This is a genomic window from Kosakonia sp. PSU_27 (assembly GCF_039409795.1).
In the GTDB taxonomy this organism is placed as follows: domain Bacteria; phylum Pseudomonadota; class Gammaproteobacteria; order Enterobacterales; family Enterobacteriaceae; genus Kosakonia.
In genome coordinates, this window is sequence record NZ_JBCIVK010000010.1 from 1 (window position 1) to 57,671 (window position 57,671).

The 57,671-nt window shown below is 55.1% G+C and carries 53 protein-coding genes and 4 tRNA genes (1 of these 57 running past the window's edge); 15 read left to right on the forward strand and 42 right to left on the reverse strand.

What is annotated here, in order from left to right; translation table 11 throughout:
• Positions 1-132 precede the first annotated feature (132 nt).
• From hemG to pepQ, 4 genes are read right to left on the reverse strand one after another with little or no spacing between them, the layout of a single operon-like run.
• Positions 133-675 carry a menaquinone-dependent protoporphyrinogen IX dehydrogenase gene (gene hemG, locus AAIG26_RS21475; RefSeq protein WP_020456051.1) on the reverse strand — a complete coding sequence of 181 codons (543 nt, stop codon included), beginning with the start codon at positions 673-675 and terminating at the stop codon, positions 133-135.
• An 11-nt stretch (positions 676-686) separates the two neighbouring features.
• A complete protein-coding gene (gene trkH, locus AAIG26_RS21480) occupies positions 687-2,138 on the reverse strand; it encodes a Trk system potassium transporter TrkH (protein WP_020456050.1) in 1,452 nt (483 codons plus the stop codon).
• A 41-nt stretch (positions 2,139-2,179) separates the two neighbouring features.
• Complete coding sequence (locus tag AAIG26_RS21485; protein ID WP_020456049.1) at positions 2,180-2,794, reverse strand: IMPACT family protein; 615 nt, start codon at positions 2,792-2,794, stop codon at positions 2,180-2,182.
• A complete protein-coding gene (pepQ, locus tag AAIG26_RS21490) occupies positions 2,794-4,125 on the reverse strand; it encodes a Xaa-Pro dipeptidase (protein ID WP_160271381.1) in 1,332 nt (443 codons plus the stop codon). The genes AAIG26_RS21485 and pepQ overlap by 1 nt, the downstream gene beginning before the upstream one ends.
• Before the next feature lie 189 nt (positions 4,126-4,314).
• On the opposite strand from pepQ, the gene fadB reads away from it, so the two are divergent.
• Positions 4,315-6,504 (forward strand): fatty acid oxidation complex subunit alpha FadB, encoded by a 2,190-nt coding sequence (gene fadB, locus AAIG26_RS21495; protein WP_343181435.1) that lies wholly within the window; start codon positions 4,315-4,317, stop codon positions 6,502-6,504.
• A 9-nt stretch (positions 6,505-6,513) separates the two neighbouring features.
• Positions 6,514-7,677 (forward strand): acetyl-CoA C-acyltransferase FadA, encoded by a 1,164-nt coding sequence (gene fadA, locus AAIG26_RS21500; RefSeq protein WP_020456046.1) that lies wholly within the window; start codon positions 6,514-6,516, stop codon positions 7,675-7,677.
• Between the two features lie 473 nt (positions 7,678-8,150).
• On the opposite strand, the gene fre is transcribed toward fadA, so the two are convergent.
• Positions 8,151-8,852: an NAD(P)H-flavin reductase gene (gene fre / locus AAIG26_RS21505; RefSeq protein ID WP_045512969.1), complete on the reverse strand. Its 702-nt coding sequence runs from the start codon at positions 8,850-8,852 to the stop codon at positions 8,151-8,153.
• Entirely contained in the window at positions 8,849-10,357 is a 1,509-nt protein-coding gene (gene ubiD / locus AAIG26_RS21510) for a 4-hydroxy-3-polyprenylbenzoate decarboxylase (RefSeq protein ID WP_170956385.1), read from the reverse strand. The genes fre and ubiD overlap by 4 nt, the downstream gene beginning before the upstream one ends.
• A gap of 170 nt (positions 10,358-10,527) precedes the next feature.
• Between ubiD and rfaH the strand changes: the two genes are divergently transcribed.
• Positions 10,528-11,016: a transcription/translation regulatory transformer protein RfaH gene (rfaH, locus tag AAIG26_RS21515; RefSeq protein ID WP_017459761.1), complete on the forward strand. Its 489-nt coding sequence runs from the start codon at positions 10,528-10,530 to the stop codon at positions 11,014-11,016.
• Between the two features lie 8 nt (positions 11,017-11,024).
• On the opposite strand, the gene tatD is transcribed toward rfaH, so the two are convergent.
• From tatD to udp, 9 genes are all read right to left on the reverse strand, one after another.
• On the reverse strand, positions 11,025-11,807 hold the full coding sequence (gene tatD, locus AAIG26_RS21520; RefSeq protein WP_343181437.1) for a 3'-5' ssDNA/RNA exonuclease TatD: 783 nt from the start codon (positions 11,805-11,807) through the stop codon (positions 11,025-11,027).
• A gap of 42 nt (positions 11,808-11,849) precedes the next feature.
• Positions 11,850-12,614, reverse strand: a complete 765-nt coding sequence (tatC, locus tag AAIG26_RS21525; RefSeq protein WP_020456043.1) for a Sec-independent protein translocase subunit TatC — start codon at positions 12,612-12,614, stop codon at positions 11,850-11,852.
• A gap of 2 nt (positions 12,615-12,616) precedes the next feature.
• On the reverse strand, positions 12,617-13,141 hold the full coding sequence (gene tatB / locus AAIG26_RS21530; RefSeq protein WP_045512964.1) for a Sec-independent protein translocase protein TatB: 525 nt from the start codon (positions 13,139-13,141) through the stop codon (positions 12,617-12,619).
• 3 nt (positions 13,142-13,144) lie between these two features.
• Entirely contained in the window at positions 13,145-13,408 is a 264-nt protein-coding gene (tatA, locus tag AAIG26_RS21535) for a Sec-independent protein translocase subunit TatA (RefSeq protein WP_020456041.1), read from the reverse strand.
• Between the two features lie 116 nt (positions 13,409-13,524).
• Positions 13,525-15,165 (reverse strand): ubiquinone biosynthesis regulatory protein kinase UbiB, encoded by a 1,641-nt coding sequence (gene ubiB, locus AAIG26_RS21540; protein ID WP_020456040.1) that lies wholly within the window; start codon positions 15,163-15,165, stop codon positions 13,525-13,527.
• A complete protein-coding gene (locus AAIG26_RS21545; RefSeq protein WP_020456039.1) occupies positions 15,162-15,767 on the reverse strand; it encodes an SCP2 domain-containing protein in 606 nt (201 codons plus the stop codon). Before AAIG26_RS21545 ends, ubiB begins: the two co-directional genes overlap by 4 nt.
• Before the next feature lie 11 nt (positions 15,768-15,778).
• A complete protein-coding gene (gene ubiE, locus AAIG26_RS21550) occupies positions 15,779-16,534 on the reverse strand; it encodes a bifunctional demethylmenaquinone methyltransferase/2-methoxy-6-polyprenyl-1,4-benzoquinol methylase UbiE (RefSeq protein WP_020456038.1) in 756 nt (251 codons plus the stop codon).
• Between the two features lie 66 nt (positions 16,535-16,600).
• Positions 16,601-18,058 (reverse strand): DNA recombination protein RmuC, encoded by a 1,458-nt coding sequence (gene rmuC, locus AAIG26_RS21555; protein ID WP_044489543.1) that lies wholly within the window; start codon positions 18,056-18,058, stop codon positions 16,601-16,603.
• A gap of 135 nt (positions 18,059-18,193) precedes the next feature.
• Entirely contained in the window at positions 18,194-18,955 is a 762-nt protein-coding gene (udp, locus tag AAIG26_RS21560) for a uridine phosphorylase (protein WP_020456036.1), read from the reverse strand.
• A 259-nt stretch (positions 18,956-19,214) separates the two neighbouring features.
• On the opposite strand from udp, the gene AAIG26_RS21565 reads away from it, so the two are divergent.
• Positions 19,215-20,021 (forward strand): dienelactone hydrolase family protein, encoded by an 807-nt coding sequence (locus tag AAIG26_RS21565; RefSeq protein ID WP_020456035.1) that lies wholly within the window; start codon positions 19,215-19,217, stop codon positions 20,019-20,021.
• Positions 20,022-20,053: 32 nt separating this feature from the next.
• On the opposite strand, the gene AAIG26_RS21570 is transcribed toward AAIG26_RS21565, so the two are convergent.
• The 4 genes from AAIG26_RS21570 to metE form a co-directional block, all read right to left on the reverse strand.
• A complete protein-coding gene (locus AAIG26_RS21570; RefSeq protein WP_343181438.1) occupies positions 20,054-21,082 on the reverse strand; it encodes an ABC transporter ATP-binding protein in 1,029 nt (342 codons plus the stop codon).
• Positions 21,070-22,782 (reverse strand): iron ABC transporter permease, encoded by a 1,713-nt coding sequence (locus tag AAIG26_RS21575; RefSeq protein WP_343181439.1) that lies wholly within the window; start codon positions 22,780-22,782, stop codon positions 21,070-21,072. The genes AAIG26_RS21570 and AAIG26_RS21575 overlap by 13 nt, the downstream gene beginning before the upstream one ends.
• A 3-nt stretch (positions 22,783-22,785) precedes the next feature.
• Complete coding sequence (locus tag AAIG26_RS21580; RefSeq protein WP_343181440.1) at positions 22,786-23,763, reverse strand: ABC transporter substrate-binding protein; 978 nt, start codon at positions 23,761-23,763, stop codon at positions 22,786-22,788.
• A gap of 131 nt (positions 23,764-23,894) precedes the next feature.
• A complete protein-coding gene (gene metE, locus AAIG26_RS21585; RefSeq protein WP_343181441.1) occupies positions 23,895-26,156 on the reverse strand; it encodes a 5-methyltetrahydropteroyltriglutamate--homocysteine S-methyltransferase in 2,262 nt (753 codons plus the stop codon).
• 235 nt (positions 26,157-26,391) lie between these two features.
• Between metE and metR the strand changes: the two genes are divergently transcribed.
• Complete coding sequence (gene metR / locus AAIG26_RS21590) at positions 26,392-27,345, forward strand: HTH-type transcriptional regulator MetR (protein ID WP_020456030.1); 954 nt, start codon at positions 26,392-26,394, stop codon at positions 27,343-27,345.
• Here metR and AAIG26_RS21595 read toward each other — a convergent pair.
• From AAIG26_RS21595 to pldB, 3 genes are all read right to left on the reverse strand, one after another.
• Positions 27,233-28,132: a carboxylate/amino acid/amine transporter gene (locus AAIG26_RS21595; protein ID WP_343181443.1), complete on the reverse strand. Its 900-nt coding sequence runs from the start codon at positions 28,130-28,132 to the stop codon at positions 27,233-27,235. The two genes, metR and AAIG26_RS21595, sit on opposite strands and share 113 nt — an antisense overlap.
• A 104-nt stretch (positions 28,133-28,236) precedes the next feature.
• Positions 28,237-29,037, reverse strand: coding sequence for a sugar/pyridoxal phosphate phosphatase YigL (gene yigL, locus AAIG26_RS21600; RefSeq protein ID WP_020456028.1), 801 nt, complete (start codon positions 29,035-29,037; stop codon positions 28,237-28,239).
• A 25-nt stretch (positions 29,038-29,062) separates the two neighbouring features.
• Entirely contained in the window at positions 29,063-30,055 is a 993-nt protein-coding gene (pldB, locus tag AAIG26_RS21605; RefSeq protein WP_343181445.1) for a lysophospholipase L2, read from the reverse strand.
• Positions 30,056-30,163: 108 nt separating this feature from the next.
• On the opposite strand from pldB, the gene rhtB reads away from it, so the two are divergent.
• Complete coding sequence (gene rhtB, locus AAIG26_RS21610) at positions 30,164-30,784, forward strand: homoserine/homoserine lactone efflux protein (protein ID WP_020456026.1); 621 nt, start codon at positions 30,164-30,166, stop codon at positions 30,782-30,784.
• A 37-nt stretch (positions 30,785-30,821) separates the two neighbouring features.
• On the opposite strand, the gene rhtC is transcribed toward rhtB, so the two are convergent.
• From rhtC to pldA, 3 genes are all read right to left on the reverse strand, one after another.
• Positions 30,822-31,442, reverse strand: a complete 621-nt coding sequence (gene rhtC / locus AAIG26_RS21615; protein WP_020456025.1) for a threonine export protein RhtC — start codon at positions 31,440-31,442, stop codon at positions 30,822-30,824.
• A gap of 61 nt (positions 31,443-31,503) precedes the next feature.
• Positions 31,504-33,330, reverse strand: coding sequence for an ATP-dependent DNA helicase RecQ (gene recQ, locus AAIG26_RS21620; RefSeq protein ID WP_045512953.1), 1,827 nt, complete (start codon positions 33,328-33,330; stop codon positions 31,504-31,506).
• 67 nt (positions 33,331-33,397) lie between these two features.
• The gene (gene pldA, locus AAIG26_RS21625; protein ID WP_044489770.1) at positions 33,398-34,267 is read right to left on the reverse strand and encodes a phospholipase A; all 870 of its coding nucleotides are present in this window, start codon (positions 34,265-34,267) and stop codon (positions 33,398-33,400) included.
• A gap of 159 nt (positions 34,268-34,426) precedes the next feature.
• On the opposite strand from pldA, the gene yigI reads away from it, so the two are divergent.
• The 4 genes from yigI to AAIG26_RS21645 are packed head-to-tail and all read left to right on the forward strand — an operon-like array spanning position 34,427 to position 36,791.
• Entirely contained in the window at positions 34,427-34,894 is a 468-nt protein-coding gene (gene yigI / locus AAIG26_RS21630; protein ID WP_020456022.1) for an acyl-CoA thioesterase YigI, read from the forward strand.
• Between the two features lie 55 nt (positions 34,895-34,949).
• Positions 34,950-35,846, forward strand: coding sequence for an EamA family transporter RarD (gene rarD / locus AAIG26_RS21635; RefSeq protein WP_343181446.1), 897 nt, complete (start codon positions 34,950-34,952; stop codon positions 35,844-35,846).
• 8 nt (positions 35,847-35,854) lie between these two features.
• Positions 35,855-36,406 (forward strand): hypothetical protein, encoded by a 552-nt coding sequence (locus AAIG26_RS21640; protein WP_233500434.1) that lies wholly within the window; start codon positions 35,855-35,857, stop codon positions 36,404-36,406.
• Positions 36,399-36,791, forward strand: a complete 393-nt coding sequence (locus AAIG26_RS21645) for a DUF2628 domain-containing protein (protein ID WP_343181447.1) — start codon at positions 36,399-36,401, stop codon at positions 36,789-36,791. Before AAIG26_RS21640 ends, AAIG26_RS21645 begins: the two co-directional genes overlap by 8 nt.
• 36 nt (positions 36,792-36,827) lie before the next feature.
• Here AAIG26_RS21645 and corA read toward each other — a convergent pair whose 3' ends face one another.
• From corA to AAIG26_RS21680, 7 genes are all read right to left on the reverse strand, one after another.
• Positions 36,828-37,778, reverse strand: a complete 951-nt coding sequence (corA, locus tag AAIG26_RS21650) for a magnesium/cobalt transporter CorA (RefSeq protein ID WP_017459737.1) — start codon at positions 37,776-37,778, stop codon at positions 36,828-36,830.
• A 359-nt stretch (positions 37,779-38,137) separates the two neighbouring features.
• Complete coding sequence (gene uvrD, locus AAIG26_RS21655; RefSeq protein ID WP_343181449.1) at positions 38,138-40,300, reverse strand: DNA helicase II; 2,163 nt, start codon at positions 40,298-40,300, stop codon at positions 38,138-38,140.
• A gap of 49 nt (positions 40,301-40,349) precedes the next feature.
• Positions 40,350-41,066, reverse strand: coding sequence for a 5-amino-6-(5-phospho-D-ribitylamino)uracil phosphatase YigB (gene yigB / locus AAIG26_RS21660; RefSeq protein WP_045512947.1), 717 nt, complete (start codon positions 41,064-41,066; stop codon positions 40,350-40,352).
• Positions 41,066-41,968, reverse strand: a complete 903-nt coding sequence (gene xerC, locus AAIG26_RS21665) for a tyrosine recombinase XerC (RefSeq protein WP_020456017.1) — start codon at positions 41,966-41,968, stop codon at positions 41,066-41,068. Before xerC ends, yigB begins: the two co-directional genes overlap by 1 nt.
• On the reverse strand, positions 41,965-42,672 hold the full coding sequence (locus AAIG26_RS21670) for a DUF484 domain-containing protein (RefSeq protein ID WP_313628098.1): 708 nt from the start codon (positions 42,670-42,672) through the stop codon (positions 41,965-41,967). The genes xerC and AAIG26_RS21670 overlap by 4 nt, the downstream gene beginning before the upstream one ends.
• A complete protein-coding gene (dapF, locus tag AAIG26_RS21675) occupies positions 42,669-43,493 on the reverse strand; it encodes a diaminopimelate epimerase (RefSeq protein ID WP_020456015.1) in 825 nt (274 codons plus the stop codon). Before dapF ends, AAIG26_RS21670 begins: the two co-directional genes overlap by 4 nt.
• A gap of 36 nt (positions 43,494-43,529) precedes the next feature.
• Positions 43,530-43,733, reverse strand: coding sequence for a lipoprotein (locus tag AAIG26_RS21680; protein WP_020456014.1), 204 nt, complete (start codon positions 43,731-43,733; stop codon positions 43,530-43,532).
• 137 nt (positions 43,734-43,870) lie between these two features.
• Between AAIG26_RS21680 and cyaY the strand changes: the two genes are divergently transcribed.
• On the forward strand, positions 43,871-44,191 hold the full coding sequence (gene cyaY / locus AAIG26_RS21685; protein ID WP_343181451.1) for an iron donor protein CyaY: 321 nt from the start codon (positions 43,871-43,873) through the stop codon (positions 44,189-44,191).
• A gap of 34 nt (positions 44,192-44,225) precedes the next feature.
• On the opposite strand, the gene cyaA is transcribed toward cyaY, so the two are convergent.
• Positions 44,226-46,769 (reverse strand): class I adenylate cyclase, encoded by a 2,544-nt coding sequence (cyaA, locus tag AAIG26_RS21690; protein WP_045512943.1) that lies wholly within the window; start codon positions 46,767-46,769, stop codon positions 44,226-44,228.
• 312 nt (positions 46,770-47,081) lie between these two features.
• Here cyaA and hemC point away from each other — a divergent pair, with 312 nt between their 5' ends.
• From hemC to hemY, 4 genes are read left to right on the forward strand one after another with little or no spacing between them, the layout of a single operon-like run.
• On the forward strand, positions 47,082-48,023 hold the full coding sequence (gene hemC / locus AAIG26_RS21695; protein WP_343181453.1) for a hydroxymethylbilane synthase: 942 nt from the start codon (positions 47,082-47,084) through the stop codon (positions 48,021-48,023).
• Complete coding sequence (hemD, locus tag AAIG26_RS21700; protein WP_045512940.1) at positions 48,020-48,760, forward strand: uroporphyrinogen-III synthase; 741 nt, start codon at positions 48,020-48,022, stop codon at positions 48,758-48,760. Before hemC ends, hemD begins: the two co-directional genes overlap by 4 nt.
• A 21-nt stretch (positions 48,761-48,781) precedes the next feature.
• Positions 48,782-49,960, forward strand: coding sequence for a uroporphyrinogen-III C-methyltransferase (gene hemX / locus AAIG26_RS21705; RefSeq protein ID WP_020456010.1), 1,179 nt, complete (start codon positions 48,782-48,784; stop codon positions 49,958-49,960).
• Between the two features lie 2 nt (positions 49,961-49,962).
• Positions 49,963-51,159: a protoheme IX biogenesis protein HemY gene (hemY, locus tag AAIG26_RS21710; RefSeq protein ID WP_343181455.1), complete on the forward strand. Its 1,197-nt coding sequence runs from the start codon at positions 49,963-49,965 to the stop codon at positions 51,157-51,159.
• Between the two features lie 607 nt (positions 51,160-51,766).
• Here the strand turns inward: hemY and AAIG26_RS21715 are convergent.
• From AAIG26_RS21715 to wzxE, 9 genes are all read right to left on the reverse strand, one after another.
• Positions 51,767-51,843: transfer RNA gene (locus tag AAIG26_RS21715), tRNA-Pro, on the reverse strand.
• Between the two features lie 38 nt (positions 51,844-51,881).
• A tRNA-Leu gene (locus AAIG26_RS21720) sits at positions 51,882-51,967 on the reverse strand.
• A gap of 28 nt (positions 51,968-51,995) precedes the next feature.
• Positions 51,996-52,071 (reverse strand) — tRNA-His (locus AAIG26_RS21725).
• Between the two features lie 69 nt (positions 52,072-52,140).
• Positions 52,141-52,217, reverse strand: a tRNA-Arg gene (locus AAIG26_RS21730).
• Positions 52,218-52,320: 103 nt separating this feature from the next.
• Positions 52,321-53,706 carry an amino acid permease gene (locus tag AAIG26_RS21735; RefSeq protein ID WP_020456008.1) on the reverse strand — a complete coding sequence of 462 codons (1,386 nt, stop codon included), beginning with the start codon at positions 53,704-53,706 and terminating at the stop codon, positions 52,321-52,323.
• A gap of 258 nt (positions 53,707-53,964) precedes the next feature.
• On the reverse strand, positions 53,965-54,705 hold the full coding sequence (wecG, locus tag AAIG26_RS21740) for a lipopolysaccharide N-acetylmannosaminouronosyltransferase (RefSeq protein ID WP_020456007.1): 741 nt from the start codon (positions 54,703-54,705) through the stop codon (positions 53,965-53,967).
• A 12-nt stretch (positions 54,706-54,717) separates the two neighbouring features.
• Positions 54,718-56,070 (reverse strand): ECA oligosaccharide polymerase, encoded by a 1,353-nt coding sequence (wzyE, locus tag AAIG26_RS21745; RefSeq protein WP_343181457.1) that lies wholly within the window; start codon positions 56,068-56,070, stop codon positions 54,718-54,720.
• Positions 56,067-57,146, reverse strand: a complete 1,080-nt coding sequence (locus AAIG26_RS21750) for a TDP-N-acetylfucosamine:lipid II N-acetylfucosaminyltransferase (RefSeq protein WP_045512933.1) — start codon at positions 57,144-57,146, stop codon at positions 56,067-56,069. Before AAIG26_RS21750 ends, wzyE begins: the two co-directional genes overlap by 4 nt.
• Positions 57,143-57,671: the 3' portion of a lipid III flippase WzxE gene (gene wzxE / locus AAIG26_RS21755; RefSeq protein ID WP_343181459.1), read on the reverse strand. The gene runs 722 nt beyond the window's last position; 529 of the gene's 1,251 nt are visible here — the last part of the coding sequence; the start codon falls outside the window, past its right edge; the stop codon is at positions 57,143-57,145. The genes AAIG26_RS21750 and wzxE overlap by 4 nt, the downstream gene beginning before the upstream one ends.

The following is a 57,671-nucleotide window of genomic DNA, read 5'->3' on the forward strand; positions in this document are numbered from 1 at the left end:
CTTCACCTGACAGGCCGGTGTGTTTGCCGTTGTGCCGTGTCAGTGGAGGCGCATTATAGGGAGTTAATTCCCGCTGACAAGCATAAATTTAAAAAAAGTTTTCGTTCGCTTAATTTTCAGTCGTAACGGCCGCTAATCGGTCGATTTGCACTTTAATTGAGCGATTTCGCGGGCAAAACTCGCCACATGCTGCCAGTTGGTATAGACAACTTCCTTAGTAGGATCCGTTTCGCCACCGGTCATCTTCATAATCAGTTGAATCATCAAGCGGTCATACCAACGATAATGTGGATAACGCAACGCACCGGCAAATACCGCGCACTGATCTGGCTGCCACGGTGAAGAGAGCAAAAATTTACGGGTATAGTTATTGGTTTGCGGAGAGCTTTTCTCAGGCTTACGCGCAACAAGGTTAACGGAGTAGAACGCGCTCGGTAGCGCATTCAGCTGCTGCAGATGCTTTTTCACGAAGCTCGCCAGCGCCGGGTGGAAATGGCCGTAACGGATAGATGCACCAATCACCACGCGCTCGTAGTTATCCCATTCAATATCTGGCGTACGGTTCAGGTTCACCACATCAGCATAGACACCAAGCTCTTTCAGCTCGGACGCCAGATAAGAGGCGATTTCCCGCGTTTGCCCATCCCGGGTCGAAAATAGAATCAATGTTTTCACGTCACACTCCCTTATTCGCGCCAGAAAGTTGGGGTAAACAGTACCAACAATGTGAAGACTTCAAGGCGACCAAACAGCATATTCGCGATGAGGATCCACTTCGCCACCGGGTTCATGCTCGCGAAGTTATCAGCAACTACGCCAAGCCCTGGCCCCAGGTTATTCAGCGTGGCGACAACGGAAGCAAAAGCAGAAAAGTCATCCACGCCTGTGGCGATAATCGCCAGCATGCTGACAATAAACACCAGCGCATAAGCAGAGAAGAACCCCCACACTGCTTCAAGAATACGTTCCGGCAAAGCGCGATTCCCCAGCTTAATGCTGTAAACCGCATTCGGGTGGACCAGACGTTTCAGCTCGCGGTTACCCTGTTTGAACAGCAGCAATATACGGATCACTTTCAAACCACCACCGGTAGAACCCGCACAGCCACCAATAAACGCCGAACACAGTAGCAGCACCGGCAAGAACAGCGGCCAACGCGCAATACTGTCAGTGGTAAACCCGGCAGTGGTCGCCATCGACACCACCTGAAAGAAAGCCTGATTCACCGTTGTTACCGCAGAGCTGTAAACATCGTGGAACCACAGCACCACGGTGCAGATCACCACCAGCGTCAGTTGCACGCCGATAAACATTCTGAATTCAGGATCGCGCCAGTAAACTTTCAGGCTGCGCCCGCTCAGCAAAGAGAAGTGCAGGCCGTAATTACAGCCGGAGATCAATAAGAAGATAGCAATGATGGTGTTAATGGTGGGGCTATTGAAATAACCCACGCTGGCATCATGTGTCGAGAAGCCGCCAATGGCGATGGTCGCGAAGCTATGGCCGATGGCGTCAAAAGCGGGCATCCCGGCAAACCACAGCGCCAGCGCGCACGCTACGGTCAGCAACACATAAATAAGCCACAGCGTTTTTGCCGTTTCGGCAATACGCGGGCGCATTTTGTTATCTTTCAGTGGCCCTGGCATCTCCGCGCGGTAAAGCTGCATCCCCCCCACGCCCAGAATCGGTAGTATCGCGACCGCCAGGACAATGATCCCCATACCGCCAAACCATTGCAGCATCTGGCGGTAGAAGAGAATGGCATGCGGCAACGAATCCAGCCCCACCAGCGTGGTGGCTCCGGTTGTCGTCAGGCCAGAGAAGGATTCAAAAAAGGCGTCGGTCACCGTCAGGTTCGGGCTTTCCGAGAAAATAAAAGGCAGCGCACCCACACTCCCCAGCACGGTCCAGAACAGCACGACGATCAAAAAGCCTTCGCGGGATTTCAGTTCCTTTTTCTCCCGACGGTTTGGCCACCACAGGATGGAGCCAATTACCAACGCAGCGAAAAAGGTTTGGGTGAATGCACGACCCGCACCATCGCGGTAAATAAGGGCTACCAGTCCGGGTAAGATCATCGTTCCGGAAAAGAGGATAACCAGCAGTCCAACGATTCGGGTTATGGCGCGAAATTGCATCTCTGCCGCTTCCTTAGGTGTTCAGAAAATCAGGTGGGGGATTATTCTTCAGTTTTTAACAATTGCAATGCGCCACGACTAAAATCCGCAAGCCTTGCTGAAAATGCGTCCAGTCTGCTGTGAGGAAGCGCCACTCGCAGATGCACGGAGGCCTGATACTCGCTTGCGACAATTTTCCCCTCAAATTGCCCAAGCAGTGTTTCAACTCCGGCGAGCTGTGCGTAATCGCACCACAAAGTATATTCGGTTAATGGCATTTTGCGGACGGTGGTTAACAGGCTTAACGCCTGCTGCACCCCGCCGCCATAAGCTTTCACCAGCCCACCGGTTCCCAGCAGCACGCCGCCATAATATCGCACAACTACGGCGGTAATTTCGCCGATACCGCTGCCCATTAACTGCGAGAGTATCGGTTTACCCGCCGTGCCTGCCGGTTCGCCATCGTCAGAAAAGCCTAACTGCTGCGAATCATCCGGCGCGCCAGCGACCCACGCTACACAGTGATGACGCGCGTCCGGATGTTCCGCCCGAACCGCGTCAACAAACGCTTTTGCTGCGTCAACACCGTCCGTATGCGCCAGCAGCGTAATAAAGCGGCTCTTTTTGATCTCCTCGCTAAAGGTGACCGGTGCCGCCGGGATCAGCCAGCTCTCCATTACGCCAGCTTCTGGTCCCGCGTCATGTTTTCAATACCGTTTTCGTGGATAACCACGTTATCTTCAATACGAATGCCGCCAAACGGTTTCAGCGCATCAATCTTCTGCCAGTTAAAGTGCTTGCTGAGCGGGCCATCGCGCCACGGCGCTAACAGCGACTCAATAAAGTAAATACCCGGCTCGATGGTCAGCACCATGCGCGGTTCCATCACACGCGTGCAGCGCAGATACGGGTATTTCGATGGCGCAGCCAGATGCGTACCGCTGTCGTCTTGCATAAAACCAGCGACATCATGCACTTGCAAGCCAAGCGGGTGACCAATACCGTGCGGCATAAACGGCCCGGTAATGTCCTCCTCAACCATGGCTTCTTCACTGATATCGGTGATGATTTGGTGGCGACGCAGCAACTTCGCGATGCGCTGATGGAACTGCACATGGTACTCCACGTAATTGACACCCGCTTTCATGGTGGCAATCAGCGCCAGTTGTTCATCATTAACGTCTTTCACCAGTTGCGCGTAATCGGTGTCGCTGTTCGCCGCCCAGGTACGGGTCAGGTCAGCGGCATAGCCGTTGTACTCCGCGCCAGCGTCCAGCAAGAAACTGCGCATTTCCGCCGGTGCGCGATGGTCGAGCCTGGTGTAATGCAGCACAGCGGCGTGTTCGTTCAGCGCCACAATGTTGCCATAAGGCACGTCAGTATCGCGATGGCCGGTGGCGGTCAGATAGGCGAGGTTGATGTCGAACTCGCTCATGCCGGACTGGAACGCCTCATGCGCGGCGCGATGACCAATCACCGCCGTCTTCTGCGCTTCACGCATGCACGCCAGTTCATAATCGGTTTTATACGCGCGGTAATAGTGCAGATAATCAATCACCCCTTTCGGGTTGATATTGCTTGCCGCGATATCAAGGCTCAACGCGCGTTCCGCAACAGGTCCAATATAAGCGATGTTGCCGCGTGCGGCTGGCAGTTGGTTGCCAATACCGTCCGCTTTTGGCAACGCAATAACGTCAATCTCTTCGGTCCAGAAACTGGTCGGCAGCGGCTCTACGTTGTGCCAGTAGTCCACCGGCAAGTAGAACCACAGCTTCGGTTTATTCACGCCATCAACCAGCAGCCAGCAGTTCGGCACCTGCGTTACCGGCACCCAGGCTTTAAATTGCGGGTTCACTTTAAACGGATAAGGGTGGTCATCAAGAAAGACGTTAAACAACTCGCCGGAGTGAATAAGTAATGCGTCGAGTTTAAACCGCGCCAGCACATCACGGGTGCGTTCCTGCAAAGTAACAATATGATTTTTATAAAGTTCAGCCAGTGAGTCCATCGTTTTTCCTTCTGTTTCTTGTGACCTCAAGTTTTCGCATCTTAGCACACCTGCCCGCAACTGAGTGATTTCCGCCGAGCGTGATCGGCGCTGCATTTTTTTAATGAGTTGTTTGCATTTTTTTAACATAAAAACCACACTCCGCTTCATCTGGTACGACCAGATCACCGCTGGATTCAGGAGACTGACATGCTCTACAAAGGCAATAACCTGTACCTCGACTGGCTGGAAGACGGCATCGCCGAACTGGTGTTCGATGCGCCTGGCTCAGTTAACAAGCTTGATACCGCTACCGTCGCCAGCCTTGGCGAAGCGTTGGGCGTGCTGGAAAAGCAATCAGATTTAAAAGGGCTGCTGCTGCGCTCGGAAAAAGCGGCCTTTATTGTCGGTGCCGATATCACCGAATTCCTCTCCCTGTTCCTGGTTCCGGAAGAACAGTTGAGCCAATGGCTGCACTTCGCCAACAGCGTCTTTAACCGTCTGGAAGATCTACCTGTCCCGACGATCTCCGCCGTAAATGGCTATGCCCTCGGTGGCGGCTGCGAATGTGTTCTGGCGACAGACTACCGCTTAGCCACGCCGGATCTGCGCATTGGCCTGCCGGAAACCAAACTCGGCATTATGCCGGGCTTTGGCGGATCGGTGCGCATGCCACGTTTGCTGGGTGCCGATAGCGCACTGGAGATCATCGCCGCCGGGAAAGATGTCGGCGCGGAACAAGCGCTGAAAATCGGCCTGGTCGATGGCATCGTCAAACCGGAGAAACTGCGCGATGGCGCGGTGGCGATCCTGCGTCAGGCGATTAATGGCGATCTCGACTGGAAAGCCAAACGCCAGCCGAAACTGGAGCCGTTGAAGCTGAGTAAAATCGAAGCCGCCATGAGCTTTACCATCGCCAAAGGCATGGTGATGCAAACCGCCGGAAAGCATTACCCGGCGCCGATCACTGCGGTTAAAACCATTGAAGCCGCCGCCAGATTTGGCCGCGAAGAAGCGCTGAAGCTGGAAAACCAGAGTTTTGTTCCGCTCGCACATACCAACGAAGCCCGCGCGCTGGTCGGCATTTTCCTCAATGACCAGTATGTAAAAGGCAAAGCGAAGAAACTCACCAAAGATACTGAAACGCCAAAACATGCTGCTGTGCTGGGTGCAGGCATTATGGGCGGCGGTATCGCTTACCAGTCGGCCTGGAAAGGCGTGCCGGTATTAATGAAAGATATCAATGAGAAATCCCTCACGCTTGGCATTAATGAAGCGGGTAAGTTGCTGAATAAGCAGCTTGAACGCGGCAAGATCGATGGCCTGAAGCTGGCGAACGTGATTGCCACTATTCAGCCAACGCTGGAATACGCTGGTTTTGAGCGTGTCGATGTGGTGGTTGAAGCGGTGGTAGAAAACCCGAAAGTGAAAAAAGCGGTGCTGGCGGAAACAGAAGACAAGGTTCGACCGGATACCGTTTTGGCCTCCAACACCTCCACCATTCCCATCAGCGAACTGGCAAGTGTGCTGAAGCGGCCGGAAAATTTCTGCGGCATGCACTTCTTCAACCCGGTGCACCGTATGCCGCTGGTTGAGGTCATTCGCGGCGAGAAAACCTCTGACGACACCATCGCGAAAGTGGTGGCCTGGGCGAGCAAAATGGGCAAAACGCCGATTGTGGTCAATGACTGCCCCGGCTTCTTTGTGAACCGCGTGCTGTTCCCCTACTTTGCCGGTTTCAGCCAGTTGCTGCGCGACGGCGCGGATTTCCGCAAAGTCGACAAAGTGATGGAAAAACAGTTCGGCTGGCCGATGGGCCCGGCTTATCTGCTGGATGTCGTTGGCATTGACACCGCGCATCACGCACAGGCAGTGATGGCGGCTGGATTCCCGCAGCGGATGCAGAAAGATTATCGCGATGCGATTGACGCGCTATTCGACGCTAACCGCTTTGGACAGAAAAATGGCCTCGGTTTCTGGCGCTATAAAGAAGACAGCAAAGGCAAACCGAAGAAAGAAGAAGACAGCGCCGTGGACGGTATGCTGGCGGAAATCAGCAAAGGCAAACAGGATTTCAGCGACGACGACATTATCGCGCGCATGATGATCCCGATGGTCAACGAAGTGGTGCGTTGCCTTGAAGAAGGCATTATCGCCAGCCCCGCAGAAGCAGATATGGCGCTGGTTTACGGCCTGGGCTTCCCTCCGTTCCACGGCGGTGCGTTCCGCTGGCTGGATACGCTCGGCAGCGCGAAATACCTCGATATGGCACAGCATTATCAGCACCTTGGCCCGCTGTATGAAGTGCCGGCCGGGCTGCGTGAAAAAGCGCGCCACAACGAGCCTTACTATCCTGCGGTTGAACCTGCGCGCCCGGTGGGCGATTTGAAAACGGCTTAAGGAGTCACAATGGAACACGTTGTCATTGTCGATGCGATTCGCACCCCGATGGGCCGTTCAAAAGGCGGCGCATTTCGCAATGTGCGGGCGGAAGATCTTTCCGCTCACCTGATGCGTAGCCTGCTGGCGCGTAACCCGGCGCTGGACGCCACCGCCATCGACGACATTTACTGGGGTTGTGTGCAGCAGACGCTGGAACAGGGCTTCAACATTGCCCGTAACGCCGCGCTGCTGGCTGAGATCCCACATTCTGTACCCGCCGTAACGGTTAACCGTCTTTGCGGCTCCTCAATGCAGGCGTTGCACGATGCCGCGCGTATGATCATGACCGGCGATGCGCAGGTTTGTATGGTCGGCGGCGTGGAACATATGGGCCATGTACCGATGAGTCACGGCGTTGATTTTCATCCGGGCATGAGCCGTAACGTCGCGAAAGCGGCGGGAATGATGGGGCTTACCGCGGAAATGTTATCGCGCATGCACGGTATCAGCCGTGAAATGCAGGATGCCTTTGCCGCTCGCTCCCATGCCCGCGCCTGGGCCGCGACGCAATCCGGTGCGTTTAAAAATGAGTTAATCCCTACCGGCGGTCACGATGCGGACGGCGTACTAAAACAGTTTACCTATGACGAAGTGATCCGCCCGGAAACCACGGTCGAAGCACTGTCAACGCTGCGCCCGGCCTTTGATCCGGTAAGCGGCACCGTTACCGCTGGCACCTCTTCCGCGCTGTCAGACGGTGCATCAGCCATGCTGGTGATGAGCGAGAGCCGCGCCCGTGAGCTAGGTCTGAAGCCGCGCGCGCGCATTCGTTCGATGGCGGTGGTTGGCTGCGATCCGTCGATCATGGGCTATGGCCCGGTTCCGGCCTCTCAACTGGCGCTGAAAAAAGCCGGATTGACCGCCAGCGATATCGACCTGTTTGAGATGAATGAAGCGTTTGCCGCGCAGATCCTGCCGTGTATTAAAGATCTGGGCCTTATGGAGCAGATCGATGAGAAGATCAACCTCAACGGCGGCGCGATTGCGCTTGGTCACCCGCTGGGCTGCTCCGGAACACGTATCAGCACCACGCTGCTGAACCTGATGGAACGTAAAGACGCACAATTTGGTCTGGCGACCATGTGCATCGGGTTAGGTCAGGGGATCGCTACGGTGTTTGAACGCGTTTAGCGCTTCAGGCAGGAAAAGTGCTATCTCAATACCATGAACGCCAGAGCAAGGCAGCAACAGAGCGAATCCCCGGCGCGCAGCCGGGGTGAGCAAAAGCAGCCAGCAGTGCGGATGGCGATTAGGGCAAAGAGAAAAGGTCTGTCAAGCCATTGGTGCCAGAGCAAGGCGGCAACTGAGTGAATACCCGGCAGCATAGTGGTATGTAACCGGGGTGAGCGAAAGTAGCCAACACGCGATGCGTCAAGGGTAAAGAGAAGGTTTAGTTGCCGTTCTTCCCGCCTGTCAGGGGCGGGTTTTTTATTTCTGTTATCCGGCAGGCAACCACCGCATAGAGTAAAGAGAAAAGGCGATATCAAAGCCGCTGGCGGCAGATCAGGGCAGGAATAAATCAATCCCCGGCAGCATAGTGAACTATGTGACCGGGGAAAGCGAAGGCAGCCAGCGCGGCCAGAGTAACAAAGGCGAAGACAGGCTTAGATAAACGCAAACGCATCGCCAAACAGGCGATCTTCACGCGCACCGCGCTCATTACAGAACAGATCGCGGGCAATTTTCGCCATCTCGAAACGGCCTGCAATATAGATATCGTGCTCGGCCAGCGAACCGAAATCCTGCAATACCGCAGCCAGCACGGTGCCAGAGCGGCCGCGCCAGCCCGCTTCCGGCTGCTCAACGACGGGCACAACACGCAGATTCGGATGATCTACCGACAACGCTTCCAGCTCGCTTAAATCGTAGAGATGTTTCTCTTCGCGACCACCCCAGTAAATGGTGATGTCACGATTCGGGTTTTGCGCCAGAGAAGTCAGCAAAATAGAGCGGACATACGAGAAGCCGGTACCACCGGCAATCAGCACCATCGGACGCTCTTCATCGTCACGCAGCCAGGCATCGCCGTGCGGAATATCGATAACGATTTCCCGGTCTTTCAGAATGCGATCCATCACCGCCATCGCGTAGAGATTCAGCTCAGACGCGCCAATATGCAGTTCGATAAAATCATGCTGATCCGGCGTCGAGGCCATCGAGAACGGGCGCTTGTCTCGCTCATCCATCACCACCATCAGATACTGGCCCGCGCGGAACGAAAAAGCCGCCTCCGGCACTAAACGGACACGATATACGGTATCAGTGATGGCCTCTACCGAGGTCACTTTACAGCTTAAGGTTGTCATGCGCTCTCTCTGTCGGGTCTATTTTCGTCGTTCAGTATGGCCAGTTCATCCCAGATGGCGTCGATTCTTGCCGTAACTTCCGGGTCTTTCTTGATGGGGCGGCCCCATTCACGCTGGGTCTCGCCCGGCCATTTATTGGTGGCATCCAGTCCCATTTTGGAGCCCAGTCCGGAAACCGGCGAGGCAAAATCCAGATAATCAATCGGCGTGTTTTCCACCAGAACCGTATCCCTCGCAGGATCCATTCGGGTGGTAATCGCCCAAATAACGTCATTCCAGTCGCGGGCGTTCACATCGTCATCGCACACGATCACAAATTTGGTGTACATAAACTGACGCAGGAAAGACCAGACGCCCATCATCACGCGCTTGGCGTGACCGGGGTACTGTTTCTTCATGGTGACTACCGCCAGGCGATAGGAGCACCCTTCCGGCGGCAGGTAAAAATCAACGATTTCCGGGAACTGCTTTTGCAGGATCGGCACGAACACTTCGTTTAGCGCCACGCCCAGCACTGCCGGCTCATCTGGCGGACGGCCAGTATAAGTGGAGTGGTAAATCGCATCTTCGCGCTGCGTAATATGGGTAACCGTAAACACCGGGAAATTATCAACTTCGTTGTAATAACCGGTGTGATCGCCATACGGCCCTTCCGGCGCCATCTCACCCGGCTCAATATAGCCTTCCAGCACGATTTCTGCACTGGCGGGAACTTCAAGATCGCTGGATACGCACTTCACCACTTCGGTTTTTGTGCCGCGCAGAAGCCCGGCGAAAGCATATTCAGAAAGCGTATCCGGCACCGGCGTTACCGCACCAAGGATGGTTGCCGGATCGGCGCCCAGCGCCACAGCAACCGGGAAACGTTCGCCAGGATGCGCTGCCTGCCACTCCTGGAAATCGAGCGCACCGCCGCGATGGGAAAGCCAGCGCATGATTAATTTGTTTTTACCGATCAGTTGTTGGCGATAAATACCCAGGTTCTGCCGCTCTTTGTGCGGGCCACGCGTCACGGTCAGCCCCCAGGTGATCAGCGGCGCGGCGTCTTCGGGCCAGCACTGCATAATCGGGATGTTGCGCAGATCCACGTCATCACCCTGCACTACTTTTTGCTGGCAAGGAGCACCGCGCAGACGCTTTGTCGGCATGTTCAGCACTTGCTTAAACTGCGGCAGTTTATCAAAGAGATCGCGAAAACCTTTTGGCGGCTCCGGTTCTTTGAGAAACGCCAGCAGTTTGCCCACGTCCCGCAACGCGCTGACATCCTCTTGCCCCATGCCCAGCGCTACGCGGCGCGGCGTGCCAAATAAGTTGCACAGCACCGGCATGGTGTAACCTTTGGGATTTTCAAATAACAACGCCGGGCCACCCGCACGTAGCGTGCGATCGGCTATTTCCGTCATTTCCAGATAAGGGTCAACCGGAAGAGTGATGCGTTTCAGCTCGCCCTGCTGCTCAAGCAGGGTCAGGAAGTCGCGTAGGTCGTTGTATTTCATGCGGTCTATTATCGCCTCCAGGTAAGGGGCATATTATACGGTGTTCGCCCGGCGGTTGCTGTATTTTTGTTAAATCTGCGTGAATTACAACGACATCTTTTGGCGCAGGTTATAATCAACTTAGCCATCATGCTGCGGTTTTGATATTCTTGCGCCCGAACTTACGGAAAAGAGTCATTATGCGATCCTGGTATCTACTTTACTGCAAACGTGGCCAGCTCCAGCGCGCCCAGGAACACTTAGAACGCCAGGCGGTCAGCTGTCTGACGCCTATGATTGCACTGGAAAAAATGGTGCGCGGCAAACGCACAACAGTGAACGAACCTCTTTTCCCGAACTATTTGTTTGTGGAGTTTGATCCTGAGGTGATTCATACCACCACGATCAACGCTACGCGCGGCGTGAGCCATTTCGTCCGCTTTGGTATGCATCCGGCAACCGTTCCGCAATCCGTCATTCAGCAACTTTCTCTTTATCAGCCAGAAGGGATTACCGACCCTGACACGCCTTATCCAGGCGATGATGTGGTGATCACCGAGGGCGCACTCGAAGGTTTACAGGCAATCTTTAAAGAGCCGGACGGCGAGGCGCGCTCCATGCTCTTACTCCACCTGCTTAACAAGCAGGTACTGCAAAGCGTCAAGAACACCGATTTTCGCAAGGCGTGAGCGTTGCGTTAAAAATCCACGCCGAATAACCGTCGCACGTTCTGATCCGTTACTGAACCCAGCCACTGAGCCTCTTCCCCACGAAGCCCGGCAACTGTGGCAAGAATATGCCCTAACAGGGCCGGTTCATTACGCCGCGACGCAGGCTTTGGTTTGAGATCGCGCGGCAACAAGTAGGGCGCATCGGTTTCAATCAATAGCTGCCCGGCGGGGATCAGCGGAACCACTTCACGTAATTCCAACCCGCGACGTTCATCGCACACCCAGCCGGTAATGCCTATGTAAATACCGCGATCGAGACACTCTCGTGCTTCCTGCGCCGAACCGGTGAAACAGTGCAGCACCGCACCGGGCAACTTATCCAGCCACGGATCCAGCAGCGCCAGGAACCGTTCATGCGCATCGCGGCAGTGCAGAAACACAGGCATGTTTAGCTCGGCGGCCAGCGACAGCTGCGCACCGAAAGCGTACTCCTGCTCCTGCGGCGTCGAAAAATTACGGTTGAAATCCAGCCCACACTCACCCACGGCAACGACTTCCGCTGTAGCTGCCAGCGTGCGAATCGCCTCTGCGGTTTCATCAGTCCAGCCACTACTGTCATGCGGATGCACACCGGCAGTGGACCAGCAATGACGATAGCGTTGAGCAAGTTGCTGTGCCTGATGGCTTTCATGCAGGTTAGTTCCGGTAATGAGCATACCCGTCACACCCGCCGCTTGCGCCCGTGCCACGATCTCATCCCGGTCTTTTGCAAACTGGCTGCTGGTTAAATTCACACCGATATCAAACATGTTTTTTCCCATACAACAACCGCCCTGTCGGGCGGCTGGTAATTACTCTTCGCTGGTTTCTGTTTCGTTCTCTTCATCCGGAATGCGGCGCTTGCCGACGTAGAAGCGAGCAAAAAAGACGCCGACTTCGAACAGGCAATACATCGGTATTGCCAGTAAGGTCTGCGAGAAGACATCCGGTGGCGTTAGCAACATACCAATAACGAACGCGCCAACCAAAACGTACGGACGTTTTTGCCGCAAGTCCGCAGGCGTGGTCACACCCATCCAGCACAGCAGCACGATAGCAACCGGCACTTCAAACGAAACGCCGAAAGCCATAAACAGCGCCATCACGAAGCTAAGATAACTGGCGATATCGGTAGAAACCTGCACGCCTTCCGGCGCAGTGTGTGTCAGGAAACCGAAGGCCAGCGGGAACACCACGAAATAGGCAAATGCCATGCCGATGTAAAACAGCAGCGAACTGGAAACCAGCAGTGGCACCACCAGACGACGTTCATGCTTGTATAACGCCGGAGCGACAAACGCCCAGACCTGATACAAAATGACCGGCGCGGAAAGGATCAGCGACACCATAAAGGTCAGTTTGATCGGCGTAAAAAACGGCGAGGCCACGTCGGTGGCGATCATCGTCGCGCCCAATGGCATCTGCTTGATGAGCGGTGCGGAAACCAGTTGGTAAATATCATTCGCGAAGTAAACCAGCGCGAGGAAAATCACGATAACAGCGATAATGCAGTTCAGCAGACGCTTACGCAGCTCAATAAGGTGTGCGATCAGCGGTTGGGTATCGTCTACAGCCATGTTCAGGATTTATCACTTGAAGAAGGTGTGGAGTCGGAAACCGGCGAGGCCGTTTGCACCGTGGTAGTCACCTGCGGCGCTTTTTTCGTTTCTGCAGCATCGGGGACTTGCTGTGGCGAACTGGCCTGATTTTCAGCGGCGGCAGGCGTAACGCCTTCATGCTGCGCTTCGTTATCTTTCACCACCGGGTTATGGATGGTATGAGCTTCATCACTGGCTTTTTCGGCATCGTTAGCGCTATAGGAGCGCTTCATCGATTCCGCCGCCTGGCGCAGCTCATCCATCGACTGCTTTAACTCTGGCGTCAGGTTTTCCAGGCTCGCTTTTTCCACCTTTTTCAGGCTGTCCTGGAACTCCTGTAGCTTCAGTTCCTGCGTCAGCTCATTCTGCACCGTCGTTGCCAGCGAGCGCAGCGCGCGGACCCAGCCCGCTACAGTACGCACAGCCACGGGTAGCCGTTGCGGCCCTAATACCACGAGGCCAATGATGAAAACGAGTAACAGTTCGCCAAAACCTATATCGAACACGAATTACACCTGCTCTTTGTCGTGACGTTTTTCGTCTTTTTTAGCGTCGTCGGATGTCTTGCTGTCGGAAAGAGACGTTGCCGTAAAATCCGCATCTTGTGCCGATTTATCCTGCTTTTCCTCTTTATCGTCATCACCCATAGCCTTTTTGAAGCCTTTGATGGATGCGCCAAGGTCTGAACCTATAGAACCGAGCTTTTTGGTGCCAAACAGCAGCACCACGATGACCGCAATAATCAACAACTGCCAAATGCTGATACCACCCATACATAGTCCTCTGTAACAGATGATGTTAAAAACAGGCCCCAGTATACACTTTATCCATTAAGCTGCCTCTTTGTTGACAGCTTCTGTGCACCAGGCCCACCCGGGCGGCGTTTCGCTTAACGTGTTTTATACCAACCCACAAACCAGGCCAGAACGCCACCAACCATTAGCCATGCAGGCGTTAAACCCCACTCTGGTCGATTAATCAGTAACAGCGTACCGCTCAGTAAGAGCGTCGCGCCAATACCAAACAGATAGCGTGATTGTCCCTGGCGCACATGGTTTGCCTGTAATTCACTGGCAATCTTATCCACGCTTTGCTGCAAATGCTTGCCTTGCTGCAACCCGTTGTAGATCAGTTCAGGAATTTCCGGCATTTTCTCGATCCAGAATGGACCTTTCTCTTTCAACGCTCTGACCAGCGCCGGAATACCCACCTGATCTTTGATCCACGTTTCAAGGAAAGGTTTCGCGGTTTTCCATAAATCCAGTTGCGGATAGAGCTGACGGCCGACACCTTCGATATAGAGCAATGTTTTCTGCAACAGGACCAGTTGCGGCTGCACTTCCATATTAAAGCGACGTGCCGTATTGAAGAGGTTGAGCAGCACATGCCCAAAGGAGATTTCCGCCAGCGGCTTTTCAAAGATCGGCTCACACACGGTGCGAATGGCAAACTCGAACTCTTCTACATTGGTATCCGGCGGAACCCAGCCTGAATCCACATGCAGCTCCGCCACTTTGCGATAGTCGCGGTTAAAGAAGGCAATAAAGTTTTCCGCCAGGTAGCGCTTATCTTCTTTGTTCAGCGAACCGACAATACCGCAGTCAATACCGATATATTGCGGATCTTCCGGGTGATCGTAGCTGACGAAAATATTACCAGGGTGCATGTCGGCATGGAAAAAGCTGTCGCGGAAAACCTGGGTGAAAAAGACCTGCACACCGCGTTCGGCCAGCAATTTTAAATTGGTGCCGTTTTTCTCCAGCGCCGCCACATCGGAAACCGGAATGCCATAAATACGCTCCATTACCAGCATATTTTGGCTGCAATAATCCGAGTAGATTTCCGGCACGTACAGCATTGGGCTGTTTTCAAAGTTGCGGCGCAACTGGATCGCGTTAGCGGCTTCGCGCAGCAGATCCAGCTCATCTATCAGCGTCTTCTCATACTCGCGCACCACTTCACGCGGGCGCAGGCGACGACCATCCGGTAACAGGCGTGGAACCCAGCCCGCCAGGCGGTAAATCAGTTTCAAATCCGCTTTGATCACCGGCAGAATGTCCGGGCGGATGACCTTAATCACCACCTCTTTGCCACTCTCTTTCAACCGCGCTGTATGCACCTGCGCAATGGACGCAGAGGCCAGCGGTTCGATGGCGAAGTCATCAAACCAGGTTTCCACCGGCAGATCACCCATCGCTTTTTCAATCTGCTTTTTGGCGAGATGACCATCGAAAGGCGCAACTCGATCCTGCAACATTGCCAGTTGATCGGCAATCAGCGGCGGGAATAAATCGCGGCGAGTAGACAACATTTGCCCGAATTTAATCCACACCGGCCCCAGTTCCTGCAAGGCAAGACGCAGGCGTTCCCCAAGCAATTTTTCTTTGTGCCGGTTTGGCATCCAGAACAGCGTCCGCCGCCATAACCGCAGCGGCAAAGTGATACGCATTTTGGGAATGAGCTCATCAAGCCCGTAACTTAAAAAGGTTTGGATGATGAAATAGAGGCGCCGTAATTCTCCAGGCGTCATTTGCCCTCCAGTTTATCCAGGCGTTTGGCTAAGGCATCCGCAGCCCTTTCCACAGCAGCCGTTTCTTCAGCAAACCAGGCAACTTCCAGTGCGCCCGGCGCAAGGCGCCACTCTTCCGTCAGCACTTCAGCGACATAGCGTTGCTGGCGTTGAAAACCGTGTTGCAGAAAGCGTGCCCCGCCGCGCAGGAATTTACTGATCCCCTCAGCGGCGATATCGCCTGTCCATGGTGCGAGGATCTCGGCAGGATCGAATTCCGCCAAATCCATCAGCGAAACCAGGTTTTGCACCACCTGGATATCGCCCTGCACTTCCAGCTCGCCGCTGCGAATAAGCGCAGTCAGCTGCTGGCGGTCACGCAGCTTCGGCAGTACCCGCAGTTGCGTAATCACGGAACAGTCGGCCTCACCTTCCCACTCGCCTAATACATCAATCTGGCGCTCACTGAACACCAGCACAAAGGGGGAAGAGAACTCTTGCAGCACTACGCGCAACACCTTGCCATGCAAACGCTGGCGCGCGGGTTTCAGCGCGCCTTCACGGTATAAAAACGTATTCAATACACGTTCAATTCCGGCGGCAACCATCGGCTTAAAAGGCATACGCACTCCTGTCAGAATTTGTAGCCACGGTGCAGAGCAACGATACCGGCCGTCATGTTGTAGTAATCGACGTTTTCGAAACCGGCGTCCTGCATCATCGCTTTCAGGGTGTCCTGATCGGGGTGCATACGGATGGATTCAGCAAGATAGCGATAGCTTTCCGCGTCGTTTGCCACCAGTTGACCAATACGCGGCAGGACGTGGAAAGAGTAAGCGTCATAGGCTTTGCTCAGCGGTTCAATAATTGGCTTGGAAAATTCGAGCACCAGCAGGCGACCGCCCGGTTTCAAAACGCGGAACATGGAGCGCAGCGCTTTCTCTTTTTCCGTCACGTTACGCAGGCCAAACGAGATGGTGATGCAGTCGAAAGTATTGTCCGGGAACGGCAAGGCTTCAGCATTTGCCTGCACATACTCTACATTACCGATCACACCGAGGTTGCGCAGTTTCTCGCGCCCCATTTTCAGCATCGAGTCGTTAATATCTGCCAGCACAACTTGGCCAGTTTCACCCACCAGGCGGGAGAACTTCGCCGTCAGATCGCCCGTACCACCGGCCAGATCGAGAACTTTCTGCCCGCGACGCACGCCGCTGCAATCAATGGTAAAGCGCTTCCATAAACGGTGAATGCCCATCGACATCAGATCATTCATGACGTCATATTTTGACGCGACCGAATGGAAGACATGCGCCACCATGTCGGCTTTGTTTTCTTTGGCGACGGTCTGAAAACCAAAGTGTGTTGTCTCTTTTGAATCTTCCGCCATCTTAGTGCCTGCTATTCAAGAAATTGTTTGTGAAGTGTATCAGATTGGAGGCGATTGCCCTACGATTCAACCACCCGAAGAAGCCTTCGATTCGGGCTCCTCGTCCGCGGCCATGCTCTCTAATGCATTGTCTTCAAAGCAATCGAGGGAATCGTTTTGCCCGGAACGCAAACGAAACTCTTCGTCCTGATCCTGTGCTTGCGCCGCCAATTCCGGATTAATCTCGCGTTTGATTTCGACACCGAGCCCGCGAAACGCCTCGGCCTGGGCCAGCAGATTGCCGCGCCCGGAACTCAGTTTTTTCATCGCCTGACGATAATTGTCCTGCGCTTTATCCAGACTCTGGCCAATGGATGACATGTCGTCAACGAACAGGCGCATTTTGTCATACAGGCGGCTCGCCCGCTCCGCGATCTGCTGCGCATTGCGGCTTTGGTGTTCATAACGCCACAGGTTGGCGATGGTGCGTAGCGCCACCAGCAGTGTCGTCGGGCTGACCAGCATAATGTTATTTTTCAGCGCTTCGGTGATCAGTTCGGGCTGCCTGTCGAGCGCAATCAAAAAGGCCGGCTCCACCGGGATAAACATCAACACATAATCCAGGCTGCGCAACCCCGGCAGTTGCTGGTAATCCTTACGACCAAGCAAGCGAATATGGTTGCGTACCGAGGCGATATGTTCCTGTAACGCGCCTTCGCGCGTAAAGTCGTCGTCGGCATTGAAGTAACGTTCATAGGCGACCAGCGTCATTTTGGCGTCGATTACCACGTCTTTGCCCTGCGGCAGACGCACGATCACATCCGGCTGCATTCGCGCGCGATGGTCATTTTCAATACTGACCTGGGTTTCGTATTCATAACCTTCACGCAGACCAGAGGCTTCCAGTACGCGGGTCAGCACCACTTCCCCCCAGTTACCCTGGGTTTTGTTATCGCCTTTCAGCGCGCGCGTAAGGTTTATCGCTTCCTGCGCCATCTGGGCATTGAGCTGTTGCAGGTTGCGAATTTCATGCGCCAGCGTATGCCGTTCACGCGCTTCCTGACCAAAACTCTCCTGCACCTGGCGACGAAAGCCATCAAGCTGCTCGCGCAGCGGCGTTAGCAGACCGTTCAGACTTTGTCGGTTTTGTTCATCGACGCGTCGATTGCTCTGCTCAAAGATGCGGTTAGCGAGATTTTCGAACTGCTCGCTCAAGCGCTGCTCGCTGCTGTGCATCTGGCGCAGCTTCTCTTCGGCATGTAACTGGGTAGCTTCCAGTCGGGTCGTCACTTCGCGCAAATCAGCTTCCAGCGAGCTATTGATATGTTGCAGGCTGCGCAGCTCGTTATTGAGCAGCTCGCACTCTTCGCGCCAGTGTTCGTTTTGGGTTATCTGCTGCCGGGCGGCGCTCAGTTCGCTAAAGACATCTCGCTGCTCCGCGAGGAGATCCGCCTGCTGTTGCGCCCCGCGCCAGCTCGCTGCCAGCCAGCCGACCAGTAAACCCGCCAGCGCAACGGCTGCCATGACGATGATTGAAGTGTCCACCACGTCCCCTTAGTGATAACGCATATAGCGGAGGATTGTGCTGTATAAACGTCCAGTTTGGAAGGGGTTTTCCTGCGAAGCAGTACGCAAAAAGAAAAGGCCGAACGTGTCGGCCTTAGCAAACGGGGAGGTGAATTACAGAAGACGACGCGCCGCTTCCACCACGATTTTCACCGCGTGACTTTCGGTCTGCTTCATGGTTTCCGCATTCGGGATCTCTTGCTGGGTGCGGTTTACAATCACACCGGCAACCATACCGGCACGCAGCCCCTGGCTTGCGCACATGGTCAGCAGCGTGGCGGATTCCATTTCATAGTTCATCACGCCCATGGATTGCCACTCTTCCATGGAACCTTTAAAGCGGCTCACCACGCGGCCAGAGAAGGTGTCGTAACGCTCCTGGCCTGGGTAGAAGGTGTCAGAAGAGGCAGTCACACCGATATGTTTCGTTGCGCCAATCGCATCCGCTGCGGCAACCAGCGCGGTAGTGCACTCAAAATCCGCCACCGCCGGGTACTCCATCGGCGCAAAGTGCAGGCTCGCGCCATCAAGGCGCACGGACGCGGTGGTGATCAGCACGTCGCCAACATTGATGTGCGGCTGAATCGCACCGGTGGTGCCCACACGCAGGAAAGTGCGGATGCCAAGCTGCGCCAGTTCTTCTACGGCGATAGAGGTTGACGGGCCGCCGATGCCGGTGGAACAAACGATAACCGGTTTGCCATCCAGCTCTGCGCGCCAGCTGGTGAATTCGCGGTGGGATGCCAGTTTGACCGGCTTATCCATCAGCGCGGCGATCTTTTCCACACGCTCCGGATCGCCAGGGACGATGGCCAGCGTAGCCCCTTGTAAATCGTTTTTGGTGAGGCCGAGATGAAAAACATCAGACTTGGACATAACAGACTCCTCTGTGGTCGGTTTTATCAGTAGAGGCAAAAAGATACTTTACAGAAGGCACGGGCATAATTTCGTGACTGACATCACCATGAATGAAGCTGATTGCAGTTAATTTCCATAAATTAGTGATTTGCATCACATTAACACGACACATCCCACAACTCAGCAGCAAAGATAGTCTACGGCACGGTGATTTGCGCGCGCGGCAGGCCTTCCCGTCTATAGTTATTGAAGCGCTAAAAAAGGTATGGAGAATGCCATGACAACCAACAACACACCAGGCTTTGCACCTGCGGCTTCACCCCTTGCTTCAACCGTTGTTCATACGTCGGAAGACGCCTTAATCGCAGGCGAAACGTCTATTCCGACACAGGGCGAAAATATGCCCGCTTTTCACGCCCGGCCGAAAAATGCCGAAGGTCCCTTGCCGATTGTCATTGTGGTACAGGAAATTTTCGGCGTGCATGAGCATATTCGCGATCTGTGCCGACGTCTGGCGCTGGAAGGCTACCTCGCCATCGCGCCGGAGCTCTATTTCCGTCAGGGCGATCCGAATGATTTTGCCGATATTCAAACCCTGCTGAGCGGCTTGGTAAGCAAAGTACCGGACGCGCAAGTGCTTGCCGATTTGGATCACGTCGCCAGCTGGGCGGCGCGTAACGGCGGGAACGCTCACCAACTCTTAGTGACCGGTTTTTGCTGGGGCGGGCGTATCGCCTGGCTGTATGCCGCGCACAATCCGCAGTTGAAAGCCGCCGTCGCCTGGTATGGCAAGCTGGTGGGGGAAAAATCACTTAATTCTCCGCGCCATCCGGTGGATATTGCCACTGAACTTACCGCGCCAGTGCTCGGTTTATATGGCGCGCAGGATACCGGCATTCCGCTGGAGAGCGTGGAAACCATGCGCCAGGCGCTGAGAGCCGCGAACGCCAAAGCGGAAATCATCGTCTACCCCGAAGCGGGCCACGCGTTTAATGCGGACTATCGTCCGAGCTATCACGCAGAATCCGCCGCTGATGGCTGGCAGCGGATGCTGGCATGGTTTGCGCAGTACAGTAAAAAGTGACGGTGTGCGCCGGAGTAAATGCCCGGCGCACCTCATGCTGTTTCGAGACGCCAGCCCTGGGTCAAACGTACCGCCACGACCTGTTTGCATTGCAGCGGTGCATGATGAAAGGCACTCAGCGTTTGCCCATCGCGCAGGCGTAAATCAAGCAAATAGCGCTCGCCCTGATAAATGCAGCTTTGTACCTCAGCGCTCAGACCCTCACTCGCTACCTGCACATGCTCGGGGCGAACCAGCACTGGCTGGTGAAGATCCGCGCCTGTATGCGCCAACCCAGCATGCATTTGCGCGCCATCCAGTTGCTGTACCCCGGCGGGCGTCGCCAGCATCAGCACACTCCCCTTACCAATAAAACGCGCCACCCAACCATTCTGCGGCTGCTGATACAGCGCCTGCGGTGCGCCCCACTGCATCAGTTCGCCCTGGTGCATCACCGCGATATGGCTGGCGAGCGCCATCGCTTCCGCCTGATCATGGGTGACATAGACAAACGTTGCGCCAGTACGGCGATGAAAATCACGGAAAGTCTGTTCCATGGTGGCACGCAGATGGCGATCGAGGTTTGCCAGCGGTTCATCAAGCAACACCACTTGTGGCTCCGCGACCAGGCAGCGCGCCAGCGCCACGCGTTGACGCTGACCACCGCTTAACTCTTGCGGCGAACGTGCGGCGTAAGCACCCAGTTCAACCACCTCCAGCGCGTCCATCACCTGCTTGTGACGCGCAGCGCCGTTCACATTGCGCAGCTTTAGCGGGTAGCCCACGTTCCCGGCAACCGTCATATGCGGCCACAGCGCATAAGACTGAAAGACCATCCCCATATCGCGCTGCTCCGGCGGAGTGTGCAGCGTTTTATCTGCCAGCAGACGATCGCCCAGCCATAAGCGCCCTTCGCTCAAGGTCTCAAGCCCCGCAAGAATACGCAGCGTGGTGGTTTTGCCGCAGCCGCTTGGCCCCAACAGGGCGGTAAACGCCCCCTGTGGAATGGTCAGATTGATATCCCGCACCACGGTCTGGCCGGCAAATGCTTTGCTTAGATGTTCCAGTCTCAGCTCTGCCAAGGGATCACTCCTTTTGGTAAATAGCGGCCAAGCGCGCTGAGTAGCAGCATCACCAGCGCCACCAGAATGACAACCAGCACGGAAAGCGCCGATGCCAGCACCTTATCGCCGCTCTCATCAAGGTTAAAAATCACCACGCCCAGCGTCTCTTTCCCGGCGCTCCACAGCAGCGCCGAGACGGTGAGTTCATTCACCGCTGTGAGGAATACCAGCAACGCCCCGGCAAACGCCGCCGGTGCCAGCAACGGCAGGACGATATGGCGCAGTCGCCGGGAGAAGTTCGCCCCAGCCAGGCTGGCGGCTTCTTCCATTGCGGGATCCAGTTGCAGCATGCTGCTGTGCACTGGCTTCAGGCAAACAGTGAGGAAACGTGCGAGGTAGGCGAAAAAGATAATGCCCAGCGTGCCGCTAAGGCTGACATCGATCAGCGGCAATGGGCGAGCAAACAGCAGAATACAGGCAATCGCCAGCACCACGCCGGGCAAGGTATAGGGGATGTCGATAATTAAATACAGCCAGCGCAACGGCCGGTTCGGGTAGCGCACCAGCAGCCACGCCAGCGGCAGGCTGAGCAACATCAACACCACAGCCGCCGAGATCGATAAAAACAGGCTGTTGCTGAGCGCGCGTAACGTGGCGCTTTGCGCATCAAAGATCCCTCGCCAGGCGGCAAAGGTAAGCGTTTCACTATTCAGCGCGACGCCAAGCGTCGGCACCAGCGAGGTGGTAATCAGCGCCACTAGCGGCGCGAGCAGGATGGCACACAGCACCGCCGCCAATAATAACTCGACCGCCAGCCGCCATTTGCCGAGGGTGAAACCCAGCGCGCGCCCTGCCATACCAATCAACGGCAGCGCATAACGCCGCTGCATGTGGCCTTGCAGCGTGACAATGCCAATTGCCAGCATCCCCATCAGCACCGACAGCGCCGCCACGTCGTTCAGCATCGCCGGGCCAAAGCTGGAAAGCGTCTGATAGATATACACAGGCAGTACAAAGTAGGAAATCGGGATGCCCAGCATCGCCGGAATACCAAAATTACCGAGCGCCGAAACAAACGCGATCGCCGCCCCGGCCCACAATGCAGTACGGCACAGCGGCAACACAATGTCGAAGAACACCCGCCACAACGATGCGCCATGAAGGCGCGCGGCTTCAATATGCTCTTTTGGCAAACACTGTAGCTGGGTGCGCAGCGCCAGAAACACCAGCGGCGCATGCTGAATACCGAGCAGCAGCGCAATTCCCTCGGCAGAATAGAGCGGGTTGCTGCTGCCAAACCCCGGCGCAAGACCAATGCTATTGAGCAAGATGCTGCCCGGCCCAAAAAGTTGCAGCCAGCTTAACGCGGTGACCTGCGGCGGGATCATCATCGGCAGCATAAACAGAAATACCCACAGCTGTTTGAGGCGGATATTGGTCAGCGCCAGGCAAAAAGCGAACAGGCTACCCAGCAGCAGTGACAGCAGCATGCCCAGCCCACTGGTATACAGGCTGTGCCACAGCGCAAGCCAGGTGGAAGGGTTGCTCATCACACGCCACAAACTGCTGTCGCTGCCGTGGCGCCCGTCAACCAGCGCAGAGACCAGCAACCGCAGGCTGGGCAGCAGGCTCAGTAGCGCAACAAGAAACAATAACAGCCAGAGCAGCCCTTTTGCCGAGCCGCCGCTGGCGTGCTGGCGCAGCGTCATACTGGTCATCAATTAGCGGTTTCCGAACAGGTCGGCAAAACGCTTTTTATTGGCTTCCGTCTCGGCCAACGCTTTTGCTGCATCAAACGGCATCAGCTTGATGCTGTCGCGCGGCGGGAACCCGGCCGGAACCGGCAACGTGGCGTCGGCGGGCAGATAGCCCTGCTGGAGCACCAGTTTTTGCCCCTCATCCGAGAGCACAAAGTCGATAAACGCTTTCGCCGCCTGCGGGTTTTTCGCGTTTTTCATCATCGCTACCGGCTCGGTAACAATGCTGACGCCCTCTTTCGGGAAGACGAACTCAATCGGTGCGCCTTTGGCTTTTTCGCGGATCGCCATGTAATCCACCAGCACGCCATAGGCTTTGCTGCCGGACGCAATCGCGCTCATCACCGCGCCGTTACCGCTTTGCGGCATCGCACCGTTCTCTTTTAGTTTCTCGTAGTATTGCCAGCCGAGCGCCGGATCGTTCATCAGCGTCGCCTGATGGATTTGCGCCGCGCCGGAATAGAGCGGGCTTGGCAGGGTGGTCATGTTTTTCAGCTCCGGTTTGAGCAGATCCTGCCAGGAGGTTGGCTTAACCGGGGCTTTGCTGTGATAAGCAATACCGGTGGTGATCAGTTTGGTGCCGTAGTAGTAGCCCTCTTTGTCATATAACTGCGCATCAAAACGCGTCGCTTGCGGTGATTTATACGCCGCCAGCAGGTTTTGCTGTTTCAGGGATTCCATGGTCACGCTGTCGGCAATCAGCAGCACGTCCGGGGCGGCGCCACCGGCGGCTAACTCTGCCTGCAAACGCGCGGTCAGCTTGGTAGTTCCGTCGCGGATCCATTTCACTTCAATGTCCGGGTGCGCTTTTTCAAAGGCGCTGACGGTCATTTGCGCATCTTCATTGGGCTGGCTGGTATAGAGCGTCAGAGTGGATTTGGCGAAAGCTGACGTACTGATGATGGCCAGCAGTACCGCTGCCAGCACACTTTTCTTACTCATGGTTCAGTCCCCTGTGTTTTCGTTGCGACGATTTAAACAAGGGAGTTTGACAAAAATGTTACCGAAGCGATGTTGGCTTGTTACAGAGGAATGACGCGCCGCCGGTTTCACACCGGGCGGCGCGGTAAGACTTACTGCTGACGCAGATTCTGCGCGGCTTTCACCATGTTCGCCAGCGCGCTACGGGTTTCCGGCCAGCCGCGGGTTTTCAGGCCGCAGTCCGGGTTCACCCATAAACGTTGTGCCGGGATACGCTGCGCGGCTTTTTGCAGCAGTGCTTCGATCCACTCGACACTCGGTACGTTCGGCGAGTGAATATCGTACACACCCGGGCCGATTTCGTTCGGGTACTCAAACTCTTCGAACGACTCCAGCAGTTCCATATCCGAGCGCGAAGTTTCAATGGTGATCACATCGGCATCCAGCGCGGCGATGGAATCCATGATGTCGTTAAACTCGCAGTAACACATATGGGTATGGATCTGCGTGTCATCTTTCGCCACCGCCGCGTTGATGCGAAAAGCCTCCACGCCCCAGGCCAGATAGGCGTCCCAGTCGCTGCGACGCAGCGGCAAACCTTCGCGCAGTGCCGGTTCATCAATCTGGATAATGCCAATCCCTGCCGCTTCCAGATCCGCCACTTCATCACGCAGTGCCAGCGCAATCTGTTTGGCGATGGTTTCGCGGCTCACGTCTTCACGCGGGAACGACCAGCAAAGAATGGTCACCGGGCCGGTCAGCATCCCTTTCACCGGTTTATCGGTCAGCGACTGCGCGTACTTCGCCCACTCAACGGTAATCGCTTCCGGGCGGCTGACGTCGCCGATAACCACTGGTGGTTTTACGCAGCGGGAGCCGTAGCTCTGCACCCAGCCGTTTTGTGTAAAGACGAAGCCATCCAGGTTTTCACCAAAGTACTCCACCATGTCATTACGCTCGGCTTCGCCATGCACCAGCACGTCTAAGCCCAGACGCTCCTGCTCGACAATCGCCTGTTTGATGTGTTCGGCGATACCAGTCCGGTAGCGGCCCGCATCGAGATTGCCTTTTTTGAAATCCAGCCGCAGGCCGCGAATCTCGGTAGTCTGCGGGAAAGAGCCGATAGTGGTGGTCGGCCAGGCAGGCAGCTTAAAGCGCTCGCGCTGGGCTTTCGCGCGCTCGGCGTACGAGCTGTTGCGCTGGCTGTCCTGCGCGGTGATCGCCGCCAGACGCTGTGCCACTGCCGTGTTGTGAACGCGCGTAGAGTGGCGACGCGCCTGAATCGGGGCGCTCCATTCCGCCAGTTTCTCCGTGTTACCGCTGTTCAGCGCATCGCGCAGCAGCGCCAGTTCCTGACATTTTTGCAGGGCGAAGGCGAACCAGCTCTTCACTTCCGCATCCAGGCGCGTTTCAACACTCAGATCGATCGGGCTGTGCAGCAAAGAACACGAAGAGGCAACCCACAGCGGACGTTTACCGACCACTTCGTTGATTTGCGCATATTTCTCGGTGAGATCGGCGCGCCAAACGTTACGACCATTCACCAGACCGGCAGAAAGCAGCCAGTCAGCAGGCAGACGCGAGTGCAGCTCGGCCACGTTGTCCTTGCCGTGTACTAAATCAACGTGCAGCCCCTGCACCGGCAGCGCGGTGATCACATCAAGGTTCGGCGTCACGCCTTCAAAATAGGTGGTCAGCAGCAGCTTCAGCTGGCCGGAAAGCGCGTCGTAAGCTGGTTTAAACGCATCCAGCCAGGCTTGTGGCAACTCCAGCACCAGCGCCGGTTCGTCGATTTGTACCCACTCAATACCGCGTTTTGCCAGCTCGCCGAGCACCTGTTTGTAGACCGGCAGAATGTCGTTCAGCAGGCTTAACCGATCAAACTGTTCGCCTTTCACTTTGCCCAGCCACAGGTAAGTGACCGGGCCCAGCAGCACAGGTTTCACCTTATGGCCGAGCGCCAGCGCTTCGTCTACTTCGTCCAGCAGTTGCGTCCAGGTCAGTTTGAACTGCTGGCCTTTGCTGAACTCCGGCACCATGTAGTGGTAGTTGGTGTTGAACCATTTGGTCATTTCCGCCGCTGCCGCCGGTTCGCCGGTTGGCGCGCGGCCACGGCCAATGCGGAACAGGGTGTCGATATCGACGGAACCGTCGTTGTTCTGATGACGAGCCGGCACATTGCCCAGCAGCAGGCTGGTGGTCAGAACATGGTCGTACCAGGCGAAATCGCCCACCGGCAGCAGATCGATACCGGCCTCTTTTTGCTGCTCCCAGTGGCGGGCGCGCAGTTCGCGCCCTACCGCCAGCAGCTCTTCACGGGTGGAGTTACCCGCCCAGTAGCTCTCTTGCGCTTTTTTCAGCTCGCGGCGCAGGCCAACGCGAGGGAAACCGAGGGTGTGATTAAGAATTGTCATTTTTAGCCTCTTCAATTGGGTTAATCCAAAGGATTTCGGATTAAGGGAAGGCGGCAAGTTCATGAATCCCCAGGAGCTTACTGAAGTAAGTGACTGGAGTGAAAGAGCGCAGCCAACGCACCATTAATTCGAAAGACACAGGATTTTTAGACGTCCAGATGTTTACACATCCATATTGTGTAGGTACTGTATATTCCTCAAGCGCAAAATGTTCATGCCGGAGTGAAGGACTTTCATGATCGAAATTAAACACCTGAAAACGCTACAGGCGTTACGAAACAGCGGGTCGCTGGCGGCAGCGGCGGCAACGCTGCATCAAACGCAGTCCGCGCTTTCCCACCAGTTCAGCGATCTGGAACAGCGCCTTGGCTTTCGTCTGTTTGTGCGGAAAAGCCAGCCGCTGCGCTTTACGCCGCAGGGTGAAATTCTGCTGCAACTGGCGAATCAGGTGCTGCCGCAGATTAGCCGCGCGCTGCAGGCCTGCAATGAGCCGCAGCAAGCCACGCTGCGCATCGCTATTGAGTGCCATAGCTGTATTCAGTGGCTGACACCTGCGCTTGAGAACTTCCGCCAGAACTGGCCGCAAGTGGAGATGGATTTCAAATCCGGCGTCACGTTTGATCCGCAACCTGCGCTGCAACAGGGCGAGCTGGATCTGGTCATGACCTCCGACATTTTGCCGCGCAGCGGTCTGCACTATTCGCCGATGTTTGATTTTGAAGTGCGTCTGGTGCTCGCCCCCGATCATCCGCTGGCGGCGAAAGCGCGCATCACGCCGGACGATATCGCCAGCGAAACGCTGCTGATTTACCCCGTACAGCGCAGCCGCCTGGATATCTGGCGTCACTTCCTGCAACCGGCGGGCGTGAGCCCGTCGCTGAAAAGTGTTGATAATACGCTGCTGCTGATTCAGATGGTTGCCGCGCGGATGGGCATTGCGGCGCTGCCGCACTGGGTGGTGGAGAGTTTTGAGCGCCAGGGTCTGATAGTGACCAAAACCCTGGGCGAAGGATTGTGGAGCCGGCTGTACGCCGCCGTGCGCGACGGCGAGCAGCGTCAGCCGGTAACGGAAGCGTTTATTCGCTCAGCGCGGAACCACGCTTGCGACCATCTGCCGTTTGTGCGGAGCGCGGAGCGACCCAACGGCGATGCACCCACAGCGAGGCCATTATCACCGCACCACCAATAATAAAGCTCGGCCAGTGCGGTTGTTCCTGCCAGATCGCGAGGTTAACCAGTAACCCGGCGGGAACATGCACATTGTTCATGATGCCGAGCGTCCCGGCGTCCACCTGTGTAGCGCCGTAGTTCCACATAAAATAACCCAACCCGGATGCCACCACGCCAAGCCACACCAGCACGCTCCATTGCAGCGTCGTGGTCGGCAATTTCTGCGGATTACCCATCACAAACCACGCCACAACGGCGACCACGAATGCGCCAAGATAAAACCAGGCGAACGCGTTGTGTTGCGGCATCGGGCGCGTCTCCATCAGGCGTTTGTAGCCGACCATACCAATGGCAAAGCTGATATTCGCCAGTTGCACCAGAATCAGACCAATCCAGAAGTGATCGCTCACTTTGTCGTAGCGAATAATCGCCGCGCCAATTACCGCCAGCCCGGCGCTCAGCGCGTAGCTCCAGCGCAGCCCGCGCTTACTGAGCAGATCGTAAATCAGGGTGACATACAGCGGTGTGAAAACGGTAAACAGCAGGAATTCAGACACCGTCAGGTAGAGATACGCCTGGAAGCTGAACAGGTACATAATGCCCAGTTGCAGCGCGCCCACCAGCATATACAGGCCAATGGTGTTGAGGTTATGCCCACGCGCACGCAGAAACGGTAAAAAGACCAGCGCCGCCAGCCCCACGCGCATCAGCACGGAGAAGTAGCTGTCGACATGGCCCGCAAGGTATTCGCCAATCAGGCTAAAAGAGAAAGCCCACAAAATAGTGGTGATGATGAGTAACGCCACAATGAATGTCTCTTCGATGAGTGGACAGGCATTGTAGCGAACTCAGTTGCGCAAAGTTTGAGTATTTAGTTGACGAGTGGTTAATTTAAAACCACTCGTCAATCTTATTCGAGGAACAGCTTACGCAGGTAATGCGGTACGGCGTTATCGGCGTTGGTGCCAATCACTTCCAGCTCCGGGTGCAGTTCTTTCAGGCGCTGGTGAGCGTTACCCATAATGCAACCTTTGCCCGCCATCGACAGCATTTCCGCGTCGTTCATACCGTCACCAAAGGCGATGCACTCTTTCAGGCTATAACCCAGCGCGCCGGCGACCGCTTCCAGCGCATGGCCTTTCGACACGCCGCCCGCCATCACTTCCAGGCAGGTTAAGGTAGAGAAACTGACGTTCACGCGATCGCCCCAGCGGGCGTTGATGGCCTGCTCCAGCGGCAGCAGTTTTTCATGGCTTTCACATGTGAAGAAGACTTTGCTGATCCCTTCCGGCTCCAGCAAACCCGGCTCATACAGCGAATACTGGAACACCGCTTCTTTAAAGAAACGCATCTCATCCGGGCGGTGGCGGTTCATGAACCACTCATCGTTGCGGTAGACATTGGTAATGATATCCGGCTCGTTATGCACCACGCCGAACAGATCGGTGGCGATGTCGCGATCCAGGTTATGGGTGAACACCAGATTGCCATCGGTGTCGTGTACCCGCGCACCGTTGGAGGTGATCATATAGGCTTTAATGCCCAGATTGTCGCGGATTTGTCCGACATCCACATGGTGGCGGCCGGTGGCGAAGACGAAGTTGACGCCGCGCGCGGTAAGCAGTTTTAACGTTTCTTTGGCAAAGGGCGACAGTGTGTGGTCGGGGGAGAGCAATGTGCCATCTAAATCAGATGCAACAACCTGGTACATAAGAAAATTTAACCTCAATAATTCATCAGTTATGCCGGTCGAAGAATTCGACGATGGCGTTGAGCGCGACCGAGCGCATAGCGTCCTTTTCAAAAAGGATCTCATGGTACGCGCCTTGTATGACCAACGGTTTCCCCCCTTCACAAGGGTGGCCCGCTGCGGCGCGTCGTTCACAGAAGCGTTGATGCATGCGGTTATCCACCACGTGCTCCTCTTCTGCCTGAATAATCAATGTCGGCGTGGCGTCGTTTTCCGCCCCTGCCAGCGCGTGTTCACCGGCGAGGATCCCTTCGCGTACCCAGTGCCAGGTGGGCCCGCCAACGCGAAGCTGCGGTTCATCGGCATAAAAACGCAAGTTACGGCGATAGCGCTCGCGGCTGTGGGTTAACACGTTTATCGCGAACGGCAACGGGCGCCAGCTCCCGGTGCCAATAGCGTAACCTTCACGAAGACTCGGGTAGCTTTCAGCCCAGTCCAGCAACGGGCGCACCATCCATTCTGGCAGGCGAATGATAATGCCGAACATGGGCGCGCACAGGGCAATCGCATCGCAGGCTTGCGGATAGCGCTGCAAAAACAAGGTGGAAATGGCACCACCCATCGAATGGGCAAGGATATAGCGTTTGCGCCACGGCCCGCTGGCCACTTCCTGATCCCAGAACGCCGCCAGATCGTCGACATAATCGCTGAATTTCACCACATGGCCACGATGCGTGTCCGGCAACATTCGCCCGGAACGCCCCTGGCCGCGATGATCGATAATCAACACGTCATAACCGAGGTGGAACAGGTCATACGCCAGCTCTGCGTATTTTACGTAGCTTTCGATGCGGCCGGGACAAATCACAATAACGCGGTCGTTACTTTGCGCGCGAAAACGGACAAAACTGACCGGCACATCGTCCACGCCGGTAAAGACCGCTTCTTCCCGCGAACGCCAGAAATCCATCAGCGGTCCCATGGTAAAAGCCGCGAACGCTTTTTCTCTGGTTTCCCATGTCGATTTGTGCCGAAACATTGGGATTTCGCCCCTTTTAGCCATGTAAAATCGTTTTTTGTGACCCATAGCAAATTCCGCTGCCAATAGCGTATTGTGGCATAAAAACCGATATCCAGGGAGTTTCTCATGACCTTCGAATGGTGGTTCGCCTACCTGCTGACATCCTTAATCCTGAGCCTGTCCCCCGGCTCCGGCGCGATTAACACCATGTCCACGTCCATCAGCCACGGTTATCGCGGCGCGGCGGCGTCGATTGCCGGGCTACAAACCGGTTTAGCCATTCACATCGTGCTGGTCGGTGTCGGTTTAGGCACATTATTTTCACGCTCGGTGCTGGCCTTTGAAGTGCTGAAATGGGCGGGCGCGGCTTATCTGATTTGGCTTGGCATCCAGCAGTGGCGCGCTGCGGGCGCTATCGATCTCAATACGCTGGCAAAAACTCAAACGCGCGGGCGTTTGTTTAAACGCGCCGTATTCGTCAACCTGACCAATCCGAAGAGCATTGTTTTTCTCGCCGCACTGTTCCCGCAGTTTATCGTCCCGCATCAACCGCAAGTGATGCAGTACGTGGTGCTCGGCGTCACCACCATCGTGGTGGATATCATTGTGATGATTGGCTACGCCACGCTGGCGCAGCGCATTGCGGCATGGATCAAAGGCCCGCATCAGATGAAAGCGTTGAACAAAGTGTTTGGTTCGTTGTTTATGCTGGTCGGCGCGCTGCTGGCATCGGCAAGACACGCCTGAAAAGAGAGCCGGATAGCGGCGATCCGGCGTTTATCGCTTAGCGGGAAATAATCAGGTGGATACCAAAACCGGCGAACAGTGCGCCAGCAAAACCATCAATCCACTTCGCCAGACGCTGATAACCCCGACGGATTTGCGGTAAGGCGAACAGGCTGGCGACCACGGTAAACCAGGCAAAGGTTTCCACCGCAATCAGCATAAAAATACCCCAGCGCGCGCCAGCGCCCACGCTATCTCCAACAAACAGTGAAAACACTGAGCCAAAGTAAATGATCGCTTTCGGGTTAGCGAGATTGGTCAGTAACCCTTTGATAAAGCTGCGTCCGCTGGCGGCCAGCTCAACCTGCGGCGCATCGCTGCTTTGCGGCCCTTTCTTCAGCGCGCCGCGCAACATCTGGTAGCCCATCCAGCATAAATACAGGCCGCCGCCGACCATAATGATGTTATGCAGCCACGCCATTTTTGCGAGGATCAGGTTCAGGCCGAGCAGTGCCACGCCGGCCCAAATCATGACGCCGGTGGTGATACCGAGCACGCCCATCATCGCTTCTTTGCGCGAGCGGCTGACGGCGGTTTGTGAAACGAAGAAGAAATCGGGGCCGGGGCTCATCAGTGCGACGATATGCACCAGCGCCACGGTGAGAAATAACATCAACATAGATAACTCGCGGGAAAATAGTTCAGGGGGAAACCATCCTCCCATTTTTTTCGCAGGCTGACTACTCTTCTTCGCCGTCGACATGCGCGCGAATCAACGCCATGAACTCCTGGCCGAAGCGTTCAAGTTTGCGCGTACCCACCCCGTTGACGCTGAGCATCTCACCGGGAGAGAGCGGCATCTGTTCGGCCATTTCAATCAGCGTAGCGTCGTTAAAGACCACGTACGGCGGAATATTCTCTTCATCGGCGATCGCTTTACGCAACTTGCGCAGCTTGGCGAACAGCTTGCGGTCGTAATTGCCGACCGCCGCTTTCTGCATCACTTTCGGTTTCAGCGCCACCATACGCGGCACCGCTAGCATCAGCGGGACTTCACCGCGCAGCAGCGGACGCGCCGCTTCGGTGAGCTGCAATGCCGAGTGCTGAGCAATGTTTTGTGTGGCGAAGCCTAAGTGAATCAGTTGGCGGATCACGCTCACCCAATGTTCGTGGCTCTGCTCGCGACCAATTCCATACACCGGTAATTTGTCGTGACCAAACTCGCGGATGCGCTGGTTGTTCGCCCCGCGCAGTACTTCCACCACATAGCCCATACCGAAACGCTGATTCACGCGGTAAATAGCCGACAGCGCTTTTTGCGCGTCCTGCAACCCGTCGTACTGGCGCGGCGGATCGAGGCAAATATCGCAGTTACCGCAGGGCTCCTGGCGACCTTCGCCAAAGTAGTTCAGCAGCACCAGACGGCGGCAGGTTTGCGCTTCGGCAAAGGCACCCATCGCATTGAGCTTGTGTCGTTCGATATCCTGCAACGGCCCGGCGGGCTTCTCTTCCAGGCAGCGGCGCAGCCACGCCATATCCGCCGGATCGTAAAACAGCATCGCTTCCGCAGGCAGGCCGTCACGTCCGGCGCGACCGGTTTCCTGATAATAGGATTCGATATTGCGCGGAATGTCGAAATGCACCACGAAGCGCACGTTGGGCTTATTGATGCCCATACCAAACGCCACCGTCGCCACGACAATTTGCAGGTCGTCGCGCTGGAACTGTTCCTGTACGCGCGCCCGCACCTCGTTTTCCAGCCCGGCATGATAAGCCGCCGCGCTAAAACCACGGCTTTGCAAACGGGCGGCGGTGTCCTCCACTTTCGCCCGGCTGTTGCAATACACGATGCCGCACTTGCCGCGCTGCTCCTGCACATAACGCAGTAGCTGATCGAGCGGCTTAAATTTTTCCATCAGCATGTAGCGAATGTTCGGGCGGTCGAAGCTGCTGACCTGAATCAGCGGATCGTGAAGCCCCAGCAAACGCTCGATATCGCGGCGGGTTGTGTCATCGGCGGTGGCGGTAAGCGCCATAAACGGCACGGAAGGCAGCATCTGGCGTAACTGGCCCAGCGCGGCGTATTCCGGGCGGAAATCATGGCCCCACTGGGAAATACAGTGCGCTTCGTCCACGGCCAACAGCACCGGATTCCACTGGCGCAGCTGATCGAGGAAGTTGTCGAGCATCAGGCGCTCGGGAGCGATATAAAGCAGGCGAATCTGGCCGTTGCGACAGCCGTTGATCACCTCAAATTGCTGTTCGCGGCTCTGGGTAGAGTTCAGGCATGCTGCTGCAACACCGTTTGCCAGTAGCTGATCGACCTGATCTTTCATCAGCGAGATGAGCGGTGAAACCACCACCGTCAGGCCATCTAATACCAGCGCCGGAATTTGGTAACACAGGGATTTCCCGCCGCCGGTCGGCATCACCACCAGGCAGTCGCGGCCGCTGAGCACGGTGTCGATAATATCCTGCTGGCCCGGGCGGAATTGCTGGTAGCCGAAGGTCTCTTGCAGAACCTGTTTCGCCAGCGATTCCTGATTCAATACTTCCGCCTGTGCCACTCTGACCCCATTTGCCTGAAATAAAAACAGGCGCTATTTTCAGCGCCTGAGAGAGAAACTGCAACGCTTAAAACAGATCGTTAAGCATCACGCCCACGCCGACACGTGTCTGATTGAAATTGTAGTCAATCAACGATTCGCCGTACCCGCTGTAGACCTGCGTATAAAGACGTACGTGTTTAGTTACTGGGTAGCTTAGACCGAGTTCCGCGCCGCCGTAACCGGTATTCCAGTTATATTGTCCTTTTGCGCTGAGGATCGCATCGCCCAGCTGGTAGCCAATTTTCAGCTGGTAATAACCCATATATTTGGTGATATCCGGGTTGTCATCAACCGATCCCACCACATACCAGGGTTTGACTTCCACCAGCCAGTTGCCGCTTTGCGCCATCAATCGCGTATAGGCGCGGTTCCAGCTGCGTGAAGTCGGGTCGGAACGCCCGTTCGAATCGTGGTTAAAGCCAAATTCCACGTCGCGCAGCGTCCAGCCAGCAAATTCGTAATCAGTGGCGAAACCAAGGAACAGTTGCGGTTCGTAGTTGGTTTCACGGAATGGAGAAGACTCTCCGCTGTTTGACAACTGCCACCAGGATTTTTGCGTGTAGGACCCACCGAACACCGAGTTTGGCCCCAGAATCCCGCGCCAGAGAGGGAACGCCAGGCTGAGCTGGAACTTCACTTCATCTTTGCGCGCATTATCCGCCCAGTTATAGGAGCGAATCGCTTCTTTGTTCAGATCGCTGGTATCGGTGTAGATAACGTAGTTGGATTCATAAGGGTAGAGCGTGAACGGATTGTCGTGCTCCTGCAATAAATTGGCGATGATGCTGCCGCGCACGGCAGGTGCATCATGAACTTCTTTTACCGTCGCTTCTTGTGCGTAAGCCATAAACGGCAGTGCAAGCACTGCGAAAAACCAACCCAGAGAGGTCCGCATCGGTTTGCTGCTCCAAATCATATTGTTGAATTGACGAATTTCCCCGCAAGTATTCTACATATTTATTGAGTCACTGCTCATGTATCGGTTCCTAAAGTGGAAATCAACAATCGATAAGCATAAAATCAACATTTCATTAACTCATCGGATCAGATAGCCATGTCAGTTGTTCTCACAGCGGAAGAAGTCCTGAAAACGGTCGGCGAGATATTCGTGTACCACATGCCGTTTAATCGTGCGTTAGGGCTGGAGCTGGAGCGCTATGAAAAAGAGTACGCGCAGCTGAGTTTCACTAACCAGCCTATGATGGTCGGCAACTGGGCGCAAAGCATTTTACACGGCGGCGTGATTGCCTCCGCGCTGGATGTCGCCGCGGGTCTGGTTTGCGTGGGCAGCACGTTAACCCGCCATGAAACCATTAGTGAAGAGGAGCTGCGCCAGCGTTTAGCACGGATGGGCACGATCGATTTACGCGTCGATTACCTGCGACCGGGCCGCGGTACGCGCTTTACCGCCAGTAGCAGCTTGCTGCGCGCGGGTAATAAAGTTGCCGTCGCGCGCGTAGAGCTGCACAACGAAGAACAGCTCTACATCGCCAGCGCGACCGCCACCTATATGGTGGGGTGAGCCGGTCAGAAAAATCGGGTACCATGAGGATTCATTTCAGCTACGAGCTTTCCCGATGGATGCAAAACAGACGCGGCTGGGCGTGCTTCTTGCCCTGGCCGCATATTTTATTTGGGGCGTTGCCCCGGCTTACTTCAAAACGATCTGGTTCGTTCCGGCCGACGAAATTCTTACACATCGCGTGATCTGGTCCTTCTTCTTTATGCTGGCGTTGATTAGCGTTAGCCGCCAGTGGAGCAGCGTGAAAGCCCTGCTGCAAACGCCGAAAAAGATCCTGCTGCTGGCGCTCTCTGCGATACTGGTAGGGGGAAACTGGTTGTTGTTTATCTGGGCGGTAAACCATAACCATATGCTGGAAGCGAGCCTGGGCTACTTTATTAACCCGCTGGTGAATATTCTGCTGGGGATGCTGTTTTTGGGCGAGCGTTTTCGCCGCATGCAGTGGCTGGCGGTGCTGCTGGCGGCGATCGGTGTGCTGGTACAACTGTGGACATTTGGTTCGCTGCCGATAATCGCGCTTGGCCTGGCCTTCAGCTTTGCTTTTTACGGCCTGCTGCGCAAAAAGATTGCGGTGGAGGCACAAACCGGCATGTTGATAGAAACGCTGTGGCTGCTGCCGGTAGCGGCGATTTGGTTGTTCGGCATTACCGACAGTCCGACCAGCCATATGGGGCAAAACAGTCTGTCGCTTAATCTGCTTTTAATGGCCGCAGGTGTCGTAACCACGGTGCCGCTGCTCTGTTTTACCGGTGCGGCAACGCGTCTGCGCCTGTCGACGCTCGGCTTCTTCCAGTACATCGGCCCGACATTGATGTTCGTGCTGGCGGTGCTTTTTTACGGCGAACATCCCGGCGCGGATAAAATGGTGACCTTCGGCTTTATCTGGGTTGCGCTGGCTATCTTTGTTCTCGACGCGGTTTATACGCAGCGCGGGTTACGCAAAAAAGCCTGATTAAACACATGGGCGGAATAGCCGCCCAATACCTACAAAAATTTAGAGGTAAGGATTTACCCAATCGCGTAATGCGCAATGGAATGCTATGTTTGCCCCTTCGTCATTACGTTATTCAGGATGAATCAGCGATGATCCGCAGGATTTTTTTGCCATCGGGCAAAACGTGCCTCGCGCGTGGGCCGTATATCCTTATATTTTTACTTCTGCATATTCTCTTTTTAGTTGTCGCCTTTAATGTGGCCGAACTGCCTGTTCTGCCGCTGGTGTGCTTTCTGCTTTACACCTATTTAAAGCTAAATATTAACGCGCAACGCTGCAGAGATAGCGGTGCCAAAGGCCGCTATGTGGTCATTTTTTCATTGCTGGTCTACCTGGCCTCGCTGGCGGTTGCCGCCACCGGTGTTGTCAGCGATGTAGAGTGCGTGAGCTTAGGTATCAGAATCTATTTCGGTTACGACGTGCTGGTATTTTTCGTCTTTATGCTCGCACCGACGCAGTTAAAGCAACAAATTAATTCGACGGACCACGTGTCTATTTCAGGAGGGGAAAATGAGTAACACCAACACTTATGATTATAAAAGCGACCATTCATTAAGCGACAAATGGAAATATCGTTTCGCATTCTATGAGAAGAATGGCTACCCATCTTTTTGGGGGATGAGCCCGGCATGGAAAAACGCCTATAAAGAAATGACTTTCGGGCAGAAGATAAAAGTCTCTTTCAACTTCTTCGCCTGGTTTTTTTCTATTATCTATTTGCTGATCCTTGGTTTGTGGAAGAAAGCCCTGTTAGTTTTAGTTATCAACATAGTCGTTATCGTGGTTGCGGTTATTTTTAACATTGGCTTCCTGGGTTATATGGTCAACGCCATCATCGCCTGTCGAGCCAACATCTGGTATTACGATTTAAAAGTGAAGGGCAAACAGGACTGGAGCCTGTAATAAAAAAGGTTCAGCGTGATGCTGAACCTTTTTGTTTTATAGCCAGTTACGGCGCTTGAAGTAGAGATAAGGCGCGAGCCCCGCGAGGATCATAAAGATGATTGCGCCAGGGTAGCCAAAGCTCCAGTGCAGTTCGGGCATAAATTCAAAGTTCATGCCGTAACTGGAAGCCACCAGCGTCGGCGGCAGGAACACGACCGATACCACCGAGAAGATCTTGATGATGCGGTTCTGCTCGATATTGATAAAGCCCATCGCCGCCTGCATCAGGAAGTTCACTTTCTGGAACAACGATTCGTTGTGCGGCAGCAAGGATTCGATATCGCGCAGGATCTCGCGCGCCTGCTCAAGCTGACCGGCCGGTAAACGCGCCTTACGCACCAGGAAGTTCAACGCACGCTGGGTATCCATCAGACACAGGCGCACCTTCCAGCCGATATCTTCCTGTTCCGCCAGCGTCGAAAGCGCGTCGTCATACTCGTCGCCCTGCTGGCCTTCCATAATGACGCGGCTCAGCTTTTCCAGATCGCTGTAAATGTTTTCGATTTCATCCGCCAGTTGCTCAATTTTGGTTTCGAACAGATCCAGCAGCAGTTCATAAGCGTTACCGTCGACCATCTCCTGGCTGCGGGCGCGCATACGGTACAGGCGAAACGCAGGCAGCTCGCGCTCACGCAGGGTGAACAGGCGACCTTCGCGGATGGTAAATGCTACGGTTGAGTTGCCTGCGTGATCTTCAGCATCTTCAAAAAAGAAGAAGGAGTGGATGTGCAGGCCGTCTTCGTCTTCAAAAAAACGCGCCGACGCCTCAATGTCTTCCAGTTCAGGTCGGGTGGCCAGGTTCTGGCCCAATTCCGTTTGCACGCGGGTACGTTCTTCATCGTCCGGCTCGACCAAATCAACCCAAACAGAGCTGGCGAGATGTTTGATTTCGTCAGCCTCAAGGCGGGTTAAACGATTGTTTTCCAGTTGAAATGCGCTCAGCATAGCCGGGACTCCCAATGCAAAAAATATCGGACAGTTCGGTGGGCACACAGAGAAACAAATTGGGTTTCAGACCATTAAACAGCCTGACTCAGCGCGACGGGGAATACAGCGGGTCGCTGACAACCTCTAAGGCCATCAGCATGAGGAGATAGCCTTAGGAGTTGTTCCTGAAAACCAGGAAATTGAGCCAGTATCTACTGGGTGTGTCCAAGGCGAATGTCCTCTTAGCGTGATCGTGCGCGCATGTTACGCCAGCACTCAGAAGGCGTCAACACGCAACGAAACGCTAAAGAGCAATATTTGCCCTTCAGCGTATAAGGCTAGCAGAATATTACAAAATAATGATATTTTTCTGAAAGTTACACGGTTTCGAGCTTGGCGTAAGCCGCCACCAGCCATTTAATACCTTGCCCCTGGAAAGCCACCTGCAAACGGCTGTGCTCACCGCTGCCTTCCATGTTCACCACCGTGCCTTCGCCAAATTTGGCATGGCGCACGCGCTGGCCAAGTTTATAGCCGGTATCGCTTTGCGCCACCGGCGTACCCATGCGTTGATGGCTAACCGGGCGGCTGATGCTGGCGCGCAAACGCACCTCTTCAACGCAATCTTCAGGCAGCTCGCCAATAAAGCGCGACGGACGGTGATACACCTCTTTACCGTACAACCGGCGCGTTTCCGCATAGGTTAAGGTCAGTTTTTGCATCGCGCGCGTCACGCCGACATACGCCAGACGGCGTTCCTCTTCCAGGCGGCCGCCTTCATCCAGCGACATCTGGCTGGGGAACATGCCCTCTTCCATGCCAACAATAAACACCTGCGGGAACTCCAGCCCTTTCGCCGAGTGCAGCGTCATTAACTGCACCGCATCCTGCCAGGTATCCGCCTGCCCTTCGCCCGCTTCCAGTGCGGCGTGGGAGAGAAATGCCTGCAGCGGCATTAAATCTTCGTCTTCTTCGTTGTAGCTGAACTGGCGCGTCGCGGTGACCAGTTCCTCTAAGTTCTCGATACGCGTCTGGCCTTTTTCGCCTTTTTCCTGCTCGTACATCATGCGCAGGCCGGAATCGCTGATCACCCGGTCGGTTTGCACATGCAACGGCATATCCGCCGTTTCCTGTGCCAGCGCGTCAATCAGTTCCAGGAAACGTTGCAGCGCGCTCGCCGCGCGGCCCGCCAGCGCTTTCTCCTGTAACAATTCGCGCGTCGCCTGCCATAAGGTCAACTGGCGATCGCGCGAGGTTTGGCGCACCACGTCCAGCGTACGGTCACCGATGCCGCGCGTTGGCGTATTCACCACGCGCTCAAAAGCGGCATCATCGTTGCGGTTGGCGATCAGGCGCAGGTAGGAGAGCGCATCTTTAATTTCCTGACGTTCGAAGAATCGCATACCGCCATAAATCCGGTACGGCATGCTGGCTTGCAGCAGCGCCTCTTCCAGCACGCGCGACTGGGCGTTGCTGCGATAGAGAATGGCGCACTGCGAAAGCTGGCCGCCGTTATCCTGCCAGGCTTTGATACGGTTGACGACATAACGCGCTTCATCCAGTTCGTTAAAGGCGCAGTAGAGTGAAATCAGCTCGCCATCGACGCCATCGGTCCACAGCTTTTTACCCAGGCGCCCGTTGTTGTTCTCAATCAGGGCGTTCGCCGCGCTGAGAATATTGCTGGTCGAACGGTAGTTTTGCTCCAGGCGGATCGTCTGCGCGCCGGGGAAGTCTTTCAGGAAGCGCTGGATGTTTTCCACCTGCGCACCGCGCCAGCCGTAAATGGACTGATCATCGTCGCCGACGATCATCACTTTGCCGGTATCGCCCGCCAGCAGGCGGATCCACGCGTATTGAATGTTGTTGGTATCCTGGAATTCGTCCACCAGGATATTGGTAAAGCGTTCGCGGTAGTGCTGCAAAATATGCGGCTTGTTGAGCCACAACTCATGGGCGCGCAGCAGCAGCTCGGCGAAATCGACCAGCCCGGCGCGATCGCAGGCTTCCTGGTAGGCCTGGTAAACTTTCTGCCAGGTCTGTTCCACCGGGTTACCGAAACTTTGAATATGGTGCGGACGAATGCCTTCGTCTTTCTGGCCGTTGATGTACCACATCGCCTGGCGCGGCGGCCATTGCTTCTCGTCGAGGTTCATCGCTTTGATCAGACGCTTGAGCAAACGCAGCTGATCTTCGCTGTCGAGGATCTGGAAATCCTGCGGCAGATTGGCGTCCATATGGTGCGCGCGCAGCAAACGGTGCGCGAGGCCGTGGAACGTGCCAACCCACATCCCGCCCTGCGAAGTGCCCATCAACTGGCCGATACGGTGGCGCATTTCCGCCGCCGCTTTGTTGGTGAAAGTCACCGCCATAATGGAGTATGGCGAGCAGTTTTCCACGGTCATCAGCCAGGCGATACGGTGTACCAGTACGCGCGTCTTACCGCTCCCCGCCCCTGCCAGCACCAGCATATTGCTGCGCTCGGCGGCTACGGCGTCGCGCTGTTTGTCATTGAGGCTGTCGAGCAGATAAGAAACGTCCATTGGCACCGCCGCGAAATATTACTGGGAATTTATACAGAACAGCTGGTGATTATATCAGCGTAGTGAGGGATGCCAACCGCGAAATTTCCACATGCGGCAGTAACCGGCTGTCGCTGGCTTGCAGCAGATCTGCGCCTTCCGGCTTGATCCAACAAGCCTGCATGCCGCAGCGCACCGCACCGGCAACGTCGGTGGTCAGATCATCACCCACATGCAGGATATCGCCAATCGCCACACCGAGACGCTCAGCCGCCAGATGATACATATCGCTAAAGGGTTTTGCGCGACCGTCCGGCCCGGCACGCAACACGAATTCAAAGTAGTCGCCCAGGCCGAACAACTCCGGTTGCGCGTTACCGTTGGTGATCGCCACCAGCGGCCACTTTTTGCCGAGCTTCGTCAATGTGTCGTGGGTTTCCTCTGGCACATCAATGCGGCTGCGCCATTTGGCAAAATTGACCATCGAGGCATTTGCACCGGCGGCGGCTTCTTCCGCGGTCAGACCGGCATCCAGCATCGCGCGTTCAACGGCACGCCGGCGCCACTCGGTGACATCGTGGTAAATATCCGGTTCAGTTTCCCGCAGCGACTGGCGCAGACGATGGAATTCACTGTTTTCCAGATTGCTTAACGCCGGGTGATAACGCTGCACAAACGCCAGCGCTTCCTGTTCTGTGCGCTGGATAACCAACCGGTTGTCGTAAAGGGTGTCGTCCAGGTCGAAGGTGATCGCAGAGATCTGACCTAATGGGCGGTAAAAACGCATTATTTCCCCCGTTTGGCGCGCGGGTGCGCCGCATCGTATACCGAAGCAAGGTGTTGAAAATCAAGATGAGTATATATCTGCGTGGTGGACAGATTAGCGTGACCGAGCAGCTCCTGCACACCGCGCAGATCGCCGCTCGATTCGAGCATATGGGTGGCGAAAGAGTGGCGCAGCTTATGAGGATGCACGTGGCTGTTCAACCCTTGCTTAATGCCCCATTCAGCGAAGCGCTTTTGCACATTACGCGCGGAAATACGTTTGCCGAGCTTCGACAGAAACAGCGCATCGTCTTGTGCGCCGAACAGACCGCGTAAATCAAGCCAGTGCTCAATCCAGACGACCGCGTTGCGGCCAATCGGCAAACGACGTTCTTTACTGCCTTTGCCCAGCACCCACACTTCGCCGCTTTCCAGATCCAGATGTTTAATATCCAGATTCACCAGTTCAGACAAACGCAGACCCGCGCCATACATTACTTCAAGCATTGCGCGATCGCGCACGGCGAGCGGATCATTCAGATCGATATCCAGCAGCCGGTTAACATCATCAACGTCGATGTTTTTCGGCAGATGGCGCGGCGCTTTTGGCGCGGAAATGCCTTTTGCCGGGTTTGCAGGCAACTCGCCCTGGCTGACCATCCAGTCAAAGAAACTGCGCAGTGCCGAAAGCCGCAGCGCCAGGCTCGCGGCCCCCAACCCTTTGCGTCGGCTGCGCACGGCAATAGCACGCACCATCGCAGCATCACATTGTTGCCAGCTTTTCAGACCCGTTTCTTCGGTCAAAGCAATAATGGCATCAAGCTGACGCTGATAATTTAAAAGCGTGACAGGACTGAGCTGGCGTTCAACGCCCAGGTAGCGCAGAAAACGGGTGACGAATGAAAACAGCGGAGAATCGGTCATACGCGCTCAATCCAGCGCTCCAGCAGATCCGGCAGCATCTGCGCGATCTCTTCCAGCAACTGCGTGCCTTGTCCCGGTTGATAATGGTGAACGTCGCGACTGCTGAACAACACAACGCCCAGCGCGCCATCCTGCCCCATCAGCGACATCGCGACGGAGCCAATCGCTTTCGCTTCCGGCAACAGCAGCAGTAACTCCGGCCCGTTTAGCGGCCCAAGATAGTGATGCTGCTGGCCAAGGCGCTGGATACGCAGCGGTTCAAACGCCTGTCGTGAGAGCGCAAGATGGGTAAATTTCGACGGCGCGCCAAGACGCCAGCGATCGGGAAACAGGCGGATAGTGGCGCCCGCCAGCCCTAAATCACGCGCCCAGCGATGGAAACGGTTGAGCATTTCGTCAAGGCTCGGCGCAGACGCCAGCCGTCCCTGTAAACGCAGCAGGCGATAAAACAGACCTTCGTTAGCGCTGGCCTGCTCCATCAACAGCGTCATGTTCTCTTCCAGCGCATTGATGTGATTGCGCGAACGCGCCATGTGCCATTCCACCAGTGAAACGGTGTCGCGCACCGCATGCGGTACGCGCATCTGTTCCACCAGCCGTGCATTGCGGATAAAGAAATCAGGGTTACGCAGCAGATAATCAACGACATCGCTGTCATCCAGCTGTGTAAAGGTGTCCTGTAGTTCTTCCCCTGGCTGCTTCATAACTGAATAAACCCGTCGTAGACATGTGCCGCCGGGCCAGTCATATACAGTGGTTGGCCCGGGCCTTTCCATGCGATATCAAGTCGACCGCCTGGTAATTCCACGCGAACATTTTCCGCCAGCAACCCCTGCGAGATACCGACAGCAACCGCTGCGCAAGCACCGCTGCCGCAGGCCTGGGTTTCCCCGGCGCCTCGCTCATAAACGCGCAGGCGAATGGTGTCCGGTTTAACGACTTGCATAAAGCCGATGTTCGCACGCTCAGGAAAACGTTCGTGGCTTTCCAGAACCGGCCCCAGCGTTTCAACGGGGGCAGTGTTGACGTCGTCCACCTGAATCACGCAATGCGGGTTGCCCATTGAGACAACGCCGCACAATACTGTTTGCTCTGCCGCGCGCATAATATAGGTCTTTTCCGCTTTGTTGGCGCGAAATGGCACCTGCGACGGTTCAAAGTTCGGCTCACCCATATTCACGCGAACCAGCTCATCTTCCGTTACGCTCAATACCATACGACCGTTTGCCGTACTGACGCGGATATCACGTTTATTGGTCAACCCTTTCAGGCGAACAAAACGGGCGAAGCAGCGCGCGCCATTGCCGCACTGCGACACTTCGCTGCCATCGGCATTAAAGATCCGATAGTGAAAATCAAGTTCAGGATCGTAGGGAGGCTCAACCACCAGTAACTGGTCGAACCCTACGCCAAGATGGCGATCCGCCAGACGACGGATCAGCTCCGGGGAAAAAAAGACATTCTGCGTTACCGCGTCGACGACCATAAAATCGTTGCCAAGGCCATGCATTTTTGAGAACTGCATCATCTACTCCATTTGCGCGGATACAGAACGGTAACGTCAGTAATTCACCTGCGTCGGCGAGCCGTCATCACCACGATCGTTTTTATCCGGCGTGGCCGGCTGAATCGTGCTGGTTTGCGTTTTGGTTGGCGGCGGCGCGTTTTTATCTGCGGGCGGGAAGTAGAGTGGGCCTTTCAGACCACAGCCCGTCAGGCTAAACAGAGTCAGCAGTACGGCCAGCGTGCGAAACACATCTTTCATTATAAGTTGCCTGTAAGTTCGTTCTTTCTGCTTTCTATCATCGCAGGAGAAGACACAAAAGCAAGAGTTTGCGCGTTTAGGGCATCGGGAAATGTTTCGCGTTATACTGCTGCCATCATAAAAAACGGGATAAGAGAATGAACGACAGTGAATTTCATCGCCTCGCAGACGGCCTGTGGCTGACCATCGAAGAACGCCTGGATGACTGGGACGGCGACAGTGATATCGACTGCGAGATCAATGGCGGCGTGCTGACCATCAGCTTTGAAAACGGCAGCAAAGTCATTATTAACCGCCAGGAACCGCTACACCAGGTCTGGCTGGCAACCAAACAGGGCGGCTACCATTTTGACCTGAAAGGCGACGAATGGGTGTGCGACCGCAGCGGTGAGACGTTCTGGGATCTGCTAGAACAAGCGGCGAGCCAACAGGCGGGAGAAACCGTCAGCTTCCGCTGACATTCATTGCCCGGTGACATGCCGGGCAAATCGCTTAAGAGAAATACTGCTGCAACAACGGCGCATCGTTATCCTGATTTGCCGGCGTCGCGGTGCTGATTGCCTGATTACGGAACGGAATCACCTGCGCGCGACCTTCAACATTCACAATCTGGTAGAACTGCGGCAAGTTGAAGTTGATAAAGCTCGAACCGTAAGTAAAGCGATCGTGAGATGAAGAATAGAAACGGCTGACATCACGCACCAGCTCTTCTTTGCTGCCTTCGCAGTGGTGATAGACTTCCGCGCGGTTGCTCTCATCCAGGATATAGATGTTAAAGCCCTCTTCACCGGTCTCTTCAAAGAAGAATTGAATAATCCCTTCACTGGCAAAACCATCTACCACCGCAGGTAACTCAACGTGATTGGTTTCCACCTGCACCGAAAGGCCATGCAGCTTGTTGTGAGAAATCGCGCCGTAAAACTCAATCGCGTTTTCCAGCTTCTGCACGGAGACATTGAGACGTTCAAAGAACAGCCCCCAGGTTTGCCCGGCAACACGCAACGCTTTGAAACGCCCGGTTTCCTGGCGCGTGCTGGAGAGGCGCAGCTCAATACACTCCGACACCAGTTGCTGGACACGGGTGCGAATAAGACCACGTAAATGCTGGCTGTAGCAGAACACTTCGACGCTATCCGGCGGCGCGGCGTCCTGATGCATTTTACCCAGAATGGTTTTCAGCGCTTCGATCATCGCCTGCTCGCCGTTGAAATGCAGGGTTCGCACTTCATTCCACGAGTTGCGATAGAGCAAATCTACGCTGCCAACGAGGCAATTTTGCTGCTCGCCGAAGCTGAACACATCAAGTTTGCGAAAATCAAAATGCACCACCTGGTTACGGAACGCCGCGGTTGGGTCGTACTCCAGGTTAACAATGATCGCCAGGTGACGGATTTCACAAGGGCTGTAGAGCGCTTTTGGCGTCGGGGCAGGCAGCCGCAGCGGGAAGTGGTGGGAAACATCCGCCACCATCTCCTGCAACTTCGGCAAATCAACAATGCCGTTGCCTTTAATAAACAGGTGCGTACGTGAAGTCAGCAGACCGTTAAACCACGCCCAGGCGACCAGCTTATTAAGATAGCGGTTATATTCCAGCGGCTGATGGCTGACGATCGAATCCATATTTGGCGCGCGGTTGTAAAGATACCAACCCGTACGGTTGGCACGGCCCGGCGGCACATGAATAAAGGTTAAATTCGGTTCGGAGAGATCCGGTGAAATTTGCGGGTTCACTAGCGTTACTTTACCCGGCAGCGCTTCAAATGCCGCGTACAGTTTACGGGTTAATACGCCGATATCCTGCGGGCTGGCGGAAACGCTCAGATTGTTGCGACGCGCAAAGCGAATCAGGTTGCGGTAACTCTGCATCATCGCGTCGAGCAGTTCGTTGTGCGCTTCGCGTACCTGATCGATTTTCCAGTTTGCGCGGTTATCCAACATCGCTACACGCGCGTCATCCCAGCCCCACTCTTTTACCAGCTGCGAAATCACTTCGCGACGCCAGCCAACGCAGGCGCGCTCGCGGCTCAGTTTCTCGCAGACTTTTAAATAGAAACATCGGCGAGCAAGATCGAGACGTGCGGTGTCTTCAATCGCGATCAGGTATTCCGTCACGCGCTCCAGCATCATGCAGTAGTGATCGAGACCAAACGAGACAATCTCGCCATCATGCAAACGCTGTTTGATATCTTTCGCCAACAGACGCGTGTTGGGGTATTCCCAGGAATAAGCTTCCAGCAGCAGCGTTTTCAACACTGCTTTGTACGGTGAATCAATACTTTTATAGAGCTGCCACAAGCTGGCACCGAAGTACTCTTCCGCCGAAAGCGAGCTCAGACCACCCAGATCCAGCCATTCGTTCGGCGTTAAAACGCCCTGCGCATAGAGCGTCATAACGTAGTCGTCGTAATGCTCTTCTTCGTCTCCCGGCACCATATTCCACAGAATACGTTTACCGGCCAGGCGCACGGCGGTGCGGTAAAATTCGTCAAGCAACAGGATATGCTGCGTTGAACCGCAGTCCTCACCACCGAGACTGCCGCTTTCATTGTGGCGGAAACGGTTTTCATCAATCAGGAAGAAGCTCACTTCCACGCCGAGCGAGGCCGCCCAGCTCTCCAGCAGGCTGCACTTACGTTGCAGCAGCTGGCGCTCTTCATTATCGAGCCAGGATTGATGGCAGACCCAGATATCCAGGTCCGAGGAACAGCTTTGCCCAACCGATGAGGTACTGCCCATAGAATAGACGCCAGTGATCGGCAGTTCGCCTTTTGGCGACGCCTGCGGCGGCATACCACGGTGCATCTCAAGTTCGTTCAGGTAGTGAAGTTGGTTTTCATCAGGCGTGTAAAAGCAAATGCCCTGGGGAACGTTACCTTCAAGGTAACCCGGCATCAGCGGATGGTGGTAATGCAACAATGTAGGCAGCAGACTGTAAACCTGCTGGAAAGCAGGCCCCATGGCAGCAAGCGCGCGATCCACACGCAATTGATTGATGGCATCCAGTCTCTGTTTCAGAGTCTCAATATAGAGGTACAAGACATATCGCCTGATGTTTACAGAAAATCCAAAATAACCGTCACCTTTTTTCGCCCTTTATCTTTATAGGGGGAGTGACGAAAAAATGGTCTAAAACGTGATCAATTTAACACCTTGCTGATTGACCGTAAAGAAAGATGCGCTACAAACCAGTGTAGCATCAAACGCTCTCTGTAAAGTCCGAATTACAGCCCGGTTGCGCCTGCATTGCAGAGGTGTCGCCTTCTCGCACCCATGCAATCTACCGCGAGCACTGACACCCTAATGCAACAATGTTAGGATGGTCAACGGACGATAACGACGGTAACAAGCATGTTAGACAATGTTTTAAGAATTGCCACACGGCAAAGCCCTCTTGCGCTCTGGCAGGCACATTACGTTAAGGAACGCCTTGAGGCGAACCACCCTGGGCTAACAGTTGAACTGGTGCCGATGGTCACTCGCGGAGACGTGATCCTCGATACACCGCTGGCAAAAGTGGGCGGTAAAGGCCTGTTTGTCAAAGAACTCGAACTGGCACTGCTTGAAAACCGTGCCGATATCGCCGTGCATTCAATGAAAGATGTACCGGTCGATTTCCCGCAAGGGCTTGGCCTGGTGACCATCTGTGAGCGCGACGATCCACGCGACGCTTTTGTATCAAATCGCTATAACTCGCTGGATGAATTACCCGCAGGCAGCATTGTCGGCACCTCCAGCTTACGCCGCCAGTGTCAGTTAGCGGAGCATCGCCCGGACCTGGTGATCCGCTCCCTGCGCGGAAATGTCGGCACGCGTCTTAGCAAGCTCGACAACGGTGACTATGACGCGATTATTCTCGCGGTTGCCGGTCTTAATCGCCTTGGACTGGGTTCCCGCGTTCGCACTGCGCTGCCGCCGGAAACCTCGCTGCCAGCTGTCGGCCAGGGCGCAGTAGGTGTTGAGTGTCGCCTGGACGATACGCGTACGCGTGCCCTGCTCGCGCCGCTCAACCACGACGACACCGCCGTTCGCGTGAAAGCCGAACGCGCCATGAATACGCGTCTTGAAGGCGGCTGCCAGGTGCCAATTGGCAGCTATGCTGAACTGATTGATGGCGGGATCTGGCTGCGCGGTCTGGTTGGCGCGCCAGATGGTTCCATCATGGTACGCGGCGAACGTCGCGGCCGTCTGGAAGATGCCGAGCAGCTTGGTATCTCACTGGCGGAAGAGTTACTCGATAATGGCGCACGCGCCATTCTGGCCGAAATTTATAACGGAGACGCCCCCGCATGAGCATTCTGGTCACCCGCCCGTCCCCCGCTGGGGAAGAATTAGTGAGCCGACTGCGCACACTGGGGCTGGTGGCCTGGAGCTTTCCGCTGATCGAATTCACGCCGGGTCGCGAGTTGAGTTCGCTGCCCGCCCGGCTTGCCGCGTTAACCGCAGACGACATGGTGTTCGCGCTGTCGCAACATGCCGTTTCCTTCGCTCACGCGCACCTGCAACAACAAGGTCTGCGTTTTCCGCGCGAACCGCACTATTTCGCGATTGGTCGCACCACCGCACTGGCACTGCACACCGTTAGCGGGATTGACGTGCGCTATCCCCTCGATCGGGAAATCAGCGAAGTGTTGCTACAATTACCTGAATTACAAAGTGTTCAGGGCAAGCATGCGCTAATCTTACGAGGTAACGGCGGGCGCGAAGTGCTGGCGGAAACGCTGGCGGCGCGCGGCGCCGACGTTGAGTTTTGCGAGTGCTATCAACGCAGCGCGAAATGTTATGACGGCGCGGAAGAAGCGATGCGCTGGCACACACGCGGCGTGACCACGCTTGTGGTCACCAGCGGCGAAATGATGCAACAACTGTATTCACTTATTCCTCCCTGGTATCGGGAGAACTGGTTACTTCGCTGCCGCCTGGTGGTGGTAAGTGAACGTCTGGCGCACCTCGCCCGGGATCTGGGCTGGCAGGATATTCAGGTCGCTGACAATGCCGACAACGATGCGCTGCTTCGCGCATTACAATAACTCTCATAATGGGAAGCCATAATGACGGAACAACAACACTCCTCCGCTGAGGTTGAAGAGACCAAAGCGGCTGACGGCGCAACGCCGCCGCCGGAGAAAGCAGAGAAAAATGCACGCGCTAACAGGACCAGCCTTGCACTCAGCGCGATCGCCATCGCGATTGCACTGGCATCTGGCGCAGGGCTTTATGGCTGGGTGAAACAGCAGACCGCAACCCTGAACAACAACAATGGCGAACTCGCCGACCAGGTGATTGCACTACAGCAATCGCAGGATAAGCAGCGTGCGGAGCTGGAAGGCGTAATCAAGCAGCAATCCAGTGAGCTTGCAGCGGCCAAACACCAGAATGACGTGCTGGCAAAAGAGCTGAATGAAGTGCAGCAGAAAGTGGCGACCATTTCCGGTTCCGACGCCAAAACCTGGCAGTTGGCTCAGGCTGATTTTCTGGTGAAACTGGCCGGTCGCAAACTGTGGAGCGATCAGGATGTCACCACCGCGGCGGCACTGCTGAAAAGCGCCGATGCCAGCCTCGCGGATATGAACGATCCGAGCCTTATCACTGCCCGCCGCGCAATTACAGACGATATCGCCAGCCTTTCCGCCATCACCCAGGTGGATTACGACGGTGCCATTCTGAAGTTAAATCAGCTTTCCAACCAGATTGATAACCTGCGTCTGGCGGACAATAACGATGATGACTCCCCGATGGACGCTGACAGCAGTGAACTGTCCGGCTCCATCAGCGAATGGCGGGTAAACCTGCAAAAAAGCTGGCAGAACTTTATGGACAGCTTTATTACTATTCGCCGTCGTGATGAAACAGCCGTACCGCTGCTCGCGCCGAATCAGGATATCTATCTGCGTGAGAACATCCGTTCGCGCCTGCTGGTTGCCGCGCAGGCCGTTCCGCGCCACCAGGAAGAGACTTACAAGCAAGCGCTGGATAATGTCTCCACCTGGGTGCGGGCCTACTACGATACCGATGACGCCGCGACCAAAGCGTTTCTTGAGGAAGTGGACAAGCTGAGCCAGCAAACCATCGCCATGGATTTGCCGGAATCACTGCAAAGCCAGCCGATTCTGGAAAAACTGATGCAGACGCGCGTACGTAATCTGATGGCTCAGCCAGCGCCAGCCGCTCCTGCTGAACAGCCACCTGCACCTGCCGCGCCTGCAGCCCCTACAGCGCAAGGAGAGTAACCATGTTAAAAGTGTTATTGCTCTTTGCACTGTTGATCGCCGGGATCGTGCTTGGCCCTATGCTTGCCGGGCACCAGGGGTACGTGCTGATCCAGACCGATAACTACAACATTGAAACCAGCGTTACCGGGCTGGTCATTATTCTGGTGCTGGCGTTGGTGGTTATCTTCGCTCTCGAGTGGGTGCTGCGCCGCATTTTCCGTACCGGCTCGCATACGCGTGGCTGGTTCGTCGGCCGTAAGCGGCGTCGCGCCCGTAAACAGACTGAGCAGGCGCTGCTGAAACTGGCGGAAGGCGATTATCAGCAAGTTGAAAAGCTGATGTCGAAGAATGCCGATCACGCTGAGCAACCGGTGGTTAACTACCTGCTGGCGGCAGAAGCGGCGCAGCAGCGCGGCGATGAAGTGCGTGCGAACCAGCATCTGGAACGCGCCGCAGAGCTGGCGGAAAACGATCCGATCCCGGTAGAAATCACCCGTGTGCGCCTGCAACTGGCGCGTAACGAAAACCATGCCGCGCGTCATGGCGTGGATAAGCTACTGGAAATCACTCCCCGCCACCCCGAAGTACTGCGTCTGGCGGAGCAGGCTTACATTCGCACCGGCGCGTGGACGTCGCTGGTGGATATCATCCCGTCGATGGCAAAAGCCAACGTTGGCGACGATGAACACCGCAATCTTCTGCAGCAGCAGGCGTGGATCGGCATGATGGATCAAGCGCGTGCCGATCAGGGCAGCGAGGGGCTGAAAACCTGGTGGAAAAACCAGAGCCGCAAAACCCGCCAGCAGGTGGTGTTGCAGGTAGCCATCGCTGATCACTTAATTGAGTGTGACGATCACGATACTGCGCAAGAAATCGTGCTTGATGGTCTGAAGCGCCAATATGACGATCGCCTGGTACTGGTCATCCCTCGCCTGAAAACCAATAACCCGGAGCAGATCGAAAAAGTCCTGCGCCAGCAAATCAAAACGCAGGGCGATCGCCCGCTGCTGTGGAGTACGCTGGGGCAATCGTTGATGAAGCACGGTGAATGGCAGGAAGCTTGTCTTGCGTTTCGCGCCGCGCTGAAACAACGTGCGGACGCGTTTGATTATGCCTGGCTCGCCGACTGTCTCGATCGCCTGCATCAACCGGAAGAAGCCGCCACCATGCGCCGTGACGGTTTGTTACTGACGCTGCAAAATAACCCGCCTCACTAACACTCTGATTCGAGTTGCAGGAAAGCCAACGCGCCTGCAACCCGAAACATGGAGTGTTACGACATAAAAAAACGCCTGCCGGAATAATCAGGCAGGCGTTAAAACAGGTCTTTGACAACTAAATGGGTGCTTCACTCAACGTTATGTCCATGGTGTTTGATGAGGCCGAAGCGACATCTGTCTGTGGACGATAAGCACCGTAAACGGCTCTGCATCATTCCTGAGTTTATGAGGCCTGAAGGCGAACATAAGAGATGGAATGAGCATCTACGCGTATATTATTGCACATACCGTGCCATAACTGCATTAACTAATGTTACAGCGCGCAAACTTTTAAAATATCAGTAAATTCAGCGTTTCTTGCCCCGCCACCACGGTTTAACCGTCTTTCCTTAAAGCCAAAGTGTCGCTGCATAGCGACAAATAGCAGACTAATTACTATAGCTTTTTAAAATCATAGGATTACATGTCACCGTTAAGCGACACGCCAGATGCAGATTGTCGTCCACGAGCAACACAGGCAAAAAAGGGGATGGAAAGACGAGCAATGCAGAAGAAGTGGCAGAAAGTCAAAAACAAAAAACCCCGCTTACGCGGGGTTCAAAATTGGTCGGCGAGAGAGGATTCGAACCTCCGACCCACTGGTCCCAAACCAGTTGCGCTACCAAGCTGCGCTACTCGCCGTTTTACTGCTTTTTGAATTTTTTGTTCAATCTAAGTTGTGGTGCGAGGGGGGGGACTCGAACCCCCACATCCTAAGGACACTAACACCTGAAGCTAGCGCGTCTACCAATTCCGCCACCTTCGCATTCCACGAAACTTGTACTGCAAAATAATGGGGTGGCTAATGGGACTCGAACCCACGACAACTGGAATCACAATCCAGGGCTCTACCAACTGAGCTATAGCCACCACTGTAAATCTGTTCACGCGGTATCGTGATATTTCACGAACCACCGCAGCTCAAGCGCCGGGTTTAAATGGCGCGCCCGACAGGATTCGAACCTGAGACCTCTGCCTCCGGAGGGCAGCGCTCTATCCAGCTGAGCTACGGGCGCGTAGCGCCGTTGCGGGGGTGGATAGTACGGACTTCGGGCGCGGCTGTCTAGTGCTTTTTTTAAAGAAAATGCGCGTTTGGTTATGCTTTGCGCATTTTGCCTCTTATTCACCCACCCGTTGCGTCACAGCATGCCGATGGAAGCCAAATACCTTATACGCCACCGTTACCGCAGCGAGGAAGATAATGCCGACAAACAGCGACATACGCGTGTCATCGTTGAAGCCCATCCCCACCAGCACGCAAATCAGAAATGCCATGGTTAACCAGTTTGCCCACGGGAACAGCATCGAGCGGAACGGATGGCTGGCAATCGCTTCTTTATGGGCTTTACGGAAACGCAACTGACTAATCAAAATCACGAACCACGGCACCATGCCTGGCAACACGCTGGCGCTGTATACGTAAACAAACACCCGCTGTGGGTTCGGAATCACGTAATTGAGGCAGGAGCCGACCAGCAGAATAATGATAGAAATGGTCACACCCATCGCCGGAACGCCGCTTTTGGACACTTTCGCCACCGCCGCCGGCAGCTGACGGTTCTTCGCCAGCGCGTAAAGCATACGACCACAGCTATACATACCGCTGTTACAACCGGACAGCGCCGCCGTCAGCACAACAAAGTTAATGATACCAGCCGCCGCAGTGATACCGATTTTGGCAAAGGTCAGCACAAACGGGCTGCCATTGGTGCCAATTTCATTCCACGGGAAGATGGTAACAATGACAAAAATGGCACCCACATAGAAAATCAGAATGCGCCACAGCACCTTACTGACGGCGCTACGCAGCGTTACTTGCGGGTTTTTCGCTTCACCTGCGGTGATACCAATCAACTCGACACCCTGGTATGAGGCCACAACGATACAGAGCGCGGTTAAAAAGCCCTTCCAGCCGCCGGCAAAGAAACCGCCATGTGCGGTCAGGTTGCCAAAACCGATAGAGTGACCACCATTACCAAAGCCGAAGAAAATCACGCCCAGGCCCACGACAATCATCACGATAATGGTGGTGACTTTGATCATCGCAAACCAGAATTCAATTTCACCATACAAACGCACTGCAGCCAGGTTGGCCAGGGCGACCAGCCCCACCGCAATCAGCGCGGGTATCCACTGTGCAAGATCCGGGAACCAGAACTGGACATACACGCCAATCGCGGTGATTTCCGAGATGCCAACCGCCATCCACATAAACCAATAGGACCAGGCGGTGAGATAGCCAAAAAACGGGCTCATATAGCGATGCGCATAAACCGCGAAAGACCCGGCGACCGGCTCCAGAAACAGCATCTCGCCCATCGAGCGCATAATAAAGAAGACGAAAATCCCGGCGATAATATACGCCAGCAATACCGACGGGCCTGCCCATTTCAGCGTACTGGCAGCCCCCATAAACAGGCCTACGCCTATGGTGCCCCCGAGGGCAATTAATTCGATGTGACGAGACTCCAGACCACGCTGAAGCTCTGGTTTGTTTTCGGCCATAAATCCTCTGTTGTGTTTGCTTCTTTCTTTGCCCGCTCTGCGGGTTATTGTTATGAGTTTTTCCTCAGCTCATAACAGGCCATGCTGCACCGACCCGGAAATGGTTGGCGCAAAAAACACCACGGCACTGCAATGAGTGAGCGAATGGTTTCTTAAAATGAGGAAAATGGCAAACGATGTATAAAAAAAACAGGAGTAATGCACAATAAAACAGCAACAGGAAGGAAAAAGGCAGCGCATTACGCCGCCGGGGGAGAGTCAGAGTTTTCCGCTGTAGTGCCAGCGCAGATAACGCAGCAAGCGTAACTGGCGTTTCAGCCGCGTCGGTTGCGACAATAAGCGATACAGCCACTCCAGCCCTGATTTCTGCCAGAGTTTCGGCGCGCGCTTCACATGGCCGGTAAAGACATCGTAAGTGCCACCCACGCCCATATACAGCGCATCCGGCCAGACAGCACGGCAGTCGCGCATAAAAATCTCCTGTTTTGGCGAGCCCATTGCGACGGTGACGATTTTCGCCCCGCTATCGCGGATCCGCTCAAACAGCGCTTGTCGCTGCGCCGGACTAAAGTAGCCGTCCTGGCTTCCCACAATATTCACCTGCCATTGCGCACGCAGTTTCTGCTCTGTTTGTGCCAGCACTTCAGGTTTGCCACCGACCAGAAACACCGGTGTGCCCGTTTTTCCTGCCCGTGCCATCAGTTGTTCCCAGAGATCGGCCCCCGCAACGCGAGAAACCTGCGCCTGCGGGAATTTCTTGCGCAGCGATCGCACGACGCTGATGCCATCGGCGTATTTATATTCCGCCGCCTCAATCAACGCGCGAACTTGCGCGTCATCTTCCAGCGTCAACATTTTCTCCGCGTTGATCGCCACCAGCGTGCCCTGCCTGATTTGCCCATCCGCACAGAGAAAATCCAGCGCGTGTTGCATATCTCGCCAGCCAACCAGTTTCAGACCGCGCAGGTCATACAGCGGCGCTGCCGTCTTATCCGTCATGTTAAATCCTTTTCACACCTGGGAGAGGGGTTTTACTACGCGCGTATCGCGGCGATGTATAAGTCCTGCACTGTCAAACAGCCAGTACAGCAGTTTCGCCATCAGCAGGCAGAAGCCGAAAATAGCAAGGAAGAACACCACCCGCGAGGCAAACGCATCCAGCCCTTCGCGCGCCAGCACAATCATGTTGAAAATAGCGCCAAAGCAGAAACTATGAAGAATTGCGGCCTTATAACGGTTGGTTTCCCGGTTTCCTAAAGTATATAACCAGTCGAACCATTTAATGATCAGGCCTACCACCACCGCACCCAGCGGGATAAACCACGCGCCGCCCATCACCACTAACGAACCAATCAGCGTGGGCGAAATTGCCAGCCCGGAGTGATTGTTCAGCACTTCCCAGGTGAAGTAATTCGCCGTGTTGAGCACAATACCAGGCCGCGAAGGCCATAACCATGAAGGGATAAACACGTAGAAGTCGCGCACAATCGGCGCCAGCCCCTGAAAATCAATCTTGTCGTAGTTTTGCAACAGCAACGACAAGTTTTCCCACGGCGAGAAGGTGTCGCGCGTCAGGTATAAAAAGGTGTAAAACGCCTCGTCGCCGCTGACATTTAAGCCATAGCGTTTCAGCGCCAGCCAGAACATACCGACAATCCCCAGCACGCCCGCTGCCGCCAGCATCCAGAGCGAAATCCAGCCGCGAATAATGCCGATAAACAGGAAAATTGCGAACGCGATAATGATATTGGCGCGCGTCCCGCCAACAATCATGTAGGTCAGCAGGCCAAACGCTACGGTGCTGACCAGAAAGAACAGCCACGCCTGCACACTCTGACGCAGAAAGTAGACCACCAGCATCGCCGGAATAAAGAAGTAGAAGAAACGTTTTAACGCGACGCCGGACACTTCGCTGGAGAAGATCTGACTATAGGAGTGCAAGCGGAATAACAGGAAGCCGTTGTGCATAAAGAAGATCCCCACGCTCACCAGCGCGATGATCATCAGCACCACCCATGTCAGATGCGCTTCCACCCGGTTAATAGTGAACAGAGGGCGACGTGTCACCTGTTCGGCTTTCGCCCGCAACCGCGTTTTGTACGTCACGTAATAGATGCCATAGAAACATGCAGCCGCCAGCAATGACTGCATCATAATTCCCGGCGGTGCCACGGCGACGTTAAAACGGAACATCAGCACGCAGGTCAGCGGAAAACCAAAGAAAAAGGTCAGCAGAAACAGCAGCGAAAAGAAAACGTTAAAATTAAACCGCACACGGCGGAATTCAAACCAGGTCAGCGTGGCGATAAACAGCGTCGCCAGCAGCCAGATGATAAACAGTCCGCAAAACTCAAGTGGGCTCATCCGACGATCCCCGCAGCCATACGCAGCGTTTTATGCCAAAGCGTAATGTAATTCGGGCTAAAGAACGTAATGGCATGCTTATCCACTGCCACCAGCTGCCGCCGTGCTTCGCGGATCACCGCTTCGCTTAGCGCATCGCTGGTAAACAACACCGGAATATCTTCTGCCACCATATCGCGCCAGAACGGATTCTCCCGGTTCAGCACGCAGGGAACGCCAGCCTGAATTAGTAAGCAGAGCGTGCCAATCCCCTGCTGACGCGCGAAAATAAAGTAACCTAAATCGCATTGCGCCAGCAGTGCCAGATAGGCATCAAAGTCCATTTTTTCGCTCAGAATACGCAAGTTATCTGCGCTAAATAGCGCCAGACCGGCGTTGCGGACCGCGGTGATATAGCTGTCGTTATTCGCCGGATAACCCATCGGTACAATGATATTAACCGTGTCGCCAAACTGGCGGTGAATCGCTCGCAATGCAGCAATATGCTCGTTGCTCGGGTCGCCGGAGTTACCCACCAGAATCGTCAGTTTGCCTTCCCGTTGCAGTTCGTGCGCCATGGTATTCAGCGCCGGATCCATACGCGTTGGGAAATAGAGCAGCTCGCCGCGCACGCCAGGGTTACGTTGCCCGAACCAGGCCAGATCGCCACGGGTAGCAAAAATGCAGCCCACCCGGCGTTGCGCTAAACGGCGCAGCGGATAAAAAAGACGGAATTTGAGGCTACGCGACACTTCATACAGATCGGCGCCCCAGGCATGCCAGTAGAACTGTTCGCGCCTGATAGCACCGCGCAATAACGCCAGCCACAGGCCGAAGTTGAACTGACCGTGAAAGAAAAAGCGTTGCTGGCGATCGGCTTTTGCGCGCGCAACAACGGCCTTTGCCAGCGCGTTTTTATCGGCATAGAAGTGCAGCGTTAATTCCGGATACGCCGCGCGTTGCCCTTCGTCGCAGCCAACAACCATAAATTCACGGGCATACGCGCCCGAAGCCGCAAGGTTTTCGTTAAAAAACCGCAGAACAGTCTGGTTATGGTGTGGGATATCCGATCCCAGTACGTGAATCAATGCAGTCATGCCTTCTTACGCCAAATCAAAAAAGCGCCGCAACAAGCGGCAAAATAACAAATGTAGGTCGCCATATAGGCCTGCGCCGCGCCGATAGCGCCATGCGCCGGGATAAGCACGCGCGAAAAGAGCGTTAACAGCGCGAACTGGCTCACTTCCGCCAGAATATAAAAGCGCAGCGACGCTTTGGCGATAACCAAATAACCAAATACGTAAGCGCCCACTTTCAATACATCCCCGACCAGCTGCCAGGCGAACAGATCGCGCATCGCCGTGAATTTGTCAGAAAACAGCAGCCAAATCGCCACATCGCGTAGCAACCAGACGCAAAGGCTTACTGCCGCTACCGCCGGTAACACAAAACGCAGCGATTTCACGATTTCACGCGAGATCTCTGCTTTTGTGGTCAATCTGGACAATGTTGGCAACAGATAAACGCTGAACGAGGCGGTGATAAATTGCAGATAAGCATCGGAGATACTGCTGACCCCTTGCCAGATCCCCACCTCATCCCAGCTGTAATGTGCCGCCAGT

Bases quoted from the DNA above. Each gene is read 5' to 3' on its own strand.
- AAIG26_RS21485 (WP_020456049.1), bottom strand. From the start codon at position 2,794: ATGGAGAGCTGGCTGATCCCGGCGGCACCGGTCACCTTTAGCGAGGAG.
- AAIG26_RS21565 (WP_020456035.1), top strand. From the start codon at position 19,215: ATGACAACCAACAACACACCAGGCTTTGCACCTGCGGCTTCACCCCTT.
- wzyE (WP_343181457.1), bottom strand. From the start codon at position 56,070: ATGAGCCCACTTGAGTTTTGCGGACTGTTTATCATCTGGCTGCTGGCG.
- pepQ (WP_160271381.1), bottom strand. From the start codon at position 4,125: ATGGACTCACTGGCTGAACTTTATAAAAATCATATTGTTACTTTGCAG.
- rfaH (WP_017459761.1), top strand. From the start codon at position 10,528: ATGCGATCCTGGTATCTACTTTACTGCAAACGTGGCCAGCTCCAGCGC.
- fadA (WP_020456046.1), top strand. From the start codon at position 6,514: ATGGAACACGTTGTCATTGTCGATGCGATTCGCACCCCGATGGGCCGT.
- xerC (WP_020456017.1), bottom strand. From the start codon at position 41,968: ATGACCGATTCTCCGCTGTTTTCATTCGTCACCCGTTTTCTGCGCTAC.
- uvrD (WP_343181449.1), bottom strand. From the start codon at position 40,300: ATGGACGTTTCTTATCTGCTCGACAGCCTCAATGACAAACAGCGCGAC.
- udp (WP_020456036.1), bottom strand. From the start codon at position 18,955: ATGTCCAAGTCTGATGTTTTTCATCTCGGCCTCACCAAAAACGATTTA.
- AAIG26_RS21735 (WP_020456008.1), bottom strand. From the start codon at position 53,706: ATGGCCGAAAACAAACCAGAGCTTCAGCGTGGTCTGGAGTCTCGTCAC.
- corA (WP_017459737.1), bottom strand. From the start codon at position 37,778: ATGCTGAGCGCATTTCAACTGGAAAACAATCGTTTAACCCGCCTTGAG.
- AAIG26_RS21680 (WP_020456014.1), bottom strand. From the start codon at position 43,733: ATGAAAGATGTGTTTCGCACGCTGGCCGTACTGCTGACTCTGTTTAGC.
- AAIG26_RS21575 (WP_343181439.1), bottom strand. From the start codon at position 22,782: ATGACCAGTATGACGCTGCGCCAGCACGCCAGCGGCGGCTCGGCAAAA.
- tatA (WP_020456041.1), bottom strand. From the start codon at position 13,408: ATGGGTGGTATCAGCATTTGGCAGTTGTTGATTATTGCGGTCATCGTG.
- hemX (WP_020456010.1), top strand. From the start codon at position 48,782: ATGACGGAACAACAACACTCCTCCGCTGAGGTTGAAGAGACCAAAGCG.
- tatD (WP_343181437.1), bottom strand. From the start codon at position 11,807: ATGTTTGATATCGGTGTGAATTTAACCAGCAGCCAGTTTGCAAAAGAC.
- cyaY (WP_343181451.1), top strand. From the start codon at position 43,871: ATGAACGACAGTGAATTTCATCGCCTCGCAGACGGCCTGTGGCTGACC.
- hemD (WP_045512940.1), top strand. From the start codon at position 48,020: ATGAGCATTCTGGTCACCCGCCCGTCCCCCGCTGGGGAAGAATTAGTG.
- fadB (WP_343181435.1), top strand. From the start codon at position 4,315: ATGCTCTACAAAGGCAATAACCTGTACCTCGACTGGCTGGAAGACGGC.
- wecG (WP_020456007.1), bottom strand. From the start codon at position 54,705: ATGACGGATAAGACGGCAGCGCCGCTGTATGACCTGCGCGGTCTGAAA.
- fre (WP_045512969.1), bottom strand. From the start codon at position 8,852: ATGACAACCTTAAGCTGTAAAGTGACCTCGGTAGAGGCCATCACTGAT.
- rhtB (WP_020456026.1), top strand. From the start codon at position 30,164: ATGACCTTCGAATGGTGGTTCGCCTACCTGCTGACATCCTTAATCCTG.
- AAIG26_RS21545 (WP_020456039.1), bottom strand. From the start codon at position 15,767: ATGCCTTTTAAGCCGATGGTTGCCGCCGGAATTGAACGTGTATTGAAT.
- AAIG26_RS21580 (WP_343181440.1), bottom strand. From the start codon at position 23,763: ATGAGTAAGAAAAGTGTGCTGGCAGCGGTACTGCTGGCCATCATCAGT.
- AAIG26_RS21645 (WP_343181447.1), top strand. From the start codon at position 36,399: ATGAGTAACACCAACACTTATGATTATAAAAGCGACCATTCATTAAGC.
- metE (WP_343181441.1), bottom strand. From the start codon at position 26,156: ATGACAATTCTTAATCACACCCTCGGTTTCCCTCGCGTTGGCCTGCGC.
- ubiB (WP_020456040.1), bottom strand. From the start codon at position 15,165: ATGACGCCTGGAGAATTACGGCGCCTCTATTTCATCATCCAAACCTTT.
- pldB (WP_343181445.1), bottom strand. From the start codon at position 30,055: ATGTTTCGGCACAAATCGACATGGGAAACCAGAGAAAAAGCGTTCGCG.
- metR (WP_020456030.1), top strand. From the start codon at position 26,392: ATGATCGAAATTAAACACCTGAAAACGCTACAGGCGTTACGAAACAGC.
- rarD (WP_343181446.1), top strand. From the start codon at position 34,950: ATGGATGCAAAACAGACGCGGCTGGGCGTGCTTCTTGCCCTGGCCGCA.
- hemY (WP_343181455.1), top strand. From the start codon at position 49,963: ATGTTAAAAGTGTTATTGCTCTTTGCACTGTTGATCGCCGGGATCGTG.
- ubiE (WP_020456038.1), bottom strand. From the start codon at position 16,534: ATGGCGGAAGATTCAAAAGAGACAACACACTTTGGTTTTCAGACCGTC.
- yigI (WP_020456022.1), top strand. From the start codon at position 34,427: ATGTCAGTTGTTCTCACAGCGGAAGAAGTCCTGAAAACGGTCGGCGAG.
- AAIG26_RS21670 (WP_313628098.1), bottom strand. From the start codon at position 42,672: ATGAAGCAGCCAGGGGAAGAACTACAGGACACCTTTACACAGCTGGAT.
- hemC (WP_343181453.1), top strand. From the start codon at position 47,082: ATGTTAGACAATGTTTTAAGAATTGCCACACGGCAAAGCCCTCTTGCG.
- dapF (WP_020456015.1), bottom strand. From the start codon at position 43,493: ATGCAGTTCTCAAAAATGCATGGCCTTGGCAACGATTTTATGGTCGTC.
- yigL (WP_020456028.1), bottom strand. From the start codon at position 29,037: ATGTACCAGGTTGTTGCATCTGATTTAGATGGCACATTGCTCTCCCCC.
- pldA (WP_044489770.1), bottom strand. From the start codon at position 34,267: ATGCGGACCTCTCTGGGTTGGTTTTTCGCAGTGCTTGCACTGCCGTTT.
- tatC (WP_020456043.1), bottom strand. From the start codon at position 12,614: ATGGCTGTAGACGATACCCAACCGCTGATCGCACACCTTATTGAGCTG.
- rhtC (WP_020456025.1), bottom strand. From the start codon at position 31,442: ATGTTGATGTTATTTCTCACCGTGGCGCTGGTGCATATCGTCGCACTG.
- trkH (WP_020456050.1), bottom strand. From the start codon at position 2,138: ATGCAATTTCGCGCCATAACCCGAATCGTTGGACTGCTGGTTATCCTC.
- AAIG26_RS21750 (WP_045512933.1), bottom strand. From the start codon at position 57,146: ATGACTGCATTGATTCACGTACTGGGATCGGATATCCCACACCATAAC.
- AAIG26_RS21640 (WP_233500434.1), top strand. From the start codon at position 35,855: ATGGGCGGAATAGCCGCCCAATACCTACAAAAATTTAGAGGTAAGGAT.
- yigB (WP_045512947.1), bottom strand. From the start codon at position 41,066: ATGCGTTTTTACCGCCCATTAGGTCAGATCTCTGCGATCACCTTCGAC.